Here is a 57,671-nt window from a genome sequence, read left to right on the forward strand (position 1 = left end):
TGTCGCCGCTTGGGCCGCGTTGATCAGTCAGCTTGATGTGATGCCCGTTCCATAACTGTATGACCGTCGGCTCGGGCTCGGGATCCTGCAACCGTTCTGTCATCAGCCGCCGCCAGCTTTTCGGACAGAGATTACCGGTATTCACGATCCCTTCCTCGGTCAGCACCTGAAGGATCGTTACGTAATTGACACCCGGACGTATCAGCTCAAGCCCGTCAAACACCGAAAGAAAGGCACGGTTGGCCATGATCATTTCGTTATTGTGATTGAACAAAGCAAAGCCGTCCTTGATCGTTTCAATCGATTGCCACAGCCTGCGTTCGGTCAGTTCGATCTTTTCGCGCGCGGCGTTGAGGTCGGATTTGACCCGCTGGTTTTCACCACGAATGTTTTCCACTTCGGCGCGGGTTTCGACGATTTCATCGGTCAGCCTTTGCGCATGTTGGCCCAGCTTGCGGTTGGCGGCGAACAGCTCTGCTTGTTTCAGTTCAAGCATCCGCTCCGCCGCAAGTCGACCGCGCCGTTCCTGCGTCAGCTTGTCTGCCAGGTTCATGCCCCGCTCCGAATCCGTGATATTTCGTCTCCCCTCAGACATTCCGCGAACGAGGTGAACAACTGTTTAAGAAATTCCCTGATGCTTGCCAGACAAGGCGGAAGCGTGCGACGATAAATCATCATTCAAAGGAGACGTCCCAATGACACTCATCCGCCACCTTTTGCTTTGTGCAGGCTTGGTTGTTGGCTGGGTCGGGCTATCGCCCCTTGCCTTTGCGCAGCAGGCAATGCCCAAGGACCGTTTCGTTTTCGTCCGTAACATCGACTATTACGGGGCCGATCTGACCAACCTGTTCGACACCACGCTGGCGGCGTGTGAACGGGCCTGTGTCGCGCAGGACAGGTGTCAGGCGTTTACTTATAACACCCGATCCAATTCATGTTTCCCCAAGGCGGCAATTTCCGATCAGCAGTTCTATGACGGTGCCATGTCCGCGCGGCGTGTGGCGGTTGATCCTGCGATGCTTGCACAGGCGCAGATGCGGGCCGGGGATTTGACGTTTCTGCCCCGCGATGATTTGACCGCAGCGTTCAATCTGGTCGCTGATATTGCCCGAACCTACCCCTTGGATGCGCCGGATCAGTCATTCTCGGCGCAGACATTGCGATCGACGGGGCAAGCAATCGCGGCCACGGATGACGCCATGTTCTGGCTGCAACTGGCGCGCATTGGCCTGCGCGAGAATGATGAACTGAATTATCAGCAGCGGACCGCTTTGCGCAGCGACGCGGTTGGGGCCGCCATAAACGGATACTTGCGCGCGTCCGATCCATCGGGGCAGACATTGGCGCTGGAACTGCTTGCCCAAGCGCTCGAGGCGAATAATCGTGGGCGCGACATGATCCCTGTTTTGCGCCTTGCACACGCAAATTCCCAACGCCCCGATCTGTTGGCCGCGCTGGATGACGCGATTGGGAAATACGGGTTTCGGATCACGGACCACCGCGTGGATAGCGATGCCGCTGCCCCGCGCATCTGCGCCGAGTTTTCGGAGCCGTTGATCCAGGGCGGAACAGATTACACGCCGTTCGTCAGGATTGATGGTGCCGGTTTTGCGGTCGAAGCCAAAGACCAGCAGATTTGCATTGATGGCGTGGAACACGGGGCGCGGTATCAGGTGACGTTTCGCGCAGGCTTGCCAGCGGCCAGCGGCGAGGTGCTGAACAAGGATGTGCCGCTTGTCCTCTATGTGCGTGACCGCACCCCGCTGGTCCGGTTTCCGGGGCGGGCCTATGTCCTGCCCCGCAGCGCGGATGCCGCCCTGCCCATCGAAAGCGTGAATACTGATCGTGTTGATCTGGTGTTGCGCAAAGTCAGCGATCGAAATCTGGTCGCCGTGATAAAGGAAAACTATTTCGGGCGGCCCCTGAACAACTATGAGGGTGAACAGTTTGCCGAAAATCTGGCCCAAGAGGTTTGGACCGGCACCGGAGACGTCAAAAACACCCTGAACGCCGACATGACAACGCGCCTGCCCTTGGGGGATGTCCTTGGGGGTCAGCCCGCCGGAATCTATACGTTAAGCGCGTCAATTGATGGTCAGGACCCTTATGATTTCCCCGCAGCCACACAGTGGTTCGTGCTGTCCGATCTGGGCATTTCAACGTGGCAAGGTGTGGACGGGCTAGAGGTCGCTGTGCGCAGTCTGGCTGATGCAAGCGCTGTTTCGGGTGTGACGCTGTCGTTGATTTCGCAGGCGAATGCCGTTTTGGGCACCGCGACAGTTGGCGAGGACGGATTTGCGAAGTTTCCAGCCGGATTAACACGCGGTTCGGGTGCCGCAGCCCCTGCTTTGCTGCTGGCTGAAAACGGTACGCAGGACGTGGCATTTCTTTCGTTGAACGATCCGACCTTTGATCTGTCAGATCGTGGCGTCGAAGGGCGTGCCCCCAGTCCGCCGATTGATACGTTCATGGCCACAGATCGCGGCGCTTATCGCGCGGGCGATACGATCTATATCACAGCCCTGAACCGCAACGACCAAGCCGCCGCCCTGCTGGATTTGCCGGTCACGGCGGTTCTGCACCGGCCTGATGGTGTCGAATACAGCCGCACTGCCAGCCGGAATTCGGTCGCGGGCGGGCATGTGTTTGCGCTGCCATTGGGGGGGAATGTGCCGCGTGGCGTCTGGCGTGTCGACATCATGTCAGACCTTGATGCGCCGGCCTTGGCCAGCCAGACGGTCTTGGTCGAAGATTTCGTGCCCGAACGGATCGACTTTGACCTCGCGCTGCCTGATGCGCCGATACGGTTGGGCGATACGCCCCCCTTGCGTGTCGATGTGCGCTATCTGTTTGGCGGGGCGGGGGCCAATCTGGGTGTTGAGGGCGAAGTGCGCTTGCGGGCGACCCGAACCCTTGACGGTTGGGACGGCTATCGTTTCGGGCGTTACGATACCCAGTTCACGGCGCGAACGTCCTATTTGGGTGACGCGGTCACGGGTGCCGATGGCACTGTAACGATCCCGTTGAAGCTGCCCGTGCTGCAAGAGCGTCCAGACCAGCCGTTGCTGGCCGAAACCATCATTCGCGTCGCCGAAGGATCAGGCCGCCCGGTGGAACGTCGCCTGAGCAAGGCGCTGCGGCCCGAGACGTCATTGATCGGCGTTAAGCCGGGTTTCGACGATGTGCTTGCCGAAGGGGCCGAGGCGGTTTTTAACATTGTAGCAGTGAAACCTGATGGCAGCGCTAGCCAGATGGATGTGCGGTGGACCGTCAACAAAGTCGAAACGCGATACCAGTGGTATCAGCTTTATGGAAATTGGGAGTGGGAGCCGATCACCCGCCGCATTCGCATGGATACCGGTGAGCTGACACTTGACGGTCAGCCAACGGCAGTGACCCTGCCCACGCAATGGGGCCAATACGAACTGGTCGTCGAGGCGTTGGACGGCAGCGGCGCGATCACATCGGTTGATTTTGCCTCAGGCTGGTATGGCGGCGATGGCAGCACGGATACCCCCGACCGTCTGACGGTGTCCTTGGATGCTGCCGACTATTCCGTCGGGGATACTGCAAAGCTGCGGATTGCCCCCGACGCTGATGGCACGGCGCTTGTCTCGGTCCTGTCGAACAAGGTGATTTCGCGCCAAACGGTATCCGTGGTGGCTGGCGAAAACGTCATCCCGCTGCCCGTGACCGCCGATTGGGGGACAGGGGCATATGTCACGGTATCGGTGCTGCGGCCAATGGATGTCGCCCAAAACCTGAACCCCGCCCGCGCGTTGGGGCTGGTCCATGCAAAGGTGCGGCCGGGCAACAAGCAGTTGAACGTCAGCTTTGATGCACCGGAATCTGTCGACGGGCAGCCGGGCATCCTGCGGGCGTCTGTCTTGGTCGATGGTATTGCTGCGGGAGAGACGGCCTATGTCACCCTTGCCGCTGTTGATGTGGGTATTCTGAACCTGACACGGTTCGAAACCCCAGACGTGACAGGGCATTATTTTGGCCAGCGCCGCATGGGCGTCGAGTTGCGGGATATTTACGGGCGTCTGATCGATGGCATGAATGGGGCAATGGGGGCTGTGCGATCTGGTGGCGATGCGGCGGCCAACGCCCAACTGCAATCGCCGCCACCCACCGAAGAATTGATGGCGTTCTTTTCCGGCCCGATCACGGTTGACGCGAACGGGCGCGCCGAAGTCGATATCATCCGCCCCGCTTTCAACGGCGCGATCAAGCTGATGGCAGTCGCGTGGTCTGACACAGCAGTCGGGGACGCATCAACCGAAGTCTTGGCCCGTGATCCGGTCGTCGTAACCGCATCTGTGCCGCGGTTTTTGGCACCGGGCGATGAAAGCCGGTTGTTGTTGGAACTGGTCCATGCCGATGGCCCTTCCGGCGACATGAACCTCTCTGTGCTGGCGGATGCCGAGGTTGGCTTGGCTGACGTTCCGACCCTTGTGACTTTGCCGCAAGGTGGTGCGCAGACCCTGTCGATCCCCCTGACCGCGCGCGAGCCCGGTGATCCGCTGATCACGGTCGAACTGACCACGCCGGACGGAAAAACCCTGCGCAAGGTTTTGACGCTTCCGGTGCGGGACAACGACCCAAAGGTGGCGGTGACCCGTCAGTTCAGCCTTGGGGCGGGGGAGCGTTTTACCTTTGATGGCAACGTCTTTGCCGGTTTGCGGGTGGGAAGCGCCAGTGCCACTTTGACAGCGGGGCCGTTGGCGCGTTTCGATGTGCCGGGACTGTTGCGGCAATTGGACAGCTATCCGTACGGCTGCACCGAACAACTGACATCGGGTGCGATGCCGCTGTTGTACCTGAGCGGAATGGCCAGCCAGTCAGGCTTGGGTGAACCCGCCCGCCTGAACGACAAGATCACCAAGGCACTGTCCCAAATCCTGACCCGCCAGTCGCGCAATGGCAGCTTTGGGATGTGGGGTCCTCAGGGCGGTGCCTTCTGGCTTGATGCCTATGTGACCGACTTCTTGTCGCGGGCCCGTCGCGAAGGGGTGGATGTGCCCGATCTGGCGTTTGCATCAGCGATGGATAATTTGCGCAACCGGATCAGCTATGCCCCTGATTTTGATTTCGGCGGCGAAGACATCGCTTATGCCTTGCTGGTCCTTGCCCGCGAAGGTGCGGCCAATATGGGCGATCTGCGCTACTATGCCGATACAAAAGCAGACAGCTTTGCCACGCCGTTGGCTTTGGCCCAATTGGGCGCTGCGCTGGCGTCTTACGGGGATACATTGCGCGCCGATCTGATGTTTGCAAAAGCCGCATCGCGCCTGACCAAACCTGCCGATCCCCTTGCCTGGAGAGACGACTACGGCAGTGATCTGCGCGATACTGCCGGGCTGCTGACCCTCGCGGTGGAGGCGGGAAGCACTGCAATCAATCAGGCCAGTTTAGTCTCTGAAATAGGGTCTAACACGGGGGCTTTGTCGACCCAGGAAGCCGCACAAGTCGTGCTTGCCGCCCATGCGCTGATGGCACCCAACGCCAATTCGGGCATTCTGGTGGATGGCAAGCAAAGCGAAGGTGCGGTGATCACCACCCTTAGTGACGCAAACCCTGTTGCCTCTGTTATCGAAAACACCAGCGCTGCTGCAATCGACGTGAAAATGACGACCTATGGCGTACCTGAAATTTCGCCCTCCGAAGGCGGCTATGGCTATGCCATCGATCGCAGCTATTTCTCGATGGAGGGCACCCCGGCGGCGACAGATTTTGCATCCGGTGACCGTATGGTGGTGGTTCTCAGGATCACCCCGTTCGAGGAAATGGGCGCGCGGCTGATGGTCGATGATCCATTGCCCGCAGGGTTTGAAATCGACAACCCCAACCTTATTCGCGGCGGCGATATCGCAGCGCTTGATTGGCTGACCACTGCCGAGGCTGAACATGCCGAATTCCGGTCAGACCGCTTTTTGGCCGCCGTAAACCATCGCGGTTCCGACCCGTTCCAGCTGGCCTATGTCGTGCGGGCCGTCACGCCGGGGCAGTATCATCACCCCGCAGCAACGGTTTCGGATATGTACCGTCCTGAATACCGTGCAAATACCCCAACGGGCCAAGTGACCATCTCGCGATGATCGTCCGCTATGGTCTTTTCATTGTGGTGCTTACCCTCGGGCTTGGGGCTGGCGCGCGGGATTGGGCCGATCACTGGGTTGCGACCACCGACCTGCCCCTGATGTCGGTAGAAACTTCGGTCGAGGTGCATGACCGCAATGGCGTTTTGCTGCGTGTTTTTCCGGTGGAAAACGGGCGAACCCGCATGAAAACCGCAATGGCCGAAATCGATCCGGCATATCTTGAGATGCTGATCACCTACGAAGACAAACGGTATTATTCCCACGCAGGCGTCGATCTGCGCGCGGCGCTTCGGTCAGTATTTCAGGCTGTCTGGGAGGGAAAGGTCGTCTCCGGCGGATCGACGATTACAATGCAGGTCGCGCGGCTGCTCGAGAATTCCGGCACGGGGCGCTGGCCCGGTAAAATCAGGCAGATCCGCGTGGCTCTGGCGCTTGAGCGCGCATTTGGCAAAGATGAGATCCTGTCGCTTTACCTGACGCATGCGCCCTATGGCGGGCCATTAGAGGGGGTGCGCGCCGGATCGTTGGCGTGGTTCGGAAAAGAACCCGCACGCCTGAATATGGACGAGGCGGCATTGCTTGTCGCCCTGCCACAGTCCCCCGAAAGCAGACGCCCCGACCGTCATCCGGATGCCGCATTGCAGGCGCGTGACCGTGTGCTTGATCGGGTGCAAGCCCCTTCGCGGATGCGGCTTGCGCCGGTGCCCCGCCGTATGCGGCCATTTCCCCGTCTGGCCCCTCATTTGACCGACTTTGCCCGTGACCGCGCGCCCGCAACGCAGCGGATTGACCTGACCGTTGATGCGGGTCTGCAAGGACAGATGGAACAGTTGGCGCGTCGGGCTGTGCAAGGACGCTCTGCGCATCTCTCCGCAGCGATTGTCGTCGCGGACCATCAGACGGGGCAGGTCATCGCATCGGTGGGCTCGCCCGATTATTCCGATGCGGCAGGGGCCTTGGGGTTTGTTGATATGACGCGCGCCTTGCGGTCGCCCGGATCGACGCTCAAGCCCTTCATCTATGGGTTGGCATTTGACCAAGGCTTGGTGCATCCGGAAAGCCTGATCAACGATGCCCCGACAAGTTTCGGTCGCTATGCGCCGCAAAATTTCGATGGCATGTATCGCGGCGAACTGACCGTGCGCGAGGCATTGCAACTTTCCTTGAACATCCCGCCGGTCCTGCTGACCCAGGAAATCGGACCGGCCCGGCTGATGGGATTGCTGAAACAAGGCGGTACACAGGCTGTCGTACCGGGTGGTAAACCCGGACTGGCCGTGGCCTTGGGTGGCGTGGGGCTGACCCTGAATGATCTGGTGCAGCTTTACGGCGGGGTCGCGAATGGCGGCAAAGTGCAGCCGTTGGTCTGGCAACAACAGATGCCGCAGCCTGCGGCAAAGCAGATCATGTCCCGCGCATCCGCCTGGCATCTGTGGGATATTCTGGCCGATTTGGCATCGCCGCCGGGGGTGGCCGCCCATCGACGCCAGATCGCCTATAAGACCGGCACGTCCTATGGTCACCGCGATGCATGGAGCATCGGTTTCGACGGCCAGCATGTCATCGGTGTTTGGCTGGGGCGTCCGGATGGCACACCGGTACCGGGGGCCTTTGGCGGTGATCTTGCTGCGCCGATCCTGTTCGAGGCGTTTGGCCGCGTTTCAGGCACGCGCAGCCCGGGGCCGATGCCCCCGCCGGAAACGCTGATGGTGAGCACGGCAGAACTGCCTTTGCCCTTGCAGCGGTTTCGCAGCAGATCCGCCGCGTTCAGACCCGCCACAAATAGGCCCGTCGTGCAGTTTCCGCCCCAAGGCGCGGTTCTGCACCGGTCCGGCTATGGTGTTCCGCTCAAGCTGGATGCAGGGGAGTTGCCGCTGACGGTTCTGGTCAACGGTGCTGCGGTTCTGACGGGGCTGAGAGAGCGCTCTACCGTCCTGCCGCTGGACGATCTGGGCTTTTCACGGATATCCGTGATTGACGCCAAAGGCCGCAGTGCCGAGGTCGAAATCAGATTGCAGTAGCCATGGCTGGCTTAGGTCCGTCGTCCCTCGCGCAGCCATGCGGCCACGATCAGCAGCGCACTGAGCAGCAGAACCAGCCAACCGGGCAGCAGCGGGGTTTGGCGCACATCGCGTGTCTCGTAGGCGTTGCGGGGTGTCAGGCCGATCCAGCCACGCCCTGCGGCAGGGCGACCGGGCCTGACCTCGCGGATACGGGGCAATCCGTCTTCGACCCGCACCATGCCACCGCGCATTGCGGCAAGGATCGGGGCCATGGTTTCATCACTCGCAATCGTATCGACGAATTCACGCGGTGCCGCTGGCCCCAGACCGATAACGCTGACCTGATCGCCGTTTTCAAGACGGTACAGTCCAATCTCAGGCCCCTCAAAAAGCCCCTCGAACACACCCGGCGCGGTTTCAGAAAGCGGGATGTTGACCGTGCTGCCGTCGGGCGCAGTGATAGTGACATCAGGAACGGCGTCGCCCAGACTGCGGCGTATGATGCGCATGGTTTGCCCCTCGGCGGTTGCAGTCAGGGCTTCTTCCTCCAGTTCGGGTTCTTTCATCATCCAATGGGCAAGGCGGCGCAGCAGTTCCAACTGGGGTCCGCCACCTTCATAGCCACGGCTCCACAGCCACGCATGGTCAGAGGCAAGCAGCGCCACACGGCCTTCTTCAACCCGGTTGAGGATCAACAAGGGGCGGTCGTCTTTGCCGGTCATGACCACATCGCCTTGGGGGTCTGTGACATCAATCTGGCGCAGCCACCGGCCCCAATCCCCGCGACCAGGCAGGTTTGTGGTGACGGGGTGGCGTTCGCCCAAATCGGATATGATGGGCAGAAACGGTTCTTCGATCACGCGCGCGGAGGGTGTTGCCGGCAGCACCGCGCCAAGCGGCGACCGAAACAGGCTGTCGGCGCTGGCAAAATCACGCCCCGCGGCCACCAGAACGGCACCGCCCTTGCGCACATAATTCGCAACGTTTTCGAGATACAGACCGGGCAGGATGCCGCGCCGTTTGTAGCGGTCAAAGATGATCAGATCGAAGTCGTCGATCTTTTCCATGAACAATTCACGGGTCGGAAAGGCGATCAGGGACAGTTCGTCAACGGGGACGCCATCCTGCTTTTCGGGGGGGCGCAGGATCGTGAAATGCACCAGATCGACCGAGCTGTCGGATTTCAGCAGATTGCGCCATGTGCGCCCGCCGGGGTGTGGTTCACCGCTGACCAGCAACACGCGCAAGCGGTCACGCACGCCGTTCATCTGGATCAGCGCCACGTTGTTGCGGTCGGTCAGTTCCCCGTCGGCTTCGGGCAGGGAAAACCGGATCACGTTGCGCCCGCCGTGGGGCAGGGTCACGGGCAGGTCTAGGTCTTGCCCGATCGGCACGCGAAAGGATTGCGCCTCTTCTCCATCAACGGAAATATCGATCCGCGCCAAGCCGCCCGCATCAGGGGCTGCACCCAGATCGTCAATCCGCAAGGTCAGCGTGACCGGTTCGCCGATAATAGCAAAGGCAGGCGCGTTGCGCACGGACAGGCGGCGGTCCCAGTCGGTTTCCTTGCCGGTCATCAGCAGATGCAGCGGAGCGGGCAGATCGACTGGCAGATCGGCATCGTGAATACGCCCGTCGCTGACTGCCAGAATGCCAGCAATCCGCGCGCGCGGTTCTTCGGCCAGTGCTTCGCTTAAGGCGGTCATCAGCTGTGTTCCGGCATCGCCTGCACCATCGGGGATGGCCACGCGGCGCAATTCGGTGTTGTCCCGCGCTGCGATTGTCGCAGCAATCGCGTCAGCGGCCTGGGTGCTTTGGTCTGTGCGGTCGCCCAGATTTTGGCTGGCGCTTTTGTCTTCCAGCAGGATCACGATGTCGCTTAGGGGCGCGCGGTCTTCTTGTTGAAAGGACGGGCCAGACAGCGCGGCAAGCACCACCAGCATGGCCAGCCCGCGCAAGGCCCATCCTTGCAAACCGCGCAGCACAGCCAGAAGTGTCGCGACAAGGGCAATCGCCGCGACCACGCCCAGCAAAACCATGGGGATCATCGGATCAAAAACGATTGTGGAAGTCATTGGCCCAACCGATCCAGCAGCGCAGGCACATGGACCTGATCCGATTTATAATTCCCGGTCAGCACATGCATGACCAGATTGACGCCGAACCGGTAGGCCAGTTCACGTTGGCGTTCACCTGCAAACCCGCGTCCCACCGGTACCATTGGCGCGCCATTGGGGGACACGGCCCAAGCCGCCGCCCAGTCGTTGCCCCCGATGACAACCGGTGTGACCCCGTCGTTGAGGTTGCGAAACGGCATGCCTTCGACCTGTTCGGCATCGGGGGGGGATGCTTCGACCCAGATATCACGACCTGTATGGCGGCCGGGGAAATCTTGCAGCAGATAAAAGGTGCGGGTCAGCACGTGGTCGCCCGGCAGCGGTTCAAGCGGGGGGATGTCCAGCGGTGCAGCAAGGTCTTGCAGCTTGCGGCCATTCGGGCTGGACCCGCCGAAACCTGCGATATTGGCATCGCGCGTGTCGAACAGGATAAGCCCCCCCGACCTGAGATAGGCATTCAGCTTTGCATAGGCATCGCCGGACGGGCGCGGCTGGTCCGGTGTGATGGGCCAGTAAAGCATCGGAAAGAACGCCAGCTCGTCCACCTCAAGATCGACGCCGATGGGGTTTGCGGGTTCTACCGAGGTGCGGAAAAACAACGTGTCCGACAGCCCGCGCAAGCCCGCCTCTGACAGTTCGTCAACGGAGGGGTTCGCGGTGATCACATAGGCCAGCGTCATCTCGGCGGTGGCATTCAGGGCAAATTCATCAGCGGTTTGCGCATCGGCCGGGGCAGGGATATGCATCAGTGAAACCAAGATGATCGCCGCGGCATTGCTGCGTTTCAGCAACCGACCGGACAGGGCCAGTGACGCCACCACATCTGCAAGCAACAGCAGAATCGACAGGCTAAGCAGCCATCTGGCCAGCGGCATTTCGGGCGCAACAGCCAGACCGCGCACAGGCACGTCGCCGGGCCATGTGGCTGCCGCCAGTTCGGTCTGATCTGTGACCACATTGCGGGCGATGCGACGATCACCTGATGCATATATCCCCGGTTGCAAGGTTGGTCCGGCGGGGGTTGCCGCCAGATCGGCACCATCGACGCCGGGCAGGTTACCTGCGTCTTTCAGCTGGCCAAACCCGTCCATCACGCGCAGCGGCGTCCATGTGGTGCCTGCCAGATCCTGCGCCTCTACCGACGCGGTCGAGGATGAAATCGCCAAGCGTTCCATCATTTGCACAAACAGGCCAGACAGCGGCAAGGTCGACCATTCGGCCGTCGCGGTGACGTGGAACAAGACGACCTGACCCTGACCAAGCGCCTTGCGCGTGACCAGCGGTGTGCCATCGCTAAGCGATGCAATTACCCGGTCGGCAAGGGTGGGGTCAGGCTGGGCAACCACCTGGGCCGACACCACCACATCATCCGGAACTTCGAGCCCGAAGAAGGGCGAGGATTCGCGGAATGTATCCAGCGATTTAGGCTCTCCCCAGCTCATCGCGCCCCCAACGCTGCGGCCACCCGCGCGCAGGCGAACCGGCATCAGCGGGTCTTCGGCGTCGCGCGAAATGTCACTGGCGGCAATACGCGGGCCTGCGAAACGTACCAGCATGCCACCGGCTTCGATCCATTTTTCCAAGGGGGCTTGTTCAGCTTCGGACAGGGTTGCGATGTCGGCCAGAACGATCACATCGGGGTTGGCGGGCAGAACATCGGCAAGCGACCCGTGGATAATATCGGCAGCCGGTGCAAGGGCCTGTTCGATATAGTGCAAGGGCGAAAGCAGTTCCAAACCTTCGCGGTTTTCGCGGCTTGCGATCAGGGCAACTTCGCGGCGGCGCAATCCGTCATCCACCAGCGTCGTCGCTCCGGCTGATCGCTGCCCCGCAATGTCGAACCGTGTGATCCGCGCGCGCAGCTCGGCTGGCAAGGAAAGCGCGGCGGAGGTTTCGGTCTCACCGTTTTTAAACTGCGCAGGCACGGTGGCCAGAACACGCGCGTTTCCGGCGGGGTCACGGCCCTGAGCGTTCAGGATAACCTCGCGGGCATCCCCGGCCACAGCGCGTTTTACGGTCAATGTGATGGCACCGTCCTTGTAGCTGGCAGGGGCCATCGCCAGCACATTCGCACCGGTCTGATATGCTTCGACGGCACCCTGATCTTGCAGCGCATCCAGCATGTTGCTGCGGCTTGCATAATCCAGCCCGTCGCTGAACCAGAGCGTGTCAAACCCGTCGAGCGTTTTGGATATTTCAATCGCCCGAATGATGTCAGCGTCCGAGGGTTGCCAGGCGGCAGGCTGCAAACCGGCAAGCCGCGTGCGCCACACATCCGCGGATTGAAATGCCGGTTCTTCGGGGCGGGTGAGGGTCAGAAAGCCCACGGTGCGGTTCGCGCGGGCGGCACGGGTCAGCTGCGCGTCGATTACTTCGCTTTGTTGCTGCCACCGCGTGGCCCCGGCCCATGACCCGTCCAGCACGATCAGCAAGGGGCCAGACCCGTCGGCCTGTTGTTCTTGCGGGTTCAGAATGGGGCCGGCCAGCCCGATGATAATCGCGGCAACGGCCAGCATACGCAAAAGCAGCAACCACCACGGGGTGCGGTCAGAAACGCTTTCGTCATCTTTCAGGCCTAAAAGAAGCGCCACACCCGGAAATCTTTGGCGGATCGGCGCGGGGGGAACGGCCCGCAGGATGAGCCACAGAATAGGCAGCGCAAGAAGCGCCAGCAAAAGCCACGGCGCTGAAAAACCGATGCCGCCCAATACCGTCATGCTGCCATCCCCGCGCGGGTATCCAGCGCCGAATACAGCCACAACAGCGCCGATTGCGCAGAGGCGTTCGTGTGATGCACGCCGTAATGCCAACCGGTCAGCGCACACAGGCGTTGAAGCTCGGATTTGCGTTCGGCAAGGCGTTCAAGGTAGCGGGATTTCAGATCACTGGCCTTTAGGGTTTCGTGGCTTAGCGTGCCGCCGATGCTTTGAAATATGGTTCTGCCCGAAAAGGGAAACGCTTCCTCTGACGGGTCCAGCAGATGGCACAGAACACCGCGCACCCCGCGATCTGCGGCTTTGGTCAGGGCAAGGGTCACCCCCTCAAGATTACCCATGAAATCCGAGATGAACAGCGCGCGGGCATGGGGGACCATGGCGCGGTGTTCTGGGGGGGCATAATCGGCGGGGTCATCCTTGCAGAACATCTCGGCCAAACGCAGGATTTGCGGCCTGCCAGAACGTGGGGGCAGTGCTGTGCCCGTGAGCCCCACACGTTCGCCGCCGCGTTGCAGCATGATCGCAACGGCAAGGCCCAGCAACCGCGCGCGGTCAATCTTTTGCGGCAGTTTCACGTCTGATGAAAACCGCATGGACGCCCCTTGATCGACCCAAAGCATGACGGATTGCGCAATCTGCCATTCGCGTTCGCGCACAAATTCCTGATCGCCCATCGCCGAGCGTCGATAATCAATCCGGCGGCGGCTGTCGCCCGCCTGTGCGGGGCGGTATTGCCAGAAATCATCGCCGACACCTGCGCGTCGTCGTCCGTGCGCACCCAGCAAAACAGCGCCCGCCAGATGTTCCGCCCGCGCCAGAAGATCCGGAAACCGGGCTGCCTGAGCTTCGGCATCGGCGCGAAGGGTTGCGGGGGTTTTCACGCTGCGTCCTTTTTCCCGGTCAGGCTGGTGGCGGTCGTGTCAATCAGATCGTTCAAGCTGTCGCCGCGTGCGCGTGCGGCAAAGTTCAGCGCCATGCGGTGGCTAAGCACCGGACGCGCCATATCAATCACGTCTTCTGCTGAGGGGGCCAAACGACCCTGCAACAAGGCGCGGGCGCGCACGGTCAACATCAACGCCTGCGCCGCACGCGGGCCGGGGCCCCAAGCGACGGTTTCACGCACCCTTGCGCTGGCTTCCGGTTCGTCGGGGCGGAAGGCGCGGACAAGGTCGAGGATCATTTCAACCACTGAGTCGCCCACCGGCATACGGCGCAACAAGGTTTGCGCGGCGAGCAGTTCATCGCTCGAAAAGACCTCAGTGGATTGCGCATCATTTTCGCCCGTCGTGGCCAGCAAAATATCACGTTCGGTTTTGCGGTCGGGATAGGCCACGTCGATCTGAACGAGAAAGCGGTCAAGCTGCGCTTCGGGGAGCGGATAGGTGCCTTCCTGTTCGATCGGGTTTTGGGTGGCCAGAACGTGGAACGGCTTGCCAAGGGGGCGGTCCTGACCTGCTACCGTGACGGTCTTTTCCTGCATCGCTTGCAGCAAGGCGGATTGCGTGCGCGGCGAGGCGCGGTTGATCTCGTCGGCCATCAGCAACTGGCAAAAGATCGGCCCTTCGACAAAGCGGAAGGCGCGGGTGCCGTCGGGGGCGGTATCCAACACCTCAGAGCCCAGAATATCGGCGGGCATCAGATCGGGGGTGAATTGCACGCGGTTGCCTTCAAGGCCCATCACGGTGCTGAGCGTTTCAACCAGCCGCGTCTTGCCCAGACCCGGCAAACCGATCAGCAGGCCATGCCCGCCGCATAGCAGCGCGGTCAATGTCAGGTCGACAACCCGTTCCTGACCGATAAAACGATTGGTGATAGACGCTTTGGCCTGCGCCAGCTTTTCCCCGAGTGCTTCAATATCGGCTACCATATCGCTGGCTTCGGTCATGACTTTTGCGTCCTCTGAATTATATAGGTTATGTGTAAGTGTATCTTGTGAACTGGAAATGGCAAAAGCAATGAGTGGACAAAAAACCGTGACCCCGACCGCCGCAGGCCTTGCTGCCTCTGTTTCCGCCACAAAAACACGCGGATTGCCGCCTGTCGAGACGTGGAACCCGCCGTTTTGCGGTGACATCGACATGGAGATCAAGCGCGACGGTACCTGGTTCCACGAAGGGACGCCGATTGGCCGTCGTGGATTGGTCAAATTGTTTGCATCGATTCTGATCCGCGAGGACGATAAATACTTTCTGGTCACGCCCGTTGAAAAGGTGGGGATCAGGGTTGAAGACGCGCCATTCATTGCTGTTGATTTCGATGTGCAGGGCGAAGGGCGCGATCAGAGGTTGGTTTTCAAGACCAACCTTGATGACATCGCGACCGCCAGTGACGATTTGCCGATCCGCGTTGTGCGGGATGCCGAAACCGGCGAGCCGTCGCCCTATGTGCGTGTGCGCCGCAATCTGGAAGCATTGATAGATCGCAAAAGCTTTTACCGGCTTGTTGACTTGGGTGAACACCACGAAGGCTGGTTTGGCGTTTGGTCGGGCGGTGTGTTTTTCGGGCTGATCCCCTCGAACGAATTGCCTGATTAGGGTCTGTTCTACTGGTCTTTCCCTGCGGTTTTGATAGCATGAACCGACAGAAAACAAGACGAGCACAATGCGCATGAAACCTGCCGCAAACCTAAGCCTTTTGTGGCAGGAGATCGACTATCTCGACCGGTTTGAAGCCGCCGCACAGGCCGGGTTCACGGCTGTCGAAATCCTGTTTCCCTATGACGTGCCCGTAACCGCCACCAAGGCTGCGTGTGAGGCGAACGGGCTGACGCTTGTCTTGATCAACGCACCACCGCTGAACCGCGCAGGCGGGGAACGCGGCTTTGCTGCGGTGCCTGAACTGGTCGATGTGTTTCGCAAGGATATCTTGCGCGCCTTCAAATATGCAGAAGCGCTGGGTGCGCGTTTTTTGCATGTGATGGCCGGCCCCGGACAAGGCGACGCAGCGTTCGAAACCTTTTGCCGCAACCTGATCTGGGCGGCGAATGCTGCGCCCGACGGGCTGGTGCTGACGATTGAACCGCTCAACCCTGTGGCAATGCCGGGGTATTTCCTGAATGATTACGGATTGGCCAAGCAGGTTCTGAACACCGTTTCGATGCCGAATCTGGGGCTTCAGTTCGACAGCTATCATGCACAGATGATCCACGGCGATGCTGCACGGGTTTTTGAAACCTACCAGCCCCATATCGTTCACGCTCAGATTGGCGACACCCCTGATCGCGGTGCCCCGGGCAGTGGCGATATCGATTTTACCAAGCTTTTTGCGGTGATGGCTGGTGCTGGCTATGACGGTTGGATAAGTGGTGAATATAACCCCGGCCCACGGACCCAAGACAGTCTGAATTGGATGAGAATGCTATGATACCTGCCCGTTTTGCGCCGATCGCCTTTGGTTTCTTCCTGTCGGGAATCATGTCTTTTATCGTTTCCGGCATTGCGATTATCCGCGCTACAGGTTGGGAAACCGGGCTGTTCGGGGTGTGGATCGGCGCGTGGCTCACCAGCTGGCTGGTGGCTTTTCCCACGGTATTGATCGTCGCGCCGCTGGCCCGGCGTATTGTCGCCAGACTGGTCAGAAACGAACAGGTCTGAGGCCAGCGAAAGACCGCGATATTATCGATTCCGCGGCGGCTAGTGTGCCTCGGCCCAGTTCGCACCAACGCCCGCATCAACGGTCAGCTTTACATCCAGCTTAACCACAGGGTCCGCGGCATTTTCCATCACGTGGCGGGCGGCCTTGATCAAATCATCTTCGGCCCCTTTTTCGACCTCGAACAGAAGTTCATCGTGAACCTGCAACAACATCGTCGCCGGAATATCCTTGATTGCATCCGGCATGCGGATCATGGCGCGGCGAATGACATCGGCCGCTGTGCCCTGGATCGGGGCGTTGATTGCGGCGCGTTGGGCGAAACCGGCACGCGGGCCTTTGGCACCAATCTCGGGGGTGTTGATCTTGCGGCCGAACAGCGTCTGAACATAGCCGTGTTCTTTGGCAAAGGCCTTGGTGTTGTCCATATAGGTGCGAATGCCGGGGAAACGTTCGAAATAGCGGTCGATGAACCCCTGCGCTTCGGCGCGAGGAATGCGCAAATTGCGCGCCAGACCAAAGCCGGAAATGCCGTAAATCACACCAAAGTTGATCGCTTTGGCCTGACGGCGCACGTCTGGTGTCATCTCGTCCAGCGGCACGCCGAACATCTCGGATGCGGTCAGGGCGTGAATGTCGATGCCATCGCGAAACGCCTGTTTCAGCTCGGGAATGTCGGCAATATGCGCCAGAATACGCAATTCGATCTGGGAATAGTCCAGTGCAACCAGCGCCTTACCCTGCTCTGCGACAAAGGCCTCGCGAATGCGGCGGCCTTCTTCCGACCGGATCGGGATGTTTTGCAGGTTCGGATCGGTCGACGCCAAACGGCCTGTGGACGCCCCCGCAATCGAATAGGATGTGTGCACGCGGCCGGTGTCTTTGTTGATGTGCCCCTGAAGGGCGTCCGTATAGGTCGATTTCAGCTTGGACAGTTGCCGCCAGTCCAGAATGCGCCGCGGGAAATCATGTTCGGTGGCAAGGTCTTCCAGAATGTCCGCACCGGTGGAGTATTTCCCGTTCGCACCCTTTTTGCCGCCCTCAAGGCCCATGTCGTCGAACAGAACCTCGCCCACCTGCGCAGGCGATCCGACATTAAACTTGCGCCCGACCATCTCGTAAATCTCGTCCTCCAGCCCGGCCATTTTCTGGGCAAAGGCATTGGACATCCGGCTTAGGGTGTCGCGATCAACCTTGACGCCGGACCGTTCCATCGCGGCCAGAACCGGCACCAAGGGGCGCTCAAGGGTTTCGTAAACCTTGGTCACCTGGACGCGGTGCAATTGCGGCTTGAACAGCTGCCACAGACGCAAGGTGATATCGGCATCCTCGGCGGCATAGGGGACAGCATCGGCAAGCGGCACCTTGTCAAAGGTGATCGCGGATTTACCAGACCCCAGCAGCGGTTTGATCGGGATCGGCGTGTGCCCCAGATAGCGTTCCGATAGCGTGTCCATCCCGTGCCCGTGCAGACCCGCATGCATGACGTAGGACATGAGCATCGTGTCATCAATCGGCGCGACCTTGATGCCGACCTGCGCGAAAATCTTGCTGTCGTATTTCATGTTCTGGCCGATCTTGAGGATCGACGGATCGGTCAGCATCGGCGTCAGCATCCGCAGGGCTTCTTCGGTCGGCATCTGCCCCTCAGCCAGATCATCCGAACCGAACAGGTCGTCGGCAGAATGGGTTTTATGGATCAACGGAATATAGCAGGCCTTGCCCGGCTCAACGCATAAGGAAATGCCAACCAGATCGGCAACCATTTCATCCAGGCCGGTTGTTTCGGTGTCCACGGCAACATAGCCGAATTCGTAAATCCGGTCGATCCAGCCCTGCAAGGCCTTGGCATCGCTGACCTGTTCATAGCCCCCGGCATCAAAGCCGACTTCCGCAACGACGGGGGCATCCTTGGCCTTGGGTTCTTCGATGACCGGGGCTTCTTTGCCCAATACTTCGGCCACGCGCTTGGACAGGGTGCGGAATTCCATTTCGGCGAGAAAGCCCAGCAGCCTGTCTGCATCGGGCGCGCGCACCTCAAGATCGTCCAGAGTAAAGTCCAGCGGCGTGTTTTCATCCAGCAACACCAGTTTGCGCGACAGGCGGATCTGGTCGGCATGGTCGATCAACGTCTGGCGGCGCTTGGGCTGCTTGATCTCGGCCGCCCGATCCAGCAGGGCATCCAGATCGCCAAATTCATTGATCAGCAGGGCCGCCGTTTTAATGCCGATACCGGGCGCGCCGGGCACGTTATCGACTGAATCGCCGGCCAAAGCCTGCACATCGACAACACGTTCGGGGTAGACTCCGAACTTTTCGAACACGCCCTCACGGTCGATGGTCTTGTTCTTCATCGCGTCCAGCATTTCCACGCCGCCGCCCACCAGTTGCATCAAATCCTTGTCCGAACTGATGATCGTGCAGCGCCCGCCAGCGGCCCGCGCCTGAACAGCCAGAGTGGCGATGATGTCATCCGCCTCATAGCCTTCCTTTTCCTTGCACGCGATATTGAATGCCTCTGTCGCAGTGCGTGTCAGGGGGATCTGGGGGCGCAAATCTTCGGGCATGGCCTCGCGGTTGGCCTTGTAAAGGTCGTACATGTCGTTGCGAAACGTATGGCTGCCCTTGTCGAAAATCACGGCGGCATGGGTGGGCGCATCAGGGCCGGTGTTCCCTTCGACATAGCGGTGCAGCATGTTGCAAAATCCGGCCACAGCCCCGATCGGCAACCCGTCCGATTTGCGCGTCAACGGGGGAAGCGCGTGATAGGCGCGAAAAATAAACGCCGATCCGTCGATCAGATGCAGATGGTGACCCTTGCCAAATGTGCCGGACATATCAGTGCTCCCCTAGATGATTGCGCTCTTTTGCCACGAAGCCGCCGCACCTGCCAGCAGACATTCTGCACAGCCCCGTGTTCATTTTGCCAAATAAACTCCCCGCGGAGCGTCCCGCCGCTGCATCACCTGGATTGGTAAAGATCAAAGGACAGGCTGACCGACAAAGGCATCGGCGTCCAAATGCCAAACCGAATCCCTGCCTCCCGCAATCTTTCGCCGATCCAGACATTGCAGGTGCGCAGAATGTGGAATGTGCCTTTGGCCTCGAAAAAACCGTCGGTTTGCGTGTAGCCGGCAACATCAGATCTGATGGGCTCGCCGTCGGCATCTGTTTTCAGGGTCGCCCATATCCCGTCCAGCAGGGCGGCATATTCGCGCTCTGACAGCGCAAGACGTCTTGCGGGCAGGTCGTCGGGCAGTGCCCCTGCAATATCAAGGCGCAGGACGGAGCTGTCCCCGATCATGCCGCGCCAGATCGCAGGCAGGCTCAGATCGGCATAGGTCGGGGTTTGGGTGTAGAAATCACGGGCACCCCAGCCAACCACAAGCCATTCAGCGGCAGGATGGTCCAGCCAGATACCGTGACGGGCGAGCGGGGTGAAGCGTTTCACACTCAGTGCGTCAAGCGGCAGCACCAGATCATAGTGGATCGGGCCGCTTACCAGTAAAACTTCGCGTGTTTTGGCATCGGTATCAGGTGCCGCAGGGCCGGGGATAATCGCCCCGAAGATGGCCGCCGACAGATAGAGCGCGGGCACAAGCGCAAGCAGGCCCAGCCATCTGGCGAGTTTCCTCAGACTTTGCCCTCAAAATCCTGATGGATGAATTTGCAATCGCAATAGCCGCATTCAACCCAGCCTTTATCATGCGGGATTTGCAGCCAGACGCGGGGATGGCCCAAAGCGCCTTCGCCGCCGTCACAAGCGACGCGCCAACTGTTCACGATGCGGGATTCTGGGGCTTGCGTAGTCATGTGGTCGTCCTTGGCTTTGGATGCGCTGTTGTTATGACCAAACCAGACCGTCAGGGCAAGGGGTGGCAATGTTTTGAGCGGTGGAACTCTACAAGTTTGTAATCTGGGTTGAATTGGGTTCACCAAAGGGCAATCTGCCGCTAAAAGACGCAAAACATCCCAATCTGTCGGAGCAATCGTCACATGGCATCCCCAAAACCCGTCGTATTATGCATCCTGGATGGATGGGGTCAGCGCGCCGAGGCTGAAGGCAACGCCCCTTTGCTGGCGAAAACCCCGAATTTCGACTGGATCATGCAAAATTGCCCCAGTTCCACGTTGACCACGTTCGGGCCGGATGTCGGTTTGCCCAAGGGGCAGATGGGCAACTCCGAAGTGGGGCACACCAATATTGGTGCGGGCCGAGTCGTGGCGATGGATTTGGGCCAGATCGACCTTGCGATCGAGCAGGGAAGCTTTGCCACGCATCCGCCCATGTTGGCATTTATCGAAAAGTTGAAGAAAACCGGTGGCACGGCGCATCTGATGGGCCTGGTCTCTGATGGCGGGGTGCATGGCCATCTGTCCCATTTGGTTGCCGCCGTCAAAGCGTTGCACGACCAGGGCATTCCTGTGGTCATCCACGCTCTGACGGACGGGCGCGATGTGGCCCCGCGCTCGGCGGTCGGGTTTTTCGAGACGTTGCATGACGCGCTGCCCAGTGGTGTGCGGATCGGTTCTGTGAGCGGGCGTTATTTCGCGATGGACCGTGACAACCGCTGGGACCGCGTTGCCAAAGCATATGGCGCGATTGTGCAGGCCAGCGGCGAGACGGCGCAAACGGCGCTTGATGCGGTAAACGCCGCCTATGGGCGCGACGAAAATGATGAATTCATCCAGCCGACTGTTATTGCGGGCTATGAAGGTGCCAAGGATGGCGACGGCCTGTTTTGTCTGAACTTCCGCGCCGACCGCGCCCGCGAGATCATGGCCGCCATCGGCGCCCCTGATTTTGATGCCTTTGATACCGGCGACAGGCCGGATTGGGCCGCCTTGATGGGGATGGCCGAATATTCCGAAGCGCATAGCATTTACACCTCGACCATGTACCCGAAGCCACAGATCGTGAACACGTTGGGGTCTTGGGTGGCGCAGCACGGCTTGCGTCAGTTCCGTCTGGCCGAGACTGAAAAATACCCCCATGTGACGTTCTTTCTGAACGGCGGCGAGGAAACCCCCGCCGCAGGTGAAGACCGCGTCATGCCGAAGTCGCCCGATGTCGCGACCTATGATCTGCAACCCGAGATGTCATGCGCCGAAGTGACCGACAATTTTGTCAAGGCAATCAACGATGGGTATGATCTGATCGTGGTGAATTATGCCAACCCCGACATGGTTGGCCACACCGGCGATCTGGATGCCGCCATCGCCGCCTGTGAAGCCGTGGATCAGGGCTTGGGGCGCGTGTTGCAGGCGTTGGATGCAGCGGGTGGTGCGATGGTTATCACCGCCGATCATGGCAATTGCGAAACGATGATCGACCCCGAAACCGGTGGTGCGCATACGGCGCATACATTGAACCCGGTCCCCGTCGCGGTTGTTGGCGGGCCGGCGCATGCGAAACTGCGCAGCGGGCGGCTGGCCGATCTGGCTCCGACCGTGCTGCAACTGATGGGGCTGGAACAACCCGTCGAGATGACCGGAAAGTCGCTGCTGGAATGATGCGGCTTTGCGCCTTCTTACTCCTGATCTGGCCTTTGGCCGGACTTGCGCAGACCGAGGCCGCCGATCAGGCGCGCCGTGCGATGGGCGATCTTGAGCGGGCATCGGCGCAACTGGATGCTGCCGAGGGCGCGCGTGATCGCGTTCAGGCGTTGACCCAGACCATTCAGGCGTTCGAGGTTGGCTTGGGTGCCATGCGAGAAGGTCTGCGCCAAGCCGCGATAAACGAGGCGCAGCTTAGCAAAAAGCTGCAAGCCCGCGATGGCGAGGTGGCGCAATTGCTAGGGGTGTTGCAAAGCATTGGTGGCAACCCATCGCCCACGCTGTTTCTGCATCCGGATGGGCCGATTGGCACGGCACGGGCAGGCATGTTGCTGGCAGAACTGACGCCTGCGCTAAATGCGCGCGCTGACCAGTTGCGGCAGGATCTCGAAGATGTGCAGACCCTGCGGGTTTTGCAGGCCGATGCAGCCAAGCGACTGCAAGAGGGGCTGACCGAGGTCCAGCGCGCCCGTACCGAGTTGAACCAAGCTATGGCGAACCGCACGGACCTTCCCAAGCGGTTCACAGAAGACCCGGTGCGCACGGCGATCCTGATTTCGACCTCGGAAACGCTGTCGGGGTTTGCCAGCGGTCTTTCGCAAATGACCTCTGAACAGATCGAACCCGCGCCGTTGAACATCGACGGAGAGGTGGGCACGCTGCCGTTGCCGGTTCAGGGCCTTGTGCTGCGCCGCGCAAACGAGACAGACGCAGCAGGTGTCACGCGGCCCGGCATTATCCTTGCCACACGGCCCCGTGCGATCGTGACCACCCCTACAGCAGCGACAATCCGCTATATCGGGCCGCTTTTGGACCTTGGCAACGTGATCATCCTTGAGCCGCGTGCCAATACGCTGTTTGTGTTGGCCGGACTGGATACCGTCTATGGAGAGGCCGGTCAGGTGATCGCATCGGGGACGCCGATTGGTTTGATGGGGATGCCCGCTTCTAGCACGGGCAATGTGTTGTCACCAAATGGTGATGGGGCTGGCATAGAGCGTTCAGAAACGCTCTATATAGAAGTAAGAGAAAATAATATTCCACAGGACCCGGCAGAGTGGTTCCTAACCGACAAGGATGGATGAGCATATGAAGAAATTTGTGATGGCCGCCGTTGGTGGCACGCTGGCAGGCGTGATCGCAACGACGCAAATCGCCGGACCTTTGCTGGCACAGGAAACGGCGAAGGCAAGCAATGTCTATGAGCAGCTGGATTTGTTCGGTGACATTTTCGAACGCATCCGCGCCCAGTATGTGGAGGAAGTCGATACGGAGGAGCTGATCGAGGCGGCCATCAACGGGATGCTGACATCGCTTGATCCGCACTCCAGCTATCTGTCGCCCAAGGATGCGCTGAAAATGCGCGACCAGACGCGTGGTGAATTCGGCGGTCTGGGTATCGAAGTCACGCAAGAGGAAGGCTTTGTCAAAGTCGTTTCCCCGATTGACGATACACCTGCATCAGAGGCGGGGATCGAGGCGGGTGATTTCATCACCCATGTAGACGGCGAAAGCCTGCTGGGTCTGACGCTGGATGATGCAGTTGAACTGATGCGCGGGCCGGTCGGGTCGGAAATCATCATCACCGTTGTCCGCGAGGGCGAGACAGAGCCGTTTGACGTATCCTTGATCCGCGACACGATCCAGTTGACTGCCGTGCGCAGCCGGACTGTGGGCAACGCTGTTGTGATGCGTGTCACCACGTTCAACGAACAAACCTATCCCAAGCTCAAGGAAGGTCTGGAAGAACAGATCGCAGAAGCCGGTGGCATCGACAAGATCAGCGGCATCGTCATCGACCTGCGCAACAACCCCGGTGGTCTGTTGAACCAGGCGATTGCAGTTTCTGATGCGTTCCTTGAGGAAGGCGAGATCGTGAGCACCCGTGGCCGCGATTCAGCGGATAGCGACAGAACCAACGCCACGCCGGGTGATCTGGCCCAAGGGAAACCGATTGTTGTGTTGATCAACGGCGGGTCTGCTTCGGCGTCTGAAATTGTGGCTGGTGCGTTGCAAGACCACCATCGCGCAATCGTGGTCGGCACCAAAAGCTTTGGCAAGGGATCTGTTCAAACCATCATGCCGTTGCGTGGTGAGGGTGCGATGCGCCTGACCACAGCGCGGTATTATACGCCATCGGGCCGGTCCATTCAGGCGGTTGGCGTATCGCCTGACATCGTTGTTGCACAGCCCCCGGTCAAGCCCGCAGACCAGGAAGAAGATGCAGCGAAAAACCGTCCGCTGCGCTCCGAAGCGGACCTGCGCGGCAGTCTGAATAACGACAGCCTGTCCGAGGACGAGATCGAACAGATCATGGCAGACCGCGCCAAGGCAGACGAAGCCGCGGCCCTGCGTGAAGAGGATTACCAACTGGCCTATGCCATTGATATCCTGAAAGGTTTGTCGGCTCTGGGCAATAAAGACTGATCGGCATTCGCGCCAAAACCTTTGCAGGCAGGTATCAGATCAAAGGCCGTCCCATCGAGGGGCGGCCTTTTTCGCTGCGCAGCATAGAAAAAAATGCTGCGCAGCATTTTGAGGTAATTTGGTGGCTTTAGCCGAGGTAAACCTTGCCTTCGGGATAGCGTACGCGGGGGACCGAGCGCGTCGCCAGAAAGAACCCGAGGGTCAAAGGCCCGACCCGCCCGAGGAACATCATCAGCATGATGACCGTGCGCCCGATGGTATCCAGTTCGGTCGTGGCACCACGCGACAAACCGACGGTCCCAAAGGCGGATGTGACCTCAAAGGCAAGATCAATGAATTCTCCGTCATGGCTGATGGATATGATGAAAATCCCGAACAGCACCAGCAAGATGCTCATCGTGGTCAGCGCCATCACCTTAAAGACTTCCTCTGACCCCATTGACCGGCCAAAGGCATGCAGGGTCTTGCTGCGGCGGAAAAAGGCTATGGTGGCAAGGATCAGAACGATCAGGGTTGTGACCTTGATCCCGCCCGCGGTTGATGTGCTGCCCCCGCCGACCAGCATCAACGTCATGGTCATCAAGGCAGTGCTCTCGTGGACGTTGCCGTAGTCAATCGTGTTGAACCCGGCAGTGCGCGGGCTGACAGCTTGGAACCAGCTTGCCCAAAGGCGGCTGCTGGTTGACCCGAGTTGCCCCAAGGTGCCGGGGTTGTTCCATTCAAGCAGCGCAAAGGTCAGCCAGGCCCACAGGATCAGCACGAGGGTGCCGACCAGCATCAACTTGCTGTGCAGGCTCAGGGTTTGCCAGTTCCGCTTGTTCCAGATGTCCGCGAGCACGATGAAGCCGATGCCACCCAAGATGAAGAGGGCAGGGATCACAATATTGATAACCGGATCGCTGACCCAGCGTATGAGGTTGTCTGGAGACAAGCCAAACCCGGCGTTGTTAAAGGCCGACACGCTGTGGAATACGGCCTGCCATATGCCATTGACCCAACCATATTCGGGCACGAAAACAACACATAAAAGCGCGGCACCGATCAGTTCGATCAAAAGCGCGATCTTGAGGATCACACGCACCAAGGCCGTCAGGTTATTCAGGCTGGACTGGTTCAGGTCTTCGCGCAGGATGATCCGCTGCGGCATACCTACGGGAATGCCTAGGGCGGAAAACACCAGCACGGCAAAGGTCATCAACCCAAGGCCGCCCAACTGGATCAGGATGATCAGAACCGCCTGCCCGAACAGCGTGAATGTCGTGCCCGTGTCAACAACCGCAAGGCCGGTCACCGTCACGGCAGAGGTGGAGGTAAAGAACGCATCCGACAGGCTGAGGTCGGTGGTATTGGACAGGGGCGACCACAGCACCAGCGCGCCGATGACAATCACCGCCAGATAAATGAACACCAAAACCGCTGGCGGCGGCGGAAGCTTCCAGCCTTTGCGCGTCTTGGAGGGGACCGTTTTCAAAGGCTTGCTGCGAAGTTGCGCAAATCAGACCGCTGCCCCAGCAGGATCAGCAGATCGTCACGTTGCAAGCTGCACGGGTTGCCGTCCTGGCCGATAAATTCGGTGCCCCGCATGACACCGATGCAGCGCAGATCAAACTTCTTGGCATGGTACAGCATGTCGAGGGATTTGCCTTCGAGCGATTCCGGAATCCGGAAATTCACCACATGGTAGCCATTGCCAAGGCTTACATAGTCACGCACCAGCGGATTATTGATCACTTGGGCGATGTGCTGTCCGACTTCGACTTCGGGGTGGATCACCCGGTCGACGCCCAGCTTGGCAAGAATGCGATGATGGGTTTTGGTTTTCGCCTTGGCCCAGATTGTTTCAACACCAAGCAGCTTGAGGTTGATGGCAGACAGAATGCTTGATTCCAGATCAGACCCCATCGCCACCAGCGCCATATCACAATCGGCAAGCCCTGCTTCGCGCAGGGCGATGTCATCGCGCGCGTCAGCAATTACGGCCTGGCTCAGGCGTTCGACATGGTTGCTGACACGTTGTTCGTTCAGATCAACGCCGATCACATAGTTGCCAAAGCGGGTCAGTTCTGTCGCGACGGTGGACCCGAAATTCCCTAGGCCAATAACCCCGATTGTACGTTTTTTTGCGGACATCATGCCCTCCTGATTTTACCGACCCCAAGTGTCGGGTGGTAGGCCAAGATATGATACCACAGCCATTCAGGGTAAAGGGGGCTCAGGTTGTCTCGACGCAATGCCGCCTGAATGCACGTTTCATCATTTCAAGCTCGGCCCGCAGCAGCGCCATTTCGGCCCGCAGATCGATGCTGGTCACGTCGTCTCCGATGATGACGATATCGCCAATTTTCTGATCGGTTTCCAGATCGGTCACCAGAATGACCTGAATGCCATCCGCAATGGCGGCGGCGGGCACAGGAATGGTAAGCGACCAGTGATCGGCTGTCTCGTTTCGGACCAGCTTGAAATCGGCGACGTTCGAATTGCCGTGGGTGACGGTGATTTGGGGGGTTTCATCGCCGGTCCCTGTGAGGATTCCCTGCCACACCCCTTCAAGCATGCGGGTTTTTGTCAGTTTCAAAGTGCTCATCCAAAAACTCCTAAAGCTGGGCGCGGGGGCGGCGCGAGAATGTCAGGTCACGCAGGACGATTTCGTTCATTTCGGGGCCTTCAAAGATCAGGTCGATCCACGCCTTTTCCACGCGCTTTTCGTTCATCGTTGAATAGGCCAGATCGAATTCGACCATGACATCGGGTTGATCCAAGGGCAGTTCGCGTACGATTTGTTCGGTGTTCGGCCCGTGGCGAATGTTGAGCCGTGCAAAAATCTCGATGGGTTTTTCCATTTCGACAATGGCGCTCATCCGTAACAGGTGGGTACGTTTCAGCCCGTTTACGCAATCATCCGGCAGGTCAAGAACGATCGACAGGAACGACCCGTCAAACCGGAAAACATCAAGGCGCAGGCCGTAAGGGGCCAGATCTGCCTCGCGGAGGTTTCGCAATTGCCGGATGCCCATTTCGGACAATGCACAATCGTGGAAAACAGTTACTTCCTCGCCCAGGGTCGCCTTGGTCTTGACCGAAGACAGGCCAGGCACGGGCAGCGGCCCACGCCATAGCGCCGGACGCCAGGACCAATCCGCATTATGCGGTTTGAAAAACTTCTTTGACCCGACCATGGGCAGCGAAAGCCGTTCTTCGGCGACATGGATAACGCTGTCCAGATGCGCCTTTAAGGCCCACGCGTCCCGAGACTGCTTGCGCAACCTGTCCAGAGGAACATCTTTTGCTTTCTGGGCCCTGCGCGCCCATTTGCGCAAAAGCCGCGCAGACAATGCTTTGTCCAAAAGGTGAGTGCCGAATTTGGCCATATGTGCCTGATGCCCCGTTTGCTCGGTCGTTCATTTTGCCAAAGTCTATCGCTTGAAACACATTCGTTCAAACGAATTGCTGCCAAATCAGAAGGTCAGTTCCGGCTGGCCGGCTTTTTCACGGGTTTTGGCGTTGCCTCGATACTGGCATTGGCCAGTTCGATCACGATTCCGCGTCCGGTACGGGTGGTGATTTCGCCATGCTCCGGGCCATATACTGCGATGCCAGCGGTCTGGCTGCCAATGCGCGCGGTACCGCGCCATTGGGTCGGTGACAGCCCACCCACGGGTATTTTCCCCTGTGCACGAAACGTGATGAGATCCTCTGTCGCCTCTATGTCGCTGATATTGGTCAGGTCGGTGGCCGCAGCGATCTGTTTTGCAGAAGGGAGCGGGCCGGGTCTGGATTTCGTTAGGCTGACCGTAATCAACCCGCGGGGTGCCGCGCCGGCGGCACTGGGCACGCCCAATGCGTCGCAACGTGCCATCACCAAAAAGCGGGAGGTTAGCGTCGCCTGATCGATACAATAGCCGCTCGGTGCAACCAAAATCGTGCCACTCGCCATCATGCTCCGCGATAGGGGCGCGTCAGAAGTGTCGGTGGATTTCAGGTTAAACCCGCCCCCCAGATCAAGACCCTGACCCGCTTCGCAAGCGGTCAGGGCCATTAATCCAAGGGCCGCTACGGGACCTTTAAAGGTCCATGTAGTCATGGGTTTCGGCCTTTGCGCCGGGATGCGTCACGGCACCCAGATAGGTCGGGCCGACAAGCTGTGCATATTTCCACAGCGCACCGCTTTGGTAGTTGGTTGTGCGGGCACCGGGCCATGCTGCCTTGCGCTTGGCCATTTCCTCGTCGCTGATATCAACGCTGATGGACCCTTCGATGGCGTTCAGCGTGATCATGTCACCCTCTTGCAGCAGGGCGATCGGGCCGCCGTATGCTGCTTCGGGGCCGACATGGCCGACGCAAAAACCACGTGTCGCGCCAGAGAAACGGCCATCGGTGATCAACGCGACCTTTTTGCCCATGCCCTGACCGGACAGCGCTGCAGTTGTCGCCAGCATTTCGCGCATGCCAGGGCCGCCTGCGGGGCCTTCGTTGCGGATGACGAACACGTCGCCTTCCTTGTAGGCGCGGTTTTGCACAGCCTCAAAGGCATCCTGTTCGCATTCAAAGATCAACGCGGGGCCGGTAAAGACGATGTCTTCTTCGGACATACCGGCGATTTTCACGATGGCACCTTCGGGGGCAAGGTTGCCTTTCAGGCCAACCACGCCGCCAGTCTTGCTGATCGGGTTTGAAATCGCGTGGATTACTTTGCCATCAGCTTCGCGTTCGATCATATCCAGTTCTTCGCCGATGGACCGGCCCGAGGCTGTCATACAATCGGTGTGGATCAGGCCCGCTTTGCGCAGTTCCTTCATCACGACGGGCACACCGCCTGCGTCATACAGGTCTTTTGCAACATACGCCCCGCCGGGTTTCATATCGACAAAGTAAGGTGTGTCGCGGAAGATTTCACAAACGTCATCAAGGAAGAAATCAATCCCCGCTTCATGCGCCATGGCTGGCAGGTGCAGGCCCGCATTTGTCGAACCGCCGGTACACGCGACAATGCGCGCTGCGTTCTCGAATGCTTCGCGGGTGCAGATGTCGCGGGCGCGAATGTTCTTTTCGATCAGGTTCATCACTGCTTCGCCGGACGCTTCGGCATAGGCATCGCGGGAAATATAGGGGGCTGGCATACCCGACGAATTCATCAGCGCAAGGCCGATCGCCTCGGATACACAGGCCATTGTGTTGGCGGTGAACTGGCCACCACAGGCACCCGCAGTCGGGCAGGCAACGCGTTCAAGGATATCGAGTGCGGCTTGTGACATGGTGCCATTCTGGTAGTTACCAACGGCTTCGAACATGTCCTGTACGGTCAAATCGCGGCTTGCGAAATCGGCAGGCACATCCGCACCTTCTGGTGCTTTGCCCGGCAGGATCGACCCACCGTACAAAAACACCGACGGCACGTTCAGACGGATCATCGCCATCATCATGCCCGGCAGGGATTTATCACAGCCCGCAAGGCCCACAATCGCGTCATAGCAGTGACCGCGCATGGTCAGCTCGACCGTGTCGGCAATCGCTTCGCGTGACGCAAGCGACGACCGCATGCCTTCGTGGCCCATCGCGATGCCGTCGGTCACGGTGATTGTGGTGAATTCCCGTGGTGTGCCTTGTTGGGCGCGCACGCCGATTTTAACGGCTTGGGCCTGACGGCTCAGCGAGATGTTACAAGGCGCGGCCTCGTTCCAGCAGGTTGCAACACCGACCAGGGGCTGGTGAATTTCTTCTTCTGTCATGCCCATCGCATAGTAATACGACCGATGCGGCGCGCGCTCTGGCCCTTCGGTGACGTGCCGGCTGGGCAATTTGGATTTATCAAAACGGTTATTGGTGGACATCAGAACGCCTCCCTGATTGGACATTTACACCGGAATAGCCATCCAGCCCTTTCGCTGCAAGGCTCAAGCGGTCGGTTGAAGTGAGAGGCGTGTCGCCTTAGGTTGCTTTTGACCTTCAGGCGCGACGCCTGCCCCAGCGAAAGTAGACCTGCATGGAGCGATCGATTTTTTCCTTTATATGGAAATATTCCAGCCGAGATCAGATTGTTCTATTGATCCTGACGCTTGTCACCTTCCCCTTCTTGTACATCACACTCGAACTGCCCAAGCGCATTATCAACGATGCGATCGGTGCTGAGTCGAGCGTGATCGACATCTTTGGCTTTGAAATGTCACAGGTGCAGTTCCTTTTTACCCTGTGTTTTGCCTATCTGGCGTCGGTGCTGGTGCACGGTCTGATGAAGATGCGGTTGAACACAATGAAAGGTGTCCTGTCAGAGCGGCTTTTGCGGCGGTTCCGGTATCAGTTGATATCCCGCATGATGCGGTTTCCGCGCAGCTATTATGACAACACCAGCCAGGGCGAACTGGTATCCATGGTCACCTCAGAAGCCGAGCCGATGGGTGGTCTGATGGGGGATGCTGTCGCCCAGCCCGTGTTCCAGGCCGGGCAAATGCTGATTATTCTGCTGTTTTTGTTCATTCAGTCGTTCTGGTTCGGCTTGGCGGGTGTGGCACTGATCCCCTTGCAGGCCTATCTGATCCCGATGCTGCAACGGCAGATCAACCAGCTGAACAAGGCGCGGATCAACGAGGTGCGTGCCCTGTCCTCCGAGATCGGGGAAACCGCGGCTGGCATCACCGATTTGCGCACGAACGGCGGGTGGCGTTTCAGACTGGCCAAGTTCACGGACCGTCTGGGTGCGTTGTTCATCATCCGCTTTCAGATCTACCAGAAAAAGTTTTTCATGAAGTTTCTGAATAACTTTATCACCCAGCTTACGCCGTTCTTCTTTTATGCGGTGGGCGGCTATCTGGTGATCGCCGGCAACATCACTGTTGGTGCCCTTGTCGCGGCGCTTGCCGCCTACAAAGATCTGTCGAACCCGTGGAAAGAATTGCTGACCTATTACAACGAAACGCAGGACATGGCCATTCGCTGGGAAATTGTCATCGAGCGTTTTGCCCCGCGCAACATGATCCCTGAACGCCTGTTCGAAGGGGAACCTGAGGAGATTCCGCATCTTAAGGGACCCATCAACCTTAATCATGTCACTGTGCGTAGCGCCGATGGAAATCTGGTGCTGGATGACATTGATATCGACATTCCCATGGGCGCGCGTGTGGCCATCCAGATTCCCAATCAGGTGGAGCGTACGGCGATGGCCGAGTTGCTGACCCGAGAGATCAGCCCGACCCATGGTACAATCAAAATAGCAGGTCACGATCTGGCCGAACTGCATCAGGCCGTCCTTGCGGCGCGGATCGGCTATGCCCATGCACAGCCCTATCTGTTCAAGGGAACAATCGGTGAAAACCTTTTGATGTCCCTGCGGACCAGCCCCAAGACGGTGCTTTGGGACCCCGAGAAAAAGGATATGGGGGCGATTGAAACGCTTCGCGCAGGCAACAGCCCCGACAGCACGCGGGTAGATTGGCTGGACCCCGGACTGGCAGATCTGAATTCGCCCGAGGATGTTAATAACTGGTGGTACGAGCTGGTCAAAGCCATCGGGACCGATGAATTGATGTTCCGGCGTATGGTTGTGGACCGGATGGACCCGAAAGAGCGTCCGGCGCTGGCTGAAAAGATCGTTGGTTTGCGGGACGAAATCTATGAAAAGCTGAAAGAACGCGGGCTTGATAAGGCCATTCACCGGTTTGACCCGGACGAGTTCAACCCGTCGATGGCTTTGGGGGGCAACTTGATGTTTGCGTCTCCGATATATGATATTTCGCAAACGGTGCTGGCTTCGGAACGCAGCTTTCTTGCGATGATCTTTGATCTGGGTCTTGCAGAACAGGGCATCGCGATTTCCCAGACGCTGGTCGAAACCTTGCACCAGACCTTTGGGCGCGATGGTACCGATCACCCGCTTTTTACCGCTTTGGGGATCGACGAAGAGCTCTACGAGCGATTGGTCGACATCGCCTTGCGCCGCCGCAACGACGGGGACGGGGCGCTGACCGAAGACGAATTTTCGCTGCTTTTGACCGTGCCATTCGCCTTTACAGCCGAGCAAATCGGCCCGGCATTCCCCGAGACGTTCAAGAGCGAAATCTTGGAAATTCGCAAAAAGCAGGGTCGCGCCATGCGCGAGAAAACCAAAGATATGTTCATCCCCATTGCGCCGCAAACCTATCTGCCGCGTTTGTCCATTCTGGAAAACGCGCTGTATGGGCGGATATCCAAGGTTGCGGGGCTACAGGCCGATCTGGTGATGGATGTCGTGTCGGATGTGTTCAGGAAACATAATCTGCAACAAGAAGTGACGAGCAATGTGTTCGATCTGCCGACCAACATTGGCGGGTCGAATATTTCGAACGTATTTCAGGAAAGGGCAGCGTTCAGCCGCGCCGCGATGAAGAGACCGGACATATTGGTGTTGAACCAGTCGCTGGCCGGGCATGACGCACAAAGCCTGTCCAGGTTGCGCGACAGGCTTAGCGCCCTGCTGCCGGATACAACTCAGATCTATCTTGATTCCAGTTTCTCGCGGCCCGAGGATTTCGACATGTTCATCGAGATGAAAGGGGGACGCATCGATGGCATGGCCCAGATTGACGCGCCGCATGACGATGACAGCATTTCAGACGATCTGCGCCGCAAGTTGCAAATTGTTTCTCATAATGCGCTGTTCGGAGATCTTGACCCTCGCAACCAGCGGCTTTTGGCTTTTGCGGCACAATGGTTTCCCGTGGAGAAAGACCAGACGATCTTTCATCAGGGGGACCGGCCCGATGCCGTGTATCTGTGCCTGTCGGGCACCGGCGAATTGTTCTGGAAGGACGAAAGCGGCAAAAGGCACCATATATCGACCGTTAAAAAAGGCCGCCTGATCGGCGATCTTGCCGTGATCCTGAATGACCCGCGCCAGTTTGATTTTGTGGCCCTCGAGGATAGCAAGTTTCTACGGATAGATGCGGATCAGTTCCGGTCGGTCATTGAGGATGACAGGGTCATCTTGATGAGCTTGCTCAAGACCGTTTCATCGCATTTGTCGAATGCGACCGATCTGCTGCGTGCCGCGTCTGTCGACATTCCGCGGGGCGCTGAACAGCGGCAACCGACCAAAGGGGAAAGCAGTTGATGGACCGCTATGCCGCACATCGTGACTTTATCGCCCCGGCTGTCCCAACCGCCGCGCTGTGGCGGGTCTTTGTGGGGTTTCTGGCGGCTTCGGCGGTTTATCTGCTGCTGAACAATCTGTTTTTCACGTTGGTTTTCAACCTGCTGGGGTCGCAGGATGGCAGTTTTTATGATGACTTGCTGACCGGCAAGACGCCCGTCGCGATGTTTATTCTATTGGGCAGCTTTGGCCTGATGACGGTGGGTGTCGTGCTGGTGGCACGGGTTCTGCACAAACGGTCACTTTCCAGCCTGATCGGGCCAATGTCCCTGGCTGTGCCGCAGTTTGGCATGGTTGTGCGCATGTTGGTGATCGTGGGGGCGATCACCTTTGTGCTGCCACCTTGGGGCTTTGGCGAAGACAATGTTTCAAACATGCCATTGGGCAAATGGGTGCTGCTGCTTCCGCTATCGCTGGTGGCTGTATTCATTCAGGTCAGCGCCGAGGAAATCGTGTTCAGGGGCTATGTTCAACAGCAGCTTGCGGCACGTTTCAAATCGCCGCTTGTGTGGATGGTGCTGCCGTCGGTTCTGTTTGCGCTTGGTCACTACTTGCCCGAGGAAGCGGGCGAAAATGCCGTGACGATTGCGCTTTGGGCTGCGGTATTTGGCATTCTGATGGCGGACCTGACGGCGCGTGCGGGGTCCCTTGGGCCTGCGATTGCGGTTCACTTTTGCAACAATGTGACGGCGATCCTGATCACGTCCCTGCCGGATAATTTGTCTGGCCTTGCTTTGTATGTGACACCTTTCGGCATGGAGGACACCGAGGCGCTGCGCGCATGGCTGCCGGTGGATTTCGCGCTGATGTTTGTCAGTTGGCTCGCGGCAAGGCTCGCGATCCGCCGTTGATTGCAATTTACTCTGGGGCAGCATATCTCAGGGTCGAAACTGGAACAGAGGTTCGCCATGAACTGGATCAATAACTACGTTCGCCCACGCATCAATTCGATCTTTTCGCGTCGCGAAACACCGGATAATCTTTGGACGAAATGCGAAGAATGCGGAACCATGTTGTTCCACCGCGAGGTGTCGAACAACCTGAATGTTTGCACGAGCTGCGGCCATCACATGGCGATCACCCCCCGCGAGCGGTTTTTGGCGCTATTCGACGGCGGTATTTTCACCGAAGTTAAGGTTCCGGCACCGGTCACGGACCCTTTGCATTTCCGCGATCAAAAGAAATATCCGGATCGTTTGAAAGCAGCCCAAAAACAAACGGGCGAAGCCGAAGCGATGCTGGTTGCCACCGGTGAAATCGGACGCACGCCGATCGTTGCTGCCGCGCAAGACTTTTCCTTTATGGCGGGGTCCATGGGTATGTATGTGGGCAATGCGATCATTGCCGCCGCCCAAGAGGCCGTTAAGCTGAAACGCCCGCTGATCCTGTTTTCCGCCGCCGGTGGCGCGCGGATGCAAGAAGGTATCCTGAGCCTGATGCAAATGCCGCGCACGACCATTGCCGTGCAGATGCTGAAAGAAGCCGGATTGCCCTATATCGTGGTGTTGACCCACCCCACGACCGGCGGCGTCACGGCCAGCTATGCCATGCTGGGCGACGTTCATATTGCCGAGCCGAATGCGCTGATCTGCTTTGCCGGGCCACGCGTCATTGAACAAACGATCCGCGAAAAGCTGCCCGAAGGCTTCCAGCGGGCGGAATACCTGTTGGATCATGGCATGTTGGACCGCGTGACCCCGCGCCCCAAGATGCGCGACGAGTTGATCAACATCACCCGGATGCTGCTGAGGCTGCCGCCTGCGGTGCGGGGCGATCTGCCCGCGCCCACAGAAGGTGGCGATGTACCCCATGCATTGGCATCGGACGACAAGGCAAGTACACCAGCAAAATGACGCAACAGACATCTGATGCTGTGCTGGCGCGCATGATGGCGCTGCACCCCAAGATCATTGATCTGACCCTTGACCGGATGTGGCGGCTGCTGGATGCTTTGGGCAATCCGCAAAACACCCTGCCGCCCGTGATCCATATCGCGGGCACCAATGGCAAGGGGTCGACGCAGGCAATGATCCGCGCCGGTTTGGAGGCAGCAGGGCACCGGGTTCATGCCTATACCTCGCCGCATCTGGCGCGTTTTCACGAACGCATCAGGGTGGCCGGTGATCTGATTACCGAGCCTGATCTGACCGACGTGCTGGACGAATGTTATGACGCCAATAATGGCGGCAACATTACGTATTTCGAGATCACGACATGCGCGGCGCTGCTCGCTTTTTCCCGCAGCCCTGCGGATTATACCTTGCTTGAGGTGGGTCTGGGGGGCCGTTTGGATGCCACCAATGTGGTTGAAAAACCGGCCCTTACCGTGATCACGCCGGTGTCGATCGACCATCAGCAGTATCTTGGGGATACTCTGGCCCAGATCGCGGGCGAAAAGGCAGGGATCATCAAACGTGGCGTGCCGTGCGTTGTTGGCCCCCAACAAGAAGAAGCGATGGACGTGATCGAAGCCGAGGCACTGCGTCACCACGCGCCGCTGTTGGCCTATGGCCAGCACTGGCATGTCGGGCAGGAAGCCGGGCGTATGGTGTATCAAGACGAACAAGGCTTGCTTGACCTTCCCAAACCGAATTTGCTGGGGGCACATCAGATCAGCAACGCCGGTGCGGCCCTTGCGGCCTTGCGTCACCTTGGTGTAGCGAATGATCATTGCGAGGCGGCAGTTACAGGCGCGCAATGGCCTGCACGCATGCAGCGTCTGAAAACCGGCCCATTGGCTGAAGCTGCAGCACAGGCGGAACTTTGGCTGGATGGGGGGCACAACCCCGCCGCTGGCGAGGCGATCGCAGGTCTGCTCGGCACGCTGCCCAAGCGCCCGACCTATCTGATCTGCGGGATGTTGAATACCAAGGACATTTCCGGCTATTTGCGCCCGCTTGCTGCGCAGGCGGAAAAGTTGATTGCCGTTTCAATCCCCGGAGAAGCGGCAACACTGCCCGCGCATGAGACTGCCCAGGCTGCTCGTGCCGTTGGTATGAACGCGGACGAGGCAGCATCGGTGCAATCCGCCCTTGCAGATATCCTTGCGATTGATCCATCTGCGCGGGTTTTGATCTGCGGGTCATTGTACCTTGCCGGCAGCGTTTTGCGGGAAAACGGTTAGAATTTTCATCTCTCAAATTGGCGATGTTTACGATTTATAGTCGTCTCGGACCCTAAGGTTCACGGATAGTTTTCTTTGTCCGTGGGGGTCGATCAATGGCGAAATTCCAACAAAACCAAAGCGCGATTCCGCGCGTTTTATTTTCTGTCTTCTGTTTGACGGTGATCATCGCTGGTGGCGTTTTCATTCTGGATCAGGGGCGGTCACCCTATCATGCGGGTGCAATTCCATTGGCCGAACCGGTCACACAGACGGTCCTTCCTGCGCCGCCCGTGCCCGTTCCCGCCAGGGTTGCCACGGCCAGCCTGACACCTGCCAAGGCGCTGCACCAATTGGGTATGGACACGGAAACAGATTTGCGTGACCTCATTGGCGGCGTTGTAAGGGCCTTTGATGATACGTCATCGGGTCGCGTGTTAGAATCCTACGTGGTTTGGGCGGTGAAGGCCGGGAAATCTGATGCCTATGTGGATTCCCTGCTCAACAGCGCGGCGGCAAAGGGGCATTTCGAAATCCCTTTGGCCCTCACGACCTTGTCGGGCAGATTGGATACCCAAAGCCTGCTAAAGTCGGTCCTTTTGGCAGCAACGCGCGACGGTCCGGCACCAAATACAAAGGTGCCGCAAAAGCATCCCCTTCGTCTGTCGGATAGTCTGGTTGGCCTGTCACTGGCCTATTACGGCGATCCGCGAGATCATATGCGGATCGCTGATGCGAATGGCCCGATCAACCGGATGGCCGAAGCGCAAGTCGGGCAGATATTTGAAATACCGGGGCTTTAGCTGCCCCAACCTTCGGCCTGCATCTCGCGCAGGCGCGATGCGGTACGTTCAAACTCAAAGGTGCCTTCCCCTTCAAGATACAGCATTTCAGGACTGGCCGCGGCAGAGCAGATAAGACGTACTTTTGCCTCATACAGCGCGTCGATCAGGGTCACGAAACGTTTGGCTTCGTTAAAGTTGGTCCTGCCCAACGCCGGGATATCGTCCAGCACCAGAACGCGGCATGCTTCGGCCAGGCTAAGGTAGTCGGCAGCACCCAAGGGTTGCCCGCATAGCGCATGGAACCCCGCGCGCGCGATGCCGTTGCGAAACCGGGGGATGATGACATCGCGCCCTTTGACCCGCAGCGTGAGCTTTTCGCCCTCGCCGCCAGTCAAATCCTGCCAAACGGCATCCATCGCGGCACGGCTTTGGGCATTTACGGGGGTGAAATACGATTGCGATCCTGCAAGGCGATCCTGGCGATAATCGCGCGGGCTGGTCAGCTCCAACACGACCATCTTGGCCTTGATCAGCTCGATGAACGGCAGGAAAATCTCTCGGTTCAGGCCATTTTTGTACAGATCGTCAGGTGTCCGGTTCGACGTGGTAACAACGACAACACCCGCTGCAAAAAGCGCCTGAAACAAGCGTCCCACAATCATCGCATCGGTGATGTCGGTGATCTGCATCTCGTCGAACGCCAGCACCTTGACCGATGCGGCGACGCTGGCGGCAACCGGTGCAATCGCGTCATCGACACCGGTTTTGCGCGCCTCGTGCATTGCGCTGTGGATTTCCTGCATGAAGGCATGGAAATGTACACGCCTTGCGGGGATGTCGCCCATATGACCGGCGAACATATCCATCAGCATCGATTTCCCACGCCCGACGCCCCCCCAAAGGTACAGCCCCTTGGGCGGTTCGGGGGCGCGCTTGAAAAACCCCTTCTTCTCGGGGTTGAGCATGGCGTTCCTGATGCGGTCAAACTCGGGCAAAACCGCCTCTTGGGCAGGGTCCGGTGTCAGGCTGCCATCAGCCACGCGTTGATCGTAAAGAGTGCGTAAATCTGTCATGCCAGTGACTTACATCTTGCCCGCAGGTTTGGAAAGAACCCCAAACCTGCTGCCAGCAGCCGACTATTTGAATTGACCCCAATTCCGGCGGATGTAGGGTGGCGCATCTGCAGAAGGATCAATGTCTTGGAAAGAAACCCGTCCATTTTCACCCCGGTTCTGATCGTAGGGTGTCTGATTATCATGGTCAGCTTTGCGGTGCGGGCATCATTCGGCGTGTTCCAGATACCGATTGCTGCTGAATTCGGCTGGCTGCGCAGCGAATTTTCGCTCGCGATTGCGATCCAGAATTTGGCATGGGGCATCGGGCAGCCCATTTTCGGGGCGGTTGCGGAAAAGATTGGTGACCGCCGTGCCATCGTCATTGGGTCGGTCGTCTATGCCATCGGCTTGGTGCTTTCGGCGAATTCCATGTCGCCGATCGAATTGCAGAGCTATGCGTGGCTGGTCGGTTTCGGCATCGCGGGCACTGGGTTCGGCGTGATTCTGGCAGTCGTCGGGCGGGCCTCAACGGCTGAAAACCGGTCCATGTCACTGGCGATTGTGACCGCAGCAGGCAGCGCAGGGCAGGTGTTCGGGGCCCCCGTTGCGGAATGGATGCTTGGGTTTTTGACCTGGCAAAGCACGTTTATCGTTTTTGCGGGTGCAATCCTTGCGATGATCCTGACGTTGCCACTGATGCGCGCCCCTGAAATGGCCAGCAAGGCAGAGCTGGAGGAAAGTCTGGGTCAGATTCTGGTCAAGGCATTCAAAGACCCGTCCTTCACCCTGATCTTTGTTGGTTTCTTTTCCTGCGGCTATCAGTTGGCTTTCATCACCGCGCATTTCCCTGCTTTCGTGACCGAACTTTGCGGTCCGATCCTTGCCGGGGGCATCTTGCACAACATCGGCATCACCACGACATCTGCCTTAGGGGCCGTTGCGATATCATTGATCGGGCTTGCAAATATCGCGGGCACGTTGCTGGCGGGATGGGCAGGCAAGCGCTATTCCAAGAAGTATCTGCTGGCGGGCATTTACACGGCGCGCACGTTAATCTCGGCGGTCTTTATCCTCATGCCAATCACGCCGCTGTCGGTGATCCTGTTTTCGGTCGGGATGGGGTCGCTTTGGCTGGCTACCGTCCCGCTGACCAGCGGTCTGGTCGCGCATATTTACGGCCTGCGCTATATGGGCACGCTTTATGGTATCGTGTTTTTCAGCCATCAGCTGGGCAGTTTCATGGGCGTTTGGTTGGGCGGTCGCTTGTATGACGCCTATGGCGGGTACACCGCAGTCTGGTGGATCGGTGTGGCCGTCGGTGCATTCAGCGCGCTTGTCCACTTGCCGATCCGCGAAAAACGACTTGCGGGATTGGTGACCGCCTAGCCCTTAGCCATCAGGTGATTGCGGACCAGATCGATCACCTGATTTGCATGGGTATAGGGCAGGCCATGACCGGCTTCGGGGATCACTTCGTGTTCCGCTGCGCGGTTCCATTCGGCGAGGGTACCAATCGCCGAGGCGGGTATCACGCTGTCTTCTTTTCCCCATATCGCTAGGACGGGAATGCCAGCGGCTTGAATGGCGCGATGTTCGTCACGCAACACATCCGTCAGAATGCCACGGCGGCTTGCCAGAACAGCGGAAACATACCCTTTGTACTCAAGCTGTTCCGCCTGTTGTTCAAAGACGTGGGGCACGTTTGTTGCCTGCGTGCTCTCGGCCTTGATGCCCTTGCGAAAAAAGGACGCGAACAACGCCAGCATCAGCCAGTCGCCGATCAAAGGGGCCTTGGCGATGAAGTCCATGATCTTGTTCGGGGTCAGCCCCATGCCGGCGGGCGCAAGCAGAACCAGACGCTCGATCCGGTCGGGGGCCGCTGCGGCAAAACAGGTCGCGATGGAGCCGCCCATGGAATAGCCAAACAGGGTAATCCGGCCATTTACGCCTTCGCGATCCAACAGCTCGTTAAGCTGGGATAGGAAATACTGCCGGTCCTGCACTCCGGATGGGCGGTCTGAATAGCCCCTGCCATAAAGATCATAGATCAAGGTGCGATACCCCATAAGCGCGAGGCCCTTGGTGATGCCGCGCCAGACAAAGCTGGGGGTCGTCAGGCCATGGATACACACTGCGACAGGGCCGTTTTGCGGTCCAAACCAGAAATAATGGGTGACGCCACGACTCAATTCGGCGAATTGTCCGGGTGCGCTGCCCCTCGCGGCGTCGTTCATGGTCAAACGGTTGCGTTCGATCAGCAGCGGGGTTGCGACCACTGCCAGAAGGATAAGGCCGATCCAGATCACGACCGCGCGCGCCAGCGATCCAGAACATAGCGGCTGGTCATCAAGTCAAGATGGGCCCCGCCGCCGTTCTTGAACACCGTGATTTCATCATCGGTTTTTCGGGTGAATTTCGCCAGATCATAATAATCGGCAATGATCGTGTCGCGGCTGATCACCCCTTGCGCGATCGGGATCTTAAGCTCTCCGATATGATCAACAGTGGTGTCCAGACTGTCGACAAAGATACGTCCGCGGGTCAGTGCGGTATCATCGGCTTCGCGCATGTCGGGACGATAGGCACCGATCAAATCCAGATGCTGGCCCGGCTGCAACCATTCGCCCTTGATAAAGGGGGTGGCGGACATTGTGGCCGAGGTAATGATGTCCGCGTGGCGGATTGCATGTTCCAGATCATCCGCAACCTTCAGATTTGGCAGCGCGTCCGCCATCGCCCTGGCATTGGCTGCGGTCCGGTTCCAGACGGTGAATTCGGCGTCTGGAAAGGCGGCTGAATAGGCGGAATACAGGCCCCGACCTTGGGTGCCGGCACCCAGGATCAAGATATTCCGGCTGTCTGCACGGGCCAGCCGCCGCGCCGCAAGAAGGCTGTCGCCTGCGGTTTTCCACTTGGTCACAAGGTGGAAATCGACCAGCGCTTCCAACATTCCGGTGCTGTCAGAATAGAGCGATACACCACCATTCACCATTGGCTTCCCTTTTGCGGGGTTGCCGGGAAAAATGGTGGCGGATTTCACCGCAAGACCCAAACCGTCAATCCACGCTGCACGGTTCAAGAGCGTATCGTCGCCGCGGTACAAAAAGGTGTCGGCGATTTCGGCCTTGGGCAAACTGTGACCTGCTGCCAAGGCATCGGTCAGGCCGATCCAGTCCAGCGTGGCCTCGCCTTCGGTGAAGGGTATGATGTCGATTTGTGTCACGCTGCCTCTTCCTCGGTCAGCAGCCCTTCGGCCACAAGGCGGGCGGCCCAACCGGCAGGACCGGTGAACAGATGTGTCCGCCATCCGCGCGCGTCGGCCGCAGCAATATTGTCCGGACGGTCATCGGCAAAGATCAGGTCACTACCCCTGAGCCCGCTTTGATCTTCCAAGGCCGCATAAATGGCGGGATCGGGTTTGATGATGCCCAGATGGCCCGAGATAAAGTCCCGGTCGAATTCACGCAGAAACGGATAGTGTTTGGCGGCCAGATCGTAAGACTGGATGCCGAAATTGGTCAGGGAAAACACCGGGACATTCTTGGCTTGAAGCGCCTTCATCAGCCGCAGTGAATGAGGAATGAACGGTGCCGCCATTTCAATCCAGCGATCGTGCCACAGCCGGATTTCATCGCGCCATTCGGTATTTGCGTCTGCGGTGGCATAAATTGTATCGGTAAAGTTTTCACCACTGTCGACGCGGTCGTTCATCGCATGCAGATCAACTGTCGCGAACATCGCCTTGCGGCGGTCCTCTCCGATGACGGAATCGAAAAATCGTTCGGGTTGCCATTCAATCAGTACATTGCCGATATCAAAAACAACTGCAGTTGGCTTCATTTCGCTGACCTTTGGGTTGGGTGCGGAATTTCCAGAAAATTCCGTTTCGTTTTCTTTGAAAGAAAACGGCCAGCGCTATCGCTGAGCCGCTCTGATTTCACGTTCCAAGGCTTCCAGAAAACGGGAGCGGTCCGCTTTTGTAAAGCTTTTCCCGCCGCCTTGCCGGAAGGGGTCGGCGGCACGCAAGTCTGCCATGAGATCACGGGTCGCAAGGACGTTGCCGATATTCGCTGCGGTCAGCGCTTCGCCGTTATGTTTCAAAACGCGCGCGCCCGCTTCGACGCAACGCGCGGCAAGGGGGATATCGCCGGTTACGACGACATCGCCAGCGCCACAGCGTTCGGCAATCCAGATATCCGCAACGTCCGGCCCGTCTGGCACGATGACGTTTTCGACCAATGGGTTTTGCGACGGACGCAAGCCGCCATTCGACACGATGTACATCCGGATTTTGTGGCGCGTTGCGACGCGTTCGGCCTCGGCTTTTACGGGGCAGGCATCGGCGTCTATGTAGAGGGATGTCATGACAAGTTGATCAATCTGCGTAGAGCGCGTCGGCATGGAAGGCGATGTGGTCTTCCATGAAGGTTGAGATGAAGAAATAGCTGTGATCATACCCCGGTTGCATGCGGAAGGTGGCATTCTGGCGGCGCTTGGCGATTGCTGCGGCCAGGGCTTCGGGTTTGAGAAGGTCAAGGAATTGATCATCTGTGCCCTGGTCGATCAAAACCGGACCGGGAAAGCCTTTTTCGGCCATCAAAAGCGTGGCGTCGTGGTTGGCCCATGCGGCCTTGTCCGGGCCGAGATAGGCGCTGAGCTGTTTGCGGCCCCAGTCGCTGTCGGAGGGGTTTGCAATTGGCGCAAAGGCCGACACTGATTTGAAGCGCCCGTCGAGATTCATCGCGAGGGTCAGTGCGCCATGCCCGCCCATGGAATGGCCGCTGATGGCCTGGCGGTCCATATCAAGCGAGAATTCTTCGGCGAGTAGCGCTGGCAGTTCGTCGGCGATATAGTTCCACATCTGGAAATGCGGCTGCCAAGGGTCCTGGGTGGCGTTGACATAGAACCCGGCACCTTTGCCAAGATCATAGGCATCATCATCCGCGACATCGTCGCCCCGGGGGGAGGTGTCTGGGAAAACGACGGCGATCCCGTGTTCAGACGCCCAGGCCTGTGCACCTGCTTTGGTCATGGCGTTTTCATGGGTGCAGGTGAGGCCTGAAAGGAACCAAAGCAGCGGGACCGGCCCTTGTTTGGCTTCTTCGGGCAGGAAAAGGGCGAAGGTCATTTCGCAATTGCAGGAGGTGGACAGGTGAGAATAAACGCCTTGGGTGCCGCGGAAGCTGGCATTTTCGGAAACGGTTTTCATGGGGTTTCTCCTGTGGTGCGATGTTGCTTTATGGCTAGCGGGCATTGGCGCGGGCGGCAAGGGCTGGACGCTTCGCGATGAGTATTTGGAAAAGGGTGAAGCCTAGAAGGTTGTGACCCACGCGATGATCGCGCTTACCGTAAAGATGCTGAGGGCGGTAGAAACGAGGATGGCTGCGGATACGCGGGCCGGACCGACGTTGTAGTGTTGTGCAAGCATGTAGACGTTGCCTGCCACCGGGAGGGACGCGGCGGCGATGATAACGCCCGCTTTGTAGGGGTCGACCTTGAAGAACCACAAGGCGGCCATGGCGACAAAGGCAGGGTGTAGCACGAGTTTGCAAAAGGTCAGCCAGCCGGCGACCTGAAGCTTTTCAGCTGATTTTGACGCGAGTGATGCGCCAATCGCGAAGAGCGCGCCGGGGGTTGCGGCACCGCCCAGGATGACCAGGAAATCGTTCATCGGGGTCGGGATCGGGATGCGCAGGCCGGACCAGACAAAGCCCAGAGTCATTGCGACAATCATCGGGTTTTTCAGAAGGCCCATGCCGATTGTGCGCAAGACGCGCAGGCTCATCTGGCCATCGCGGCTGCCGGTGATGAGGATCACGATCAAGCTGGAGAAGACGATCAAATCGACAGCAAGAACCAGCACGACGGGGCCAATTGCGTCGGGCCCCAAAAGGAGGGTGAGCATCGGCACGCCCAGAAAGCCGGTATTGCCGATAACGGCGCATTGCGCTTCCATCGCGTTATTCGCGACATCAAGGTTGCGCAGGAAACCTATGATCGTTGCGATGCCATAGACGAAGGCGGTGCCCCAGAGATAGGCCGCGACAAGGCGGCTGTCCCAGACGTCGGCCAAAGACAGGTTCGCCGCAAAATGGAAGAGCATTGCCGAGAGGGCAAAGTAAAAGACGAATTTGGTCAGATAGGCTGTTGCTTCGGTCGTAAAGAAACGGGTTCGGCCGGCCCAGTATCCCAGACCGATCAGCGCGAAAAATGGCAGTGTTTTGAGGAAGATCGCCAGCATGTTGAATTCGTAGCGGGCAACGGGGTTAGGTGCAACTGCGTGTTGCGGTCGCCCTGACCCGATCACAACCCCAACGGCGAATACCAATGCGCCGCCCAGGACGATCTGGAATGCGGCGCGGAAAAACGGTGTGTTCATATAGCGGTTCTGGATCCAGACAATGGCCCAAACTTCAACGAACACAACGGCGAAGGCGCTGAGGGTCGCGGTCCAGAAATCGGTGATCAAATAGGGCAGCGCGTGGCCCAACCCGCCAAGTGTTGTCATCACGCCAGCCGACAGGCCGCGTTGACCGGCGAGCCACGGCCCGAAATCTGACCATCGTCAGAGGCGGCTTCGGTGAAGCCCATCGAGATGCCTGCCCCCAGCGATGCCGCAAGGCCCACCAAAAATCTTGTCCATGTGGCTTGCTTCGGCAGCGGCCAGATCACCAAGCAGCTTGCGGGTTGAGGCATCGGTGGTGCGGGTGGCGGCCAGAAGGTAGAATGCCTCGGCTGATTTTTCCATCGCGGCGGATCAAGGGGATCATCGGGCCAAAGCGTTCGGTGTGCAGGTCAATCGGCCGTTGGCGATGGCCGCCTTCCTCGGAGGAGATCGCGAGGGCGATGATTTTCTGCTCGGAGAAATCCTTGAGACGTTTGCGGTTAAGGGAAAACAGCACCGGACATCTTTTTCATGATTTAGAATGACTCTAAACTTGAGGGCGGCGATATCAAGATCGTTTCGCGAGGCTAACCCGATAGCGCAGGGGATGCGCTGTCGGGTTAGCCTTTTGGTCGCTTGTCGATGATACGCACTGCTTTGCCTTCGGACCGCGCCACACCGCCCACGTCACTGACGTCAATCTTGACGCTGATGCCAACGGTTTCCTTGATCTGCGCGGCAAGGGCGGCTGCGGCAGCAGTGCGGGCATCTGCGCTGATGTAGGGTCTGGCGCATTCGCACAGCACGCGCATTTGATCCATGCGGTCGGGTTTGGTGAGCTCGATCTGGAAATGCGGGGCAAGGTCAGGGATGGACATCAATGCTTCTTCGATCTGGGTCGGGAAAACATTTACGCCGCGCAAAATGATCATGTCGTCACTGCGGCCGGTTACTTTTTCCATCCGGCGCATGCTACGCGCGGTGCCTGCCAGCAGGCGGGTCAGATCACGGGTGCGGTAGCGGATGATCGGGAAGGCCTCTTTCGTCAGCGAGGTGAATACGAGTTCGCCTTTTTCACCATCGGCAACGGGCTGACCGGTTTCGGTGTTGATAATCTCGGGATAGAAATGATCCTCCCAGATATGCAGGCCGTCTTTGGTTTCGACGCATTCGCAGGATACACCCGGGCCCATGATCTCGGATAGGCCATAGATATCAACGGCATGCATATCAAACGCCTGTTCGATTTCGACGCGCATGGCGTTTGTCCAGGGTTCGGCACCGAAAATCCCCACCTCAAGCGAGGATTGGCGCGGGTCGATGCCTTGGCGGGCGTATTCGTCAAGAATCGACAGGGCATAAGACGGGGTGACCGTGATGCCGGTCGGCTTGAAGTCTTCGATCAGGCGCACCTGACGGGGGGTCATCCCGCCAGAAATCGGCACCGTGCTGATCCCCAGCTTGTCTGCACCCAGATGAATACCCAAACCGCCGGTAAACAAACCGTATCCATAGGCGTTGTGCAGCATGTCACCGGGTTTCAGGCCGGCTGCACGCAAAGACCGCGCCACGACGCTGGCCCAGTTATCAAGATCGGTTTTCGTGTAGCCGACAACGGTCGGCTGACCGGTGGTGCCAGAGGACGCGTGAATGCGGGCGAGCTGCTCGCGGGGGACGGCGAACATCCCGAAAGGGTAATTGTCGCGCAGGTCGGTTTTGACGGTAAAGGGAAACCTGGACAGATCGCTGAGGTCGCGGAGATCGTCAGGATGGACCCCCGCATCGTCAAAGCTTTTGCGGTAAAACGGCACATTGTCATAGGCGTGCCGCAAGGACCATTTCAGACGCTCCAATTGCAACGCGCTTATCTCATCCCGGCTGGCGATCTCAATAGGGTCAAGGCTTTCACGGGCGGGGGTGAGGTCTTTCATTGGGTCATTTCCTCCTCGAAATGCTGGCCTTTTATGGTGCGAGACAGGCCACGGAACAGCGCGACGATGCGGCTGTCCTCCCCCGTGACTGTTACATCATAGATGCCGGATCGTCCGGTTTTTGTTTGCTCAATTGCGGTTGCTGTCAGGCGTTCACCCGCCTTGCCGGGGGCAAGATAGGTGATTTGATTTTGCTGGGCGACGACAAGCTGATTGTAACTGTTGCAGGCAAAGGCAAAGGCGCTGTCGGCGAGCGTAAAAATATAGCCGCCATGGCAAATACCGTGCCCGTTCAACATGTTATCCCCCACTGTCATGGAAAGCGTTGCGGCACCCGGCGCGATGTGGTCGATCCGCATGCCAAGGTTCTGGCTTGCCTTATCGGTGGCCCACATGGTGGACGCGGATTTTTCAGCACGTGCTTGAGGGGTCATGTCTGGCGGCCTTCATGTTTCATAAAGATATCATTTGCATATATTTTGTAACGCTTTCAAGGGATTTCATCCCACATAGGGCTTGATTTGACCGATGATCGACGCAACTGTCAAAGCATGACCTTGCACTTACATTCGTCAAACAACAAAAACGATCGCGCGCCTGAGCAGGTAGCGTTTCACAGAACCGAATTGTCGCCGATCCTGTCGCTTTACGGTCGCATGGTCGCGGCGGGGGAATGGCGCGATTACGGGATCTCTTGCTTGCGAGAGGTCGCGGTGTTTTCGATCTTTCGAAGGACTGCGGAAATGCCGCTTTACCGGATCGAGAAACGGCCAAAGATGCGTTTGAAGCAAGGGATGTATTCGGTTGTCGGGCCCAACGGGCAGGTGCTGCGTCGCGGTCACGAGCTGGGCGCGGTTTTGCGGGTGCTGGAACGCAAGTTGATCCGTGCCGTTGACATCTAGCTGGTCGCGCCTGCCGAGGGCGACGATGGATTTAAGACCATTTGGAAGACGTTAGACGTTTGTGCCCGGTCATCAGGCCGTCCGTTTTTGCGATACGTTCAAGAGCCGCGGTAATCGGTTCTAGCGTGACGGCCATCTTATGGGCGTTTGCATGGATCATCAGGTTAGGCTCAAGCACGAGTGCAACATGACCTTTCCAGAACAACAGGTCATTGCGCTGATAAGGGGTGCCCGCAGGCGGGGCATAGCCGACCATTGCCAGCTGCTGGTCGCTGTCGCCGGGGCAAGGGATGCCGCAAGCAAGAAACGCCGCCTGAACAAGGCCCGAACAATCAATGCCCCAACGGCTGTTGCCCCCCCAAAGATAGGGCGTGCCCAGAAATAACCGGGCAATATCAGCAGGGTCTGACGCAAGATCGTCTATCGGTTTCAGGTGCTGGATCGGGATGTAGCCTATTTGGGTTTCGGCAAAACCGGCCACGTGATCAAGAACGGTGATCTTGCTGCCAAAGCTAAGAGACACCTGATCAGGGGATTTGAAATCGGCCTTTAGATAGGCGTGGGTCGCTGGCACGGACACAAAATGGGTGGCGTGCGACTGCGGGCCAATCGCCGTTTCGCGAATATATCCGCAATAATCGTCTTTGCCGAGCTGCACATAGCACCAGCCGTCATCTGCGGCCAAAACCGTCAGCGCGTCCCCATAGATCGCCTGTCGGTCCCGCGCGCCCGATGGGCTGCGGCACAGATCGGCAACGGCGATCACGATCTGCGCCGGCTGTTGTTGCTGAACCTTGGCAGGATCAGGGGACAGTCGAAAATCGGTCATTTTTTCAAAAGTGTATCAAATGCCGCGAACAACGCGCGTGTCGCCTGGCCGACGCCGCCTTTGGGGCGGGCGGGTGCTGCGGTTGGCTGCCAGCCGTATATGTCGAAATGCGCATAGGGGCTGTCTGTTACGAAACGGCGCAGGAACAATGCCGCGGTGATACATCCTGCAAATCCACCGGTGGGCGCGTTATCAAGGTCTGCTATTCCGGGTTCGATCATGGCCTCGTATGGCGTGTGGAAAGGCATGCGCCACACCGGATCAGCGTGAGTTGCGGCGGCAGCTTCGACCGCTGACACGAAGGTCTGGCTGTCACTGAAATAGGGTGCAAGGTCGGGGCCGACAGCAACGCGGGCCGCACCTGTCAGGGTGGCCATCGAAATAATCTGATCGGGTTTTTCTTCGTCTGCAAGCGCCAGCGCGTCAGCGAGGACCAAGCGACCTTCGGCGTCGGTGTTGTTCACCTCGACCGTCAGCCCCTTGCGCGAGGTCAGAATATCCTGCTGGCGGAATGAATTTGCCGACACAGAGTTTTCAACCGCCGGAATAAGCACGCGCAACTGGATGTCCATGCCCGTGGCCATGATCATACGGGCCAGGCCCAGCACCGCCGCCGCACCCCCCATGTCTTTTTTCATCAGACCCATGGATGCCGCAGGTTTCAGGTTCAGGCCGCCGGTATCGAAACACACACCCTTGCCAACCAAGGTCAGTTTTTTACCCGTTGCGCCCCACCGCATGTCAATCAGGCGAGGTGCACGATCCGCCGCACGACCAACGGCGTGGATCATCGGCAGGTTCTGCGCCAGCAGGTCATCACCGGTAATAACGCTGATCCGGGCACCGTAGGCGTCAGCCAATCTGCGTGCGGCGTTTTCCAGATCAGGCGGTCCCATGTCCGAGGCGGGGGTATTGATCAGATCCCGCGTCAGCATTTCGCCATCGGCAATGGCAATCATCAGGTCGGCATTTACGCCTTCAGGTGCCACAAGCTCTGCCAGCATGGGGCCGTTTTTTGCATAGCGATCAAACCGGTACGCGCAAAGCAGCCAGCCCAATGTCTCATTCGCGAGCACATCCTTGGGAAGGTCGGTTTCAAGCCGGTAGGCCCCTTTGGGCAGCTTTGCGGCGGCGTCGGCCAAATGGAACCGGCCCCTGCTGCGCGATGTTTGGGTGCCATAGCCCGCAACGGCCATATCAACAGACCCGTCAGGCCCGGCGAAAACCAAGGCCTGACCCAACGCAGCGGTAAAGCTGTTTGCCGCAACCCAACCCGACACGGATGCAGGCTGGTTGGCCAGCCAATCATCAAGCTGGCTTTCGCCGATCAGATGAAGGGGGATGGCTTTGGCTGTCGGTTCGGCGAATTTTGCGGGCATGGGTCAGCACCTTTTGGGGCAATGGGTTCAGGTGCAGCCTAGTGGTATCCCAGCCAACCGCAAGCGGTCAGATTGACAGGTCCTGCACATCCCAAATGGCGGTTAATGATCGTTCCCCGACACGGATGAGCCGCGTTAATGTGGCGGCAATTGCAACCGGATCGGCCTGGTCGACGGCCGACATCACATCATTGGCGACGGCTGCCATCTTTTGCAGCCCGACCTGATCTGCAATGGCAATCAGGGACCGGCTGTTTTTGCGCAATTCCTGCCAGTCGGAAGTGCGGTACAACCGGTCGCAATGCGAGATCCGCAAAGCCAGTTCTTCCAAGGCGCGGCACACCACGTCTTCGGCATCTGTTTCGCCCAATTGTTTGTAAAGTGTACCCAACCTTTCTTGGTCGACGCAGACCTGTTCGGTTGGCCGCATTTGCAGAACTTGCATTTCAATCACCCCTTAAAAAGCCCCCATGACTGACCCCGTATATGTTAAGGGATGTGTTTAAATGGTTGAGCGCCAAGCGCCTTTTTGCTCGAATGTGATGAGAATTCAGGATAGTTACAGCGAGACACAAAAGGAGCGGATGATATTATGGATCGGGCGAAACCACTGCCATCTTATCTGGCACAACGATATCACGGTTGGAAAGCAACCACTTACGCCGAGAATCAAGCTTGGTACAAACGTCTTGCCAGCGACGGGCAGCACCCCCGTGCAATGGTGATTTCGTGCTGCGACAGTCGTGTTCATGTTACGTCGATTTTTGGTGCCGATCAGGGCGAATTCTTTATTCACCGGAATATTGCCAATCTGGTCCCGCCCTACTTGCCCGATGGCGAACAGCACGGCACGTCCGCCGCCGTCGAATACGCGGTCCAATCCTTGAACGTCGCGCATTTGATCGTGCTGGGACATTCCAGTTGCGGCGGTGTGCAAGGCTGCATCGATATGTGTCAGGGCAAGGCCCCGCAGCTGGATGCAAAGGACAGCTTTGTCGGCCGCTGGATGGATATTTTGCGTCCAAAATACGAGATCGTAGCCGAGATTGAAGACCCCCAGGAACAAGTGCGCCAGCTTGAAAAACACGCGGTGATGACGTCGCTTGAGAATCTTATGACTTTCCCGTGGATCGCGGAGAAGGTCGACGAAGGCAAGCTGACCTTGCACGGATTGTGGACCGACATCGGCGAGGGCGGGCTTGAGTGCTATAGCGCTGACAAGGAAATGTTCCTGCCGGTTTAAAGGCGGTCAGCAGAAATCAGATCAGTATATTTTTTGTACTTGCTCAGGGGCGCGAGGGGTGATCTGTTCATGCTATGATTGTACCGATATTGCTATTTCTCGTATCGCTATTTGGCACGGTTGTGTCGATGTCTTCCGCCGTTTGGTCGGACATGATCCTGATCGCTGGCCCGTGTACCGTTGCAAGCGTTTTCATCCTGTACAGCGAAACCCGCAAGTGGGTGGCAAGCCGGAGCGAACCTGCCGGTCGTTTGATCGTGATTGACGGGTCTAACGTGATGTATTGGCGCGATGGCACCCCGCGTATCGAATGCGTGCAGGAGGTTGTTGATCATCTGAAAAAGCAGGGCTTTGATCTGGGCGTCATGTTCGACGCAAATGCGGGCTATCTGTTTTCTGGTCGGTATCGGGATGACAGGGCGATGAGCCGGCTGCTGAAATTACCACTGGAAAACGTGATGGTTGTGCCCAAGGGGATGCCCGCAGATCCGTATATTCTGAACGCCGCGCGCGACATGGGGGCAGTTATCCTTACCAACGACCGTTTCCGCGACTGGGCCGTGGAGTTTCCGGAAATTCACAAACCGGGGCACCTGATAAAGGGTGAATACAGGCAAGGCAGGCTGTGGTTCGACTTTGCAACGGAGGGCGGTGTCGGGGTGGCGGCCTAGGAAATCTGGCTGAATGTGATGGCAGTACTTTGGCGGCTATGGGCGTCCAGTAATGGGATACTCGATCCTGTAGCCTGAACGACAAAGGGCCCGCGACATGCGCGGGCCCTTGTTTGAACTCATGAAGAGTAGAAGGGCTTAGCCTTTTTTCAGCACTTCGCGGCCCAGCAGTTCTGCGATCTGCACCGCGTTCAACGCAGCGCCCTTGCGCAGGTTGTCGCTGACGCACCACAGGTTAAGACCGTTGTCGATTGTGCTGTCCTGACGGATGCGGCTGATGAAGGTCGCAAAATCGCCGGCACATTCAACGGGGGTTACGTATCCGCCGTCTTCACGCTTGTCGATCACCATAACGCCTGGGGCTTCGCGCAGGATGTCGCGGGCCTCGTTCTCGTCCAGATGCTCTTCGAATTCGATGTTGATCGATTCGGCATGGCCGACAAAGACAGGGACGCGCACGCAAGTGGCGGTGACTTTGATCTTGGGGTCGACGATTTTCTTCGTCTCGACCATCATCTTCCATTCTTCTTTCGTGTCACCGCTGTCCATAAACACGTCGATATGCGGGATCACGTTGAAGGCAATCTGCTTGGTGAACTTGCGCGCAGGCTTGCTGTCGGTCGGGTTATAGATCGACTTGGTCTGGTCCCACAGCTCGTCCATCCCGTCTTTGCCCGCACCGGACACCGACTGATAGGTCGAAACGACAACGCGCTTGATCGTTGCGCGGTCATGCAGCGGCTTGAGGGCCACAACCATCTGAGCAGTCGAACAGTTGGGGTTCGCAATGATGTTTTTCTTGGAATAACCGTGAATTGCCTGAGGGTTTACCTCGGGGACGATCAACGGGATATCCGGATCGTAGCGATACAGCGACGAGTTATCGATGACCACACAACCGGCCTTGGCGGCTTTGGGGGCGTATTTTTTGGTCGCTTCCGAACCTACGGCGAACAACGCCATATCCCAGCCCGTAAAGTCGAACGTATCCAAGTCTTTCGTCTTGAGTGTCTTATCGCCAAAGCTGACTTCGGATCCCATAGACTTGCGCGAGGCAAGTGCCACGATCTCATCCACAGGGAAGTGGCGCTCGGCCAGAATATTCAGCATTTCACGGCCCACATTACCAGTGGCACCCGCGATGACGACGCGATAACCCATCTTAAAACTCCAATACTAAAATGTGATGGTGCGCGCCTCTTATACCGCTTGGGACTGCGGGGGAAGGGGGTGTGCGTTAATGGGTTGTGTCACGTGAAAACAGATAGACAAACAACCCGGCGGCCATCATCCCGGCAAACAAGGTGAAAATGACGACATATGGGGCCTGTGCGGTGATTGCAGGTTGGCTGGCCCCGAAGGCGCGACCCGATAAAAACTGCGCAACGCCGACGCCGCCAATGCTGCACAGGTTCAAAAGGGTCATGCCCCGTCCGATCAGATGGGGCGGCAGAAAGCTGCGCCCATGCGCGATAATCACGGCATAGGTTGCACCGAAAAAGCCGATGGCCGCCATCAGACATGTCGCCAGTATCAAGCCGCTTGCAGGGAAAAAGATCAGGCCACATAGCGCCAGCAGGTTTACGGTGGTCCCTGCGACAACGACCCATTTCGTGCTGCCCGCCAAGCGGTCAAGCGGGCCATAGGCGAAAGTGCCTGCCACCATGGCGGCCCCCATCAGCAATGTCGCCAGACCGATTTGATGCGCATCTGCGTTAAAGACGTCTTCGAAATAGGGGCCGATCCACAGACCCCGCAGCGCGCCCACCTGGGCATAGCTGACGGCCATGATCGGAAAAATGAACCACAGGGCTTTGATCTTGAAAACGGCCAACAGGCTGCCACGGACTTCGCCTTCGGGTGTGGCAGGGTCGCGCACCACGGCCCAGATGCCCAGGGCGGTCAAACTGGTGATGGCGCAAAGCCCCCAAAGTGACGCGCGCCAGCCGATCGTCTCGGCCGCGATGGCCATAGGGTAAGACGCGACAAGGTTTCCGCAGGTGCCGACGCCGACCATGACGGATGCCAGAACCACGAAACGCGCAGGCGGGTATTCACGCGCAAAGATATAGTAGGACGCCATCAAGACGGGTGCGCAGCCGATGCCGATCAGGACCATCGCAATGTCGATATGCAAAGGGGTCGTCGCCAGCGCAAAGATCGCGGCCCCGCCACCGCCGCCCAAAAGCAGCAAGCTGGCAGCAGTCCGTCGTGGCCCGACAGTATCAAGGGCCCAGCCGACCGGCAGTTGCATTGCGGCAAAGGCAAAGAACCAAAGGCCCGACGCAAAGGCGAGGTCTTCGGGGCCTGCACCGATATCGGCGCGCAGGGCCGGGCTGAGGACAGCCAGAAAAGCGCGGAAGAACTGGCTGAGCACATAGGCGAGGCCCAGCAGGGCAATACCGCGGGTCATTTAAGGGTATCTTGCCATTTGGAGGCCAAAGCCTGCGCTGTATGGCTGAGGATCAAAATATCGGCCCCCACAGCAACAAAACGCGCGCCTGCCTTGATCGCGTCATGGGTCATCTCGTCATGTGTCGACAGGATGCCGGCGGCCTTGCCCGAAGCGTCGATCTTGGTCAGTGCCCCCATAATCGCAGTCTGGACATCGGGGTGCAACGCATTGCCCATCTGCCCCATGTCGGCGGCCAGATCGGCAGGGCCGATAAAGACCCCGTCAATTCCGTCAATCGAAAGGATTTCATCAAGGTTCGCAAGGCCTTTGACGCTTTCCACCTGCACCAACAGGCAAATCTGGTCATTCGCCGTCAGGCCATAATCGGTGATTTGCGAAAACCGCGCAGCGCGGGTCACGGCATAGCCGACGCCGCGATCACCCTGCGGGGGATAGGTGACATCGCGCACCAGCTGGCGGGCCTGATCGGCATTATCCACCATCGGTACCAGCACGGTTTGCGCGCCGGCATCCAGTACCTGCTTGATCAGGTAGGTTTCGCCAATCGGGACGCGGACAACAGGGTGGCTGGGCGAGGCTTCGAGAACCTGCAACTGGGCCAGGATCGAGCGCAGATCGTTGGGGGCGTGTTCGCCATCAATGACCAACCAGTCAAAGCCCGCCGTCCCCATCAGTTCGGCGCTAAACGTATCGGCGAGGCCCAGCCAGCATCCGAAAACCGTTTTTCCGTCTTTGAGGGCTTGCTTGAACGGATTATGTGGTGCGGGCATGGGCGTGTTCCTTGGCAATATGTTCAAGGGCACACTAGGGGGATCGATTGACCACTGTCCAGTGGGGGCGCTGCCCCCGCCGCCATTTGGCGGCTCCCCCGGAGTTTATTTAGCAAAATGAATGGATCAGAGTACTTTTATCACGGTCTTGTCGATGGCCAGCATATAGCCGCGGCGAGCGATATTCTTGACCAGCAGTTCGGAGACGATCTGATTGCCGAGTGTGTCGCGCAACCGTTTGATCCGCGTTGCACCGGCGGCTTCGTCACAGTCCGATGCGTTGCGGCCTGATATGACGCCTTCGATTTCGGAGCCGGAAAGGACATCGTCATCCATCCGCGCTTCGGCAAGCACCGACATCGTTTCCATCGCGGCGGCGGTGAGTTTGAAACCAAGGTTGTTGAGATAGACGGTATTTTCCTCGCGGCTGATGAGCAGGGAGTTCACCTGGATGCCGACACGTTCGATTTGCGCCATGCGGCGGTTAAAGCCGATCAGCATGATCAGAAAGACAAGGGCGGCGATCAGCATCGCTGTGGCAAAGACCAGCAAGACGATGATGACAATCCGGTAGCTTGAGAGGGTTTCGGAAAACGCCGTGCCCGATTGCGCGAGGATTTCGAGCAGTTTGATTTCGGCCTGTGTGGTCAGGTCATCGTTTTCGATAAAGATGCGTTCGACCTGCGCGTTAAAGGCATTTGCATCGGGCAATGCCCATAGCAACAGCCCCGCACCGATGAGCAGGATCAATGCGACGGCGGCAATGCCACCGCCGACAAACCGGCCACCGGTGCGGCGCATCTTAGAAGCGGAGGAAGTTTGGTCCGGCACTGTCTCTCCTTTGGTTTAGTCCTTCGTTGCCAAACACCGACACGATGTTGAGCAATGTCCAGCCGTTTGCCGCGAGGCGTTGGGACAGTTGGGCGCGCGCAGCGGCCTTGCTGCAGGCCCCCGTTATTTCCGCGACACCGTAATGGAGCCGCAGCGGGTTTTCTTGTTTTGCCTTATAGTCTGCATAGCAGCCGGCGGCCTGAGCAGGCAAGGCTGCAAGGCTGAGGGCGGCAATCATAACCAAGGAATATGAGGTGTGTTTCATGGTGGAAACTTTGCGCTTTTATCTGTGGATATTCAATATCGATCGGGGCGGGGCTGCGTTGTTATCCGATAACAACCCGCCGTTATTGCCTGTCTGAAGGGGGCCGGGCCAATTTGATGCCAGAGGTCGAAAACGTATTTGGCTTTGCATGGGTCTGGACCCGTGCCCCTCAGAGAAAAGGATCAGACCCATGTATCACAAGTTCATCGCAACCATCGCCGCCGTCTCCATTGCGATCACAGGTTTTACCGCCACACCAGCAGCCGCAGGGGACCGGAACCGGGACCTTGCCAGGATCGCGGCAGGCGTGTTGGGCGTGGCGATTATTGGCAAGATTATCCACGACAATAACAAGGACCGCCGGGATCAGGCGCATGTCAATCAAGGGCGTACGAACCGCGACCATGTGGTGACGCGCCAGCAGGTTCAGCCGCGGCCGCTGCCCCAGAAGTACCGCAAGCAGAAGCAGCACCAACATCAACAGCAGCGTCACCAGCAACGTCAGTATCATGACAGCAAGCTTTTGCCGCAGCACTGTTTCAAAAGCTATGACACGCGCCGCGGTCAGGTGCTGATGTTCGGCGGCCGGTGTCTGCAAAATAATTTCCGTTATGCCAATCGGCTGCCGCAATACTGCGCGCAGACGATCCGCACCTTGCAAGGCAAGCGCAGAGGGTATGATGCCCGGTGCCTGCGTGGTGAGGGATACCGTTTGGCGCGTGGGTAATTCCAGGCGCTAAAGCCGGAGGGCCTAACCGCCGTCCGGATAGAGAGGGAGGGGTGTTCGGGCATCTCTCCCTTTTTCATGTTGGTGAATGCGGCTTATGTGCGCCTTCGGCGAGGATATTGTTGAGCCAGAGAAGCCCCGAGGGGTTGAGAATCGGCGGGGTCTGGGGTTGTTGGGCGGCATGGGACCAGATTTTGAATTTGAAAGAGATGCCTATGCGCGCGGATTTTCGCGGGTTGCGGGCGTGGATGAGGTGGGCCGTGGGCCATTGGCAGGACCGGTGACGGCTGCGGCAGTGGTTTTGGACCCGGAGCGTATTCCGGACGGATTGAACGATTCAAAGAAGCTGAGCAAAAAGGCACGCGAACGTCTGTATGAAGAGATCATGCAGGTCGCGGATGTCAGTATCGCCCATGCATCCGTCGCAGAAATCGAAGAGCTGAATATTTTGCGTGCCAGCCACCTTGCGATGGTGCGTGCATTGGATGGGCTGAAACAGCCTGCGGATTTCGCGCTTGTGGACGGAAACATGCTTCCACGGGATTTGAAGATAAAAGCCCAGACTTTGATCAAGGGCGATGCGCGTTCCCAGTCAATTTCGGCTGCCTCAATTATGGCCAAAATATGTCGAGATTGTGTCATGTTGTCATTGGCGCAACAGCACCCCGGATATGGCTGGGAGACCAACATGGGATACGGGTCAAAAAGACACATAGAGGCGCTCCGAAATCTTGGGGTAACCCCAC

At 58.4% G+C, this 57,671-nt stretch carries 50 protein-coding genes and 1 pseudogene (2 of these 51 only partly in view); 19 read left to right on the plus strand and 32 right to left on the minus strand.

Annotated elements, in window-relative coordinates; genetic code table 11:
• Window positions 1-553: the 5' portion of a response regulator gene (locus HGT1_RS05335; protein ID WP_176248891.1), read on the minus strand. 1,619 nt of this gene lie to the left of the window's left edge; the window shows 553 of its 2,172 coding nt (coding positions 1-553); it begins with the start codon at window positions 551-553; its stop codon lies off the left edge, out of view.
• Between the two features lie 142 nt (window positions 554-695).
• Between HGT1_RS05335 and HGT1_RS05340 the strand changes: the two genes are divergently transcribed.
• Both HGT1_RS05340 and pbpC read left to right on the plus strand, forming a co-directional pair.
• A complete protein-coding gene (locus tag HGT1_RS05340) occupies window positions 696-6,101 on the plus strand; it encodes an alpha-2-macroglobulin family protein (protein ID WP_176248892.1) in 5,406 nt (1,801 codons plus the stop codon).
• Window positions 6,098-8,125 carry a penicillin-binding protein 1C gene (gene pbpC / locus HGT1_RS05345; protein WP_176248893.1) on the plus strand — a complete coding sequence of 676 codons (2,028 nt, stop codon included), beginning with the start codon at window positions 6,098-6,100 and terminating at the stop codon, window positions 8,123-8,125. Before HGT1_RS05340 ends, pbpC begins: the two co-directional genes overlap by 4 nt.
• 11 nt (window positions 8,126-8,136) lie before the next feature.
• On the opposite strand, the gene HGT1_RS05350 is transcribed toward pbpC, so the two are convergent.
• The 4 genes from HGT1_RS05350 to HGT1_RS05365 are packed head-to-tail and all read right to left on the minus strand — an operon-like array spanning window position 8,137 to window position 14,826.
• Complete coding sequence (locus HGT1_RS05350) at window positions 8,137-10,182, minus strand: hypothetical protein (RefSeq protein ID WP_176248894.1); 2,046 nt, start codon at window positions 10,180-10,182, stop codon at window positions 8,137-8,139.
• Window positions 10,179-12,941: a DUF4159 domain-containing protein gene (locus HGT1_RS05355; protein ID WP_176248895.1), complete on the minus strand. Its 2,763-nt coding sequence runs from the start codon at window positions 12,939-12,941 to the stop codon at window positions 10,179-10,181. The genes HGT1_RS05350 and HGT1_RS05355 overlap by 4 nt, the downstream gene beginning before the upstream one ends.
• Entirely contained in the window at window positions 12,938-13,822 is an 885-nt protein-coding gene (locus HGT1_RS05360) for a DUF58 domain-containing protein (protein ID WP_176248896.1), read from the minus strand. The genes HGT1_RS05355 and HGT1_RS05360 overlap by 4 nt, the downstream gene beginning before the upstream one ends.
• Complete coding sequence (locus tag HGT1_RS05365) at window positions 13,819-14,826, minus strand: MoxR family ATPase (protein WP_176248897.1); 1,008 nt, start codon at window positions 14,824-14,826, stop codon at window positions 13,819-13,821. The genes HGT1_RS05360 and HGT1_RS05365 overlap by 4 nt, the downstream gene beginning before the upstream one ends.
• A gap of 70 nt (window positions 14,827-14,896) precedes the next feature.
• On the opposite strand from HGT1_RS05365, the gene HGT1_RS05370 reads away from it, so the two are divergent.
• The 3 genes from HGT1_RS05370 (at window position 14,897) to HGT1_RS05380 (ending at window position 16,534) form a co-directional block, all read left to right on the plus strand.
• On the plus strand, window positions 14,897-15,475 hold the full coding sequence (locus HGT1_RS05370; RefSeq protein ID WP_176248898.1) for a DUF1285 domain-containing protein: 579 nt from the start codon (window positions 14,897-14,899) through the stop codon (window positions 15,473-15,475).
• 73 nt (window positions 15,476-15,548) lie between these two features.
• Window positions 15,549-16,304 carry a hydroxypyruvate isomerase family protein gene (locus HGT1_RS05375; RefSeq protein WP_176248899.1) on the plus strand — a complete coding sequence of 252 codons (756 nt, stop codon included), beginning with the start codon at window positions 15,549-15,551 and terminating at the stop codon, window positions 16,302-16,304.
• The gene (locus HGT1_RS05380) at window positions 16,301-16,534 is read left to right on the plus strand and encodes a DUF2798 domain-containing protein (protein ID WP_176248900.1); all 234 of its coding nucleotides are present in this window, start codon (window positions 16,301-16,303) and stop codon (window positions 16,532-16,534) included. The genes HGT1_RS05375 and HGT1_RS05380 overlap by 4 nt, the downstream gene beginning before the upstream one ends.
• Window positions 16,535-16,573: 39 nt before the next feature.
• On the opposite strand, the gene polA is transcribed toward HGT1_RS05380, so the two are convergent.
• The 3 genes from polA to HGT1_RS05395 form a co-directional block, all read right to left on the minus strand.
• A complete protein-coding gene (polA, locus tag HGT1_RS05385; RefSeq protein ID WP_176248901.1) occupies window positions 16,574-19,369 on the minus strand; it encodes a DNA polymerase I in 2,796 nt (931 codons plus the stop codon).
• Window positions 19,370-19,494: 125 nt separating this feature from the next.
• Window positions 19,495-20,130 (minus strand): TIGR02117 family protein, encoded by a 636-nt coding sequence (locus HGT1_RS05390; protein WP_255200102.1) that lies wholly within the window; start codon window positions 20,128-20,130, stop codon window positions 19,495-19,497.
• Between the two features lie 35 nt (window positions 20,131-20,165).
• Window positions 20,166-20,345 carry a zinc-finger domain-containing protein gene (locus tag HGT1_RS05395; RefSeq protein WP_176248902.1) on the minus strand — a complete coding sequence of 60 codons (180 nt, stop codon included), beginning with the start codon at window positions 20,343-20,345 and terminating at the stop codon, window positions 20,166-20,168.
• Between the two features lie 183 nt (window positions 20,346-20,528).
• On the opposite strand from HGT1_RS05395, the gene gpmI reads away from it, so the two are divergent.
• The 3 genes from gpmI to HGT1_RS05410 are packed head-to-tail and all read left to right on the plus strand — an operon-like array spanning window position 20,529 to window position 24,515.
• A complete protein-coding gene (gene gpmI / locus HGT1_RS05400; protein ID WP_176248903.1) occupies window positions 20,529-22,046 on the plus strand; it encodes a 2,3-bisphosphoglycerate-independent phosphoglycerate mutase in 1,518 nt (505 codons plus the stop codon).
• A complete protein-coding gene (locus HGT1_RS05405) occupies window positions 22,043-23,173 on the plus strand; it encodes a murein hydrolase activator EnvC (protein WP_176248904.1) in 1,131 nt (376 codons plus the stop codon). Before gpmI ends, HGT1_RS05405 begins: the two co-directional genes overlap by 4 nt.
• Window positions 23,174-23,177: 4 nt before the next feature.
• The gene (locus HGT1_RS05410; protein ID WP_176248905.1) at window positions 23,178-24,515 is read left to right on the plus strand and encodes a S41 family peptidase; all 1,338 of its coding nucleotides are present in this window, start codon (window positions 23,178-23,180) and stop codon (window positions 24,513-24,515) included.
• Between the two features lie 127 nt (window positions 24,516-24,642).
• Here the strand turns inward: HGT1_RS05410 and HGT1_RS05415 are convergent, their stop codons facing one another.
• From HGT1_RS05415 to ilvD, 6 genes are all read right to left on the minus strand, one after another.
• On the minus strand, window positions 24,643-25,986 hold the full coding sequence (locus tag HGT1_RS05415) for a TrkH family potassium uptake protein (protein WP_176248906.1): 1,344 nt from the start codon (window positions 25,984-25,986) through the stop codon (window positions 24,643-24,645).
• Window positions 25,983-26,645: a TrkA family potassium uptake protein gene (locus HGT1_RS05420; protein ID WP_176248907.1), complete on the minus strand. Its 663-nt coding sequence runs from the start codon at window positions 26,643-26,645 to the stop codon at window positions 25,983-25,985. Before HGT1_RS05420 ends, HGT1_RS05415 begins: the two co-directional genes overlap by 4 nt.
• Before the next feature lie 82 nt (window positions 26,646-26,727).
• Window positions 26,728-27,099, minus strand: a complete 372-nt coding sequence (locus HGT1_RS05425; protein ID WP_176248908.1) for a hypothetical protein — start codon at window positions 27,097-27,099, stop codon at window positions 26,728-26,730.
• A 10-nt stretch (window positions 27,100-27,109) separates the two neighbouring features.
• On the minus strand, window positions 27,110-27,883 hold the full coding sequence (locus HGT1_RS05430; RefSeq protein WP_176248909.1) for a DUF6478 family protein: 774 nt from the start codon (window positions 27,881-27,883) through the stop codon (window positions 27,110-27,112).
• Between the two features lie 95 nt (window positions 27,884-27,978).
• Window positions 27,979-28,596 carry a hypothetical protein gene (locus HGT1_RS05435; RefSeq protein WP_176248910.1) on the minus strand — a complete coding sequence of 206 codons (618 nt, stop codon included), beginning with the start codon at window positions 28,594-28,596 and terminating at the stop codon, window positions 27,979-27,981.
• Window positions 28,577-30,343: a dihydroxy-acid dehydratase gene (gene ilvD, locus HGT1_RS05440; RefSeq protein WP_176248911.1), complete on the minus strand. Its 1,767-nt coding sequence runs from the start codon at window positions 30,341-30,343 to the stop codon at window positions 28,577-28,579. Before ilvD ends, HGT1_RS05435 begins: the two co-directional genes overlap by 20 nt.
• Window positions 30,344-30,495: 152 nt before the next feature.
• On the opposite strand from ilvD, the gene HGT1_RS05445 reads away from it, so the two are divergent.
• The 5 genes from HGT1_RS05445 (at window position 30,496) to HGT1_RS05465 (ending at window position 37,539) form a co-directional block, all read left to right on the plus strand.
• Entirely contained in the window at window positions 30,496-33,594 is a 3,099-nt protein-coding gene (locus HGT1_RS05445; RefSeq protein WP_176248912.1) for an ABC transporter transmembrane domain-containing protein, read from the plus strand.
• Window positions 33,594-34,484, plus strand: coding sequence for a CPBP family intramembrane glutamic endopeptidase (locus HGT1_RS05450; RefSeq protein ID WP_176248913.1), 891 nt, complete (start codon window positions 33,594-33,596; stop codon window positions 34,482-34,484). Before HGT1_RS05445 ends, HGT1_RS05450 begins: the two co-directional genes overlap by 1 nt.
• Before the next feature lie 57 nt (window positions 34,485-34,541).
• A complete protein-coding gene (gene accD, locus HGT1_RS05455; RefSeq protein WP_176248914.1) occupies window positions 34,542-35,486 on the plus strand; it encodes an acetyl-CoA carboxylase, carboxyltransferase subunit beta in 945 nt (314 codons plus the stop codon).
• Window positions 35,483-36,757, plus strand: a complete 1,275-nt coding sequence (locus HGT1_RS05460; RefSeq protein ID WP_176248915.1) for a folylpolyglutamate synthase/dihydrofolate synthase family protein — start codon at window positions 35,483-35,485, stop codon at window positions 36,755-36,757. The genes accD and HGT1_RS05460 overlap by 4 nt, the downstream gene beginning before the upstream one ends.
• Before the next feature lie 95 nt (window positions 36,758-36,852).
• Window positions 36,853-37,539 (plus strand): hypothetical protein, encoded by a 687-nt coding sequence (locus tag HGT1_RS05465; protein WP_176248916.1) that lies wholly within the window; start codon window positions 36,853-36,855, stop codon window positions 37,537-37,539.
• On the opposite strand, the gene zapE is transcribed toward HGT1_RS05465, so the two are convergent.
• On the minus strand, window positions 37,536-38,594 hold the full coding sequence (gene zapE / locus HGT1_RS05470; RefSeq protein ID WP_176248917.1) for a cell division protein ZapE: 1,059 nt from the start codon (window positions 38,592-38,594) through the stop codon (window positions 37,536-37,538). The two genes, HGT1_RS05465 and zapE, sit on opposite strands and share 4 nt — an antisense overlap.
• 183 nt (window positions 38,595-38,777) lie before the next feature.
• Here zapE and HGT1_RS05475 point away from each other — a divergent pair, with 183 nt between their 5' ends.
• A complete protein-coding gene (locus HGT1_RS05475) occupies window positions 38,778-39,962 on the plus strand; it encodes an MFS transporter (RefSeq protein ID WP_373028064.1) in 1,185 nt (394 codons plus the stop codon).
• On the opposite strand, the gene HGT1_RS05480 is transcribed toward HGT1_RS05475, so the two are convergent.
• The 9 genes and pseudogenes from HGT1_RS05480 to paaI form a co-directional block, all read right to left on the minus strand.
• On the minus strand, window positions 39,959-40,882 hold the full coding sequence (locus HGT1_RS05480; protein ID WP_176248919.1) for an alpha/beta fold hydrolase: 924 nt from the start codon (window positions 40,880-40,882) through the stop codon (window positions 39,959-39,961). The two genes, HGT1_RS05475 and HGT1_RS05480, sit on opposite strands and share 4 nt — an antisense overlap.
• Window positions 40,879-41,799 carry an ornithine cyclodeaminase family protein gene (locus HGT1_RS05485; protein WP_176248920.1) on the minus strand — a complete coding sequence of 307 codons (921 nt, stop codon included), beginning with the start codon at window positions 41,797-41,799 and terminating at the stop codon, window positions 40,879-40,881. Before HGT1_RS05485 ends, HGT1_RS05480 begins: the two co-directional genes overlap by 4 nt.
• Window positions 41,796-42,416, minus strand: a complete 621-nt coding sequence (locus HGT1_RS05490; protein WP_176248921.1) for an HAD family phosphatase — start codon at window positions 42,414-42,416, stop codon at window positions 41,796-41,798. Before HGT1_RS05490 ends, HGT1_RS05485 begins: the two co-directional genes overlap by 4 nt.
• 75 nt (window positions 42,417-42,491) lie before the next feature.
• Window positions 42,492-42,941: a YaiI/YqxD family protein gene (locus HGT1_RS05495; RefSeq protein ID WP_176248922.1), complete on the minus strand. Its 450-nt coding sequence runs from the start codon at window positions 42,939-42,941 to the stop codon at window positions 42,492-42,494.
• Between the two features lie 10 nt (window positions 42,942-42,951).
• Window positions 42,952-43,785, minus strand: a complete 834-nt coding sequence (gene fghA / locus HGT1_RS05500; RefSeq protein ID WP_176248923.1) for an S-formylglutathione hydrolase — start codon at window positions 43,783-43,785, stop codon at window positions 42,952-42,954.
• A 102-nt stretch (window positions 43,786-43,887) separates the two neighbouring features.
• Window positions 43,888-44,817, minus strand: coding sequence for an AEC family transporter (locus HGT1_RS05505; protein ID WP_176249057.1), 930 nt, complete (start codon window positions 44,815-44,817; stop codon window positions 43,888-43,890).
• A 51-nt stretch (window positions 44,818-44,868) separates the two neighbouring features.
• Window positions 44,869-45,478 (minus strand): annotated as a pseudogene (locus HGT1_RS05510) (rubrerythrin family protein); the annotation flags it as partial.
• A 103-nt stretch (window positions 45,479-45,581) separates the two neighbouring features.
• The gene (gene paaK, locus HGT1_RS05515) at window positions 45,582-46,892 is read right to left on the minus strand and encodes a phenylacetate--CoA ligase PaaK (protein ID WP_176248924.1); all 1,311 of its coding nucleotides are present in this window, start codon (window positions 46,890-46,892) and stop codon (window positions 45,582-45,584) included.
• On the minus strand, window positions 46,889-47,326 hold the full coding sequence (paaI, locus tag HGT1_RS05520; protein WP_176248925.1) for a hydroxyphenylacetyl-CoA thioesterase PaaI: 438 nt from the start codon (window positions 47,324-47,326) through the stop codon (window positions 46,889-46,891). Before paaI ends, paaK begins: the two co-directional genes overlap by 4 nt.
• 117 nt (window positions 47,327-47,443) lie before the next feature.
• On the opposite strand from paaI, the gene HGT1_RS05525 reads away from it, so the two are divergent.
• Window positions 47,444-47,794, plus strand: a complete 351-nt coding sequence (locus tag HGT1_RS05525) for a DUF2794 domain-containing protein (RefSeq protein ID WP_176248926.1) — start codon at window positions 47,444-47,446, stop codon at window positions 47,792-47,794.
• Window positions 47,795-47,825: 31 nt separating this feature from the next.
• Here HGT1_RS05525 and HGT1_RS05530 read toward each other — a convergent pair whose 3' ends face one another.
• The 3 genes from HGT1_RS05530 to HGT1_RS05540 all read right to left on the minus strand — a co-directional run bounded on the left by HGT1_RS05530 (window position 47,826) and on the right by HGT1_RS05540 (window position 50,447).
• Window positions 47,826-48,623 carry an NlpC/P60 family protein gene (locus HGT1_RS05530; RefSeq protein ID WP_176248927.1) on the minus strand — a complete coding sequence of 266 codons (798 nt, stop codon included), beginning with the start codon at window positions 48,621-48,623 and terminating at the stop codon, window positions 47,826-47,828.
• A complete protein-coding gene (locus HGT1_RS05535; RefSeq protein ID WP_176248928.1) occupies window positions 48,620-50,002 on the minus strand; it encodes a M17 family metallopeptidase in 1,383 nt (460 codons plus the stop codon). Before HGT1_RS05535 ends, HGT1_RS05530 begins: the two co-directional genes overlap by 4 nt.
• Window positions 50,003-50,069: 67 nt before the next feature.
• A complete protein-coding gene (locus tag HGT1_RS05540) occupies window positions 50,070-50,447 on the minus strand; it encodes a hypothetical protein (protein ID WP_255200103.1) in 378 nt (125 codons plus the stop codon).
• Window positions 50,448-50,594: 147 nt separating this feature from the next.
• On the opposite strand from HGT1_RS05540, the gene HGT1_RS05545 reads away from it, so the two are divergent.
• Both HGT1_RS05545 and HGT1_RS05550 read left to right on the plus strand, forming a co-directional pair.
• Window positions 50,595-51,245, plus strand: a complete 651-nt coding sequence (locus tag HGT1_RS05545) for a carbonic anhydrase (RefSeq protein ID WP_176248929.1) — start codon at window positions 50,595-50,597, stop codon at window positions 51,243-51,245.
• Window positions 51,246-51,373: 128 nt separating this feature from the next.
• Window positions 51,374-51,916, plus strand: coding sequence for a hypothetical protein (locus tag HGT1_RS05550; protein WP_255200104.1), 543 nt, complete (start codon window positions 51,374-51,376; stop codon window positions 51,914-51,916).
• Between the two features lie 138 nt (window positions 51,917-52,054).
• Here the strand turns inward: HGT1_RS05550 and HGT1_RS05555 are convergent, their stop codons facing one another.
• The 5 genes from HGT1_RS05555 to HGT1_RS05575 all read right to left on the minus strand — a co-directional run bounded on the left by HGT1_RS05555 (window position 52,055) and on the right by HGT1_RS05575 (window position 56,198).
• Complete coding sequence (locus HGT1_RS05555) at window positions 52,055-53,077, minus strand: aspartate-semialdehyde dehydrogenase (protein ID WP_176248931.1); 1,023 nt, start codon at window positions 53,075-53,077, stop codon at window positions 52,055-52,057.
• Between the two features lie 76 nt (window positions 53,078-53,153).
• Entirely contained in the window at window positions 53,154-54,329 is a 1,176-nt protein-coding gene (locus HGT1_RS05560) for an MFS transporter (RefSeq protein WP_176248932.1), read from the minus strand.
• A complete protein-coding gene (locus HGT1_RS05565) occupies window positions 54,326-55,102 on the minus strand; it encodes an HpcH/HpaI aldolase/citrate lyase family protein (protein WP_176248933.1) in 777 nt (258 codons plus the stop codon). The genes HGT1_RS05560 and HGT1_RS05565 overlap by 4 nt, the downstream gene beginning before the upstream one ends.
• Window positions 55,103-55,228: 126 nt before the next feature.
• Window positions 55,229-55,903 (minus strand): hypothetical protein, encoded by a 675-nt coding sequence (locus tag HGT1_RS05570; protein ID WP_176249059.1) that lies wholly within the window; start codon window positions 55,901-55,903, stop codon window positions 55,229-55,231.
• A gap of 1 nt (window position 55,904) precedes the next feature.
• Window positions 55,905-56,198: a hypothetical protein gene (locus HGT1_RS05575; protein WP_176248934.1), complete on the minus strand. Its 294-nt coding sequence runs from the start codon at window positions 56,196-56,198 to the stop codon at window positions 55,905-55,907.
• A gap of 190 nt (window positions 56,199-56,388) precedes the next feature.
• Here HGT1_RS05575 and HGT1_RS05580 point away from each other — a divergent pair, with 190 nt between their 5' ends.
• Entirely contained in the window at window positions 56,389-56,925 is a 537-nt protein-coding gene (locus HGT1_RS05580; RefSeq protein WP_255200106.1) for a hypothetical protein, read from the plus strand.
• Between the two features lie 181 nt (window positions 56,926-57,106).
• On the plus strand, window positions 57,107-57,671 hold the 5' portion of the coding sequence (locus HGT1_RS05585) for a ribonuclease HII (RefSeq protein ID WP_176249061.1). 53 nt of this gene lie beyond the right edge of the window; only the first 565 of its 618 coding nucleotides appear in the window; its start codon is at window positions 57,107-57,109; its stop codon lies off the right edge, out of view.

This window comes from Sulfitobacter sp. HGT1 (genome assembly GCF_013282155.1).
Taxonomy (GTDB): domain Bacteria; phylum Pseudomonadota; class Alphaproteobacteria; order Rhodobacterales; family Rhodobacteraceae; genus Sulfitobacter.

Bases quoted from the DNA above. Each gene is read 5' to 3' on its own strand.
- HGT1_RS05340 (WP_176248892.1), top strand. From the start codon at position 696: ATGACACTCATCCGCCACCTTTTGCTTTGTGCAGGCTTGGTTGTTGGC.
- pbpC (WP_176248893.1), top strand. From the start codon at position 6,098: ATGATCGTCCGCTATGGTCTTTTCATTGTGGTGCTTACCCTCGGGCTT.
- HGT1_RS05350 (WP_176248894.1), bottom strand. From the start codon at position 10,182: ATGACTTCCACAATCGTTTTTGATCCGATGATCCCCATGGTTTTGCTG.
- HGT1_RS05355 (WP_176248895.1), bottom strand. From the start codon at position 12,941: ATGACGGTATTGGGCGGCATCGGTTTTTCAGCGCCGTGGCTTTTGCTG.
- HGT1_RS05365 (WP_176248897.1), bottom strand. From the start codon at position 14,826: ATGACCGAAGCCAGCGATATGGTAGCCGATATTGAAGCACTCGGGGAA.
- HGT1_RS05370 (WP_176248898.1), top strand. From the start codon at position 14,897: ATGAGTGGACAAAAAACCGTGACCCCGACCGCCGCAGGCCTTGCTGCC.
- HGT1_RS05375 (WP_176248899.1), top strand. From the start codon at position 15,549: ATGAAACCTGCCGCAAACCTAAGCCTTTTGTGGCAGGAGATCGACTAT.
- HGT1_RS05380 (WP_176248900.1), top strand. From the start codon at position 16,301: ATGATACCTGCCCGTTTTGCGCCGATCGCCTTTGGTTTCTTCCTGTCG.
- polA (WP_176248901.1), bottom strand. From the start codon at position 19,369: ATGTCCGGCACATTTGGCAAGGGTCACCATCTGCATCTGATCGACGGA.
- HGT1_RS05395 (WP_176248902.1), bottom strand. From the start codon at position 20,345: ATGACTACGCAAGCCCCAGAATCCCGCATCGTGAACAGTTGGCGCGTC.
- gpmI (WP_176248903.1), top strand. From the start codon at position 20,529: ATGGCATCCCCAAAACCCGTCGTATTATGCATCCTGGATGGATGGGGT.
- HGT1_RS05405 (WP_176248904.1), top strand. From the start codon at position 22,043: ATGATGCGGCTTTGCGCCTTCTTACTCCTGATCTGGCCTTTGGCCGGA.
- HGT1_RS05410 (WP_176248905.1), top strand. From the start codon at position 23,178: ATGAAGAAATTTGTGATGGCCGCCGTTGGTGGCACGCTGGCAGGCGTG.
- HGT1_RS05420 (WP_176248907.1), bottom strand. From the start codon at position 26,645: ATGTCCGCAAAAAAACGTACAATCGGGGTTATTGGCCTAGGGAATTTC.
- HGT1_RS05425 (WP_176248908.1), bottom strand. From the start codon at position 27,099: ATGAGCACTTTGAAACTGACAAAAACCCGCATGCTTGAAGGGGTGTGG.
- HGT1_RS05430 (WP_176248909.1), bottom strand. From the start codon at position 27,883: ATGGCCAAATTCGGCACTCACCTTTTGGACAAAGCATTGTCTGCGCGG.
- HGT1_RS05435 (WP_176248910.1), bottom strand. From the start codon at position 28,596: ATGACTACATGGACCTTTAAAGGTCCCGTAGCGGCCCTTGGATTAATG.
- ilvD (WP_176248911.1), bottom strand. From the start codon at position 30,343: ATGTCCACCAATAACCGTTTTGATAAATCCAAATTGCCCAGCCGGCAC.
- HGT1_RS05445 (WP_176248912.1), top strand. From the start codon at position 30,496: ATGGAGCGATCGATTTTTTCCTTTATATGGAAATATTCCAGCCGAGAT.
- HGT1_RS05450 (WP_176248913.1), top strand. From the start codon at position 33,594: ATGGACCGCTATGCCGCACATCGTGACTTTATCGCCCCGGCTGTCCCA.
- accD (WP_176248914.1), top strand. From the start codon at position 34,542: ATGAACTGGATCAATAACTACGTTCGCCCACGCATCAATTCGATCTTT.
- HGT1_RS05460 (WP_176248915.1), top strand. From the start codon at position 35,483: ATGACGCAACAGACATCTGATGCTGTGCTGGCGCGCATGATGGCGCTG.
- HGT1_RS05465 (WP_176248916.1), top strand. From the start codon at position 36,853: ATGGCGAAATTCCAACAAAACCAAAGCGCGATTCCGCGCGTTTTATTT.
- zapE (WP_176248917.1), bottom strand. From the start codon at position 38,594: ATGACAGATTTACGCACTCTTTACGATCAACGCGTGGCTGATGGCAGC.
- HGT1_RS05475 (WP_373028064.1), top strand. From the start codon at position 38,778: ATGGTCAGCTTTGCGGTGCGGGCATCATTCGGCGTGTTCCAGATACCG.
- HGT1_RS05490 (WP_176248921.1), bottom strand. From the start codon at position 42,416: ATGAAGCCAACTGCAGTTGTTTTTGATATCGGCAATGTACTGATTGAA.
- HGT1_RS05495 (WP_176248922.1), bottom strand. From the start codon at position 42,941: ATGACATCCCTCTACATAGACGCCGATGCCTGCCCCGTAAAAGCCGAG.
- fghA (WP_176248923.1), bottom strand. From the start codon at position 43,785: ATGAAAACCGTTTCCGAAAATGCCAGCTTCCGCGGCACCCAAGGCGTT.
- HGT1_RS05505 (WP_176249057.1), bottom strand. From the start codon at position 44,817: ATGCTGGCGATCTTCCTCAAAACACTGCCATTTTTCGCGCTGATCGGT.
- paaK (WP_176248924.1), bottom strand. From the start codon at position 46,892: ATGAAAGACCTCACCCCCGCCCGTGAAAGCCTTGACCCTATTGAGATC.
- paaI (WP_176248925.1), bottom strand. From the start codon at position 47,326: ATGACCCCTCAAGCACGTGCTGAAAAATCCGCGTCCACCATGTGGGCC.
- HGT1_RS05525 (WP_176248926.1), top strand. From the start codon at position 47,444: ATGACCTTGCACTTACATTCGTCAAACAACAAAAACGATCGCGCGCCT.
- HGT1_RS05530 (WP_176248927.1), bottom strand. From the start codon at position 48,623: ATGACCGATTTTCGACTGTCCCCTGATCCTGCCAAGGTTCAGCAACAA.
- HGT1_RS05535 (WP_176248928.1), bottom strand. From the start codon at position 50,002: ATGCCCGCAAAATTCGCCGAACCGACAGCCAAAGCCATCCCCCTTCAT.
- HGT1_RS05540 (WP_255200103.1), bottom strand. From the start codon at position 50,447: ATGCAAGTTCTGCAAATGCGGCCAACCGAACAGGTCTGCGTCGACCAA.
- HGT1_RS05545 (WP_176248929.1), top strand. From the start codon at position 50,595: ATGGATCGGGCGAAACCACTGCCATCTTATCTGGCACAACGATATCAC.
- HGT1_RS05550 (WP_255200104.1), top strand. From the start codon at position 51,374: ATGTCTTCCGCCGTTTGGTCGGACATGATCCTGATCGCTGGCCCGTGT.
- HGT1_RS05555 (WP_176248931.1), bottom strand. From the start codon at position 53,077: ATGGGTTATCGCGTCGTCATCGCGGGTGCCACTGGTAATGTGGGCCGT.
- HGT1_RS05560 (WP_176248932.1), bottom strand. From the start codon at position 54,329: ATGACCCGCGGTATTGCCCTGCTGGGCCTCGCCTATGTGCTCAGCCAG.
- HGT1_RS05565 (WP_176248933.1), bottom strand. From the start codon at position 55,102: ATGCCCGCACCACATAATCCGTTCAAGCAAGCCCTCAAAGACGGAAAA.
- HGT1_RS05570 (WP_176249059.1), bottom strand. From the start codon at position 55,903: ATGCGCCGCACCGGTGGCCGGTTTGTCGGCGGTGGCATTGCCGCCGTC.
- HGT1_RS05575 (WP_176248934.1), bottom strand. From the start codon at position 56,198: ATGAAACACACCTCATATTCCTTGGTTATGATTGCCGCCCTCAGCCTT.
- HGT1_RS05580 (WP_255200106.1), top strand. From the start codon at position 56,389: ATGTATCACAAGTTCATCGCAACCATCGCCGCCGTCTCCATTGCGATC.